The 57,671-nt window shown below is 39.1% G+C and carries 35 protein-coding genes and 2 pseudogenes (2 of these 37 cut by a window edge); 27 read left to right on the top strand and 10 right to left on the bottom strand.

Annotation, left to right across the window (positions count from 1 at the left end; translation table 11 throughout):
- From FSB73_RS00405 to FSB73_RS00365, 9 genes are all read left to right on the top strand, one after another.
- Positions 1-76, top strand: partial view of a hypothetical protein gene (locus FSB73_RS00405; protein WP_146779663.1) — the 3' portion only. Its footprint begins 1,124 nt before the window's first position; only the last 76 of its 1,200 coding nucleotides appear in the window; its start codon lies beyond the left edge, outside the window; it ends in the stop codon at positions 74-76.
- Positions 49-1,653 (top strand): BspA family leucine-rich repeat surface protein, encoded by a 1,605-nt coding sequence (locus FSB73_RS00400; RefSeq protein ID WP_317132890.1) that lies wholly within the window; start codon positions 49-51, stop codon positions 1,651-1,653. Before FSB73_RS00405 ends, FSB73_RS00400 begins: the two co-directional genes overlap by 28 nt.
- A gap of 148 nt (positions 1,654-1,801) precedes the next feature.
- Positions 1,802-4,537, top strand: coding sequence for a BspA family leucine-rich repeat surface protein (locus tag FSB73_RS00395; RefSeq protein WP_146779661.1), 2,736 nt, complete (start codon positions 1,802-1,804; stop codon positions 4,535-4,537).
- A gap of 460 nt (positions 4,538-4,997) precedes the next feature.
- Positions 4,998-7,193: a glycoside hydrolase family 88/105 protein gene (locus FSB73_RS00390; protein ID WP_146779660.1), complete on the top strand. Its 2,196-nt coding sequence runs from the start codon at positions 4,998-5,000 to the stop codon at positions 7,191-7,193.
- The gene (locus tag FSB73_RS00385; protein ID WP_146779659.1) at positions 7,190-7,837 is read left to right on the top strand and encodes a hypothetical protein; all 648 of its coding nucleotides are present in this window, start codon (positions 7,190-7,192) and stop codon (positions 7,835-7,837) included. The genes FSB73_RS00390 and FSB73_RS00385 overlap by 4 nt, the downstream gene beginning before the upstream one ends.
- Positions 7,838-7,950: 113 nt before the next feature.
- The gene (locus FSB73_RS00380; protein WP_146779658.1) at positions 7,951-8,388 is read left to right on the top strand and encodes a hypothetical protein; all 438 of its coding nucleotides are present in this window, start codon (positions 7,951-7,953) and stop codon (positions 8,386-8,388) included.
- Positions 8,361-9,914: a BspA family leucine-rich repeat surface protein gene (locus FSB73_RS00375; protein WP_317132889.1), complete on the top strand. Its 1,554-nt coding sequence runs from the start codon at positions 8,361-8,363 to the stop codon at positions 9,912-9,914. Before FSB73_RS00380 ends, FSB73_RS00375 begins: the two co-directional genes overlap by 28 nt.
- 405 nt (positions 9,915-10,319) lie before the next feature.
- Complete coding sequence (locus FSB73_RS00370; RefSeq protein WP_146779656.1) at positions 10,320-11,573, top strand: glycoside hydrolase family 88/105 protein; 1,254 nt, start codon at positions 10,320-10,322, stop codon at positions 11,571-11,573.
- 182 nt (positions 11,574-11,755) lie between these two features.
- Positions 11,756-13,561, top strand: coding sequence for a sugar-binding protein (locus FSB73_RS00365; protein WP_158639354.1), 1,806 nt, complete (start codon positions 11,756-11,758; stop codon positions 13,559-13,561).
- 105 nt (positions 13,562-13,666) lie between these two features.
- Here FSB73_RS00365 and FSB73_RS00360 read toward each other — a convergent pair whose 3' ends face one another.
- From FSB73_RS00360 to FSB73_RS26070, 4 genes and pseudogenes are all read right to left on the bottom strand, one after another.
- Entirely contained in the window at positions 13,667-14,428 is a 762-nt protein-coding gene (locus FSB73_RS00360; RefSeq protein WP_146779654.1) for a response regulator transcription factor, read from the bottom strand.
- Between the two features lie 4 nt (positions 14,429-14,432).
- Positions 14,433-16,379 (bottom strand): sensor histidine kinase, encoded by a 1,947-nt coding sequence (locus FSB73_RS00355; protein WP_146779653.1) that lies wholly within the window; start codon positions 16,377-16,379, stop codon positions 14,433-14,435.
- Between the two features lie 41 nt (positions 16,380-16,420).
- Positions 16,421-16,732 (bottom strand): two-component regulator propeller domain-containing protein, encoded by a 312-nt coding sequence (locus tag FSB73_RS23565; protein ID WP_225974906.1) that lies wholly within the window; start codon positions 16,730-16,732, stop codon positions 16,421-16,423.
- A 608-nt stretch (positions 16,733-17,340) separates the two neighbouring features.
- A pseudogene (locus tag FSB73_RS26070) lies at positions 17,341-17,484 on the bottom strand (two-component regulator propeller domain-containing protein); the annotation flags it as partial.
- 429 nt (positions 17,485-17,913) lie between these two features.
- Here FSB73_RS26070 and FSB73_RS00340 point away from each other — a divergent pair.
- The 5 genes from FSB73_RS00340 (at position 17,914) to FSB73_RS00320 (ending at position 25,468) form a co-directional block, all read left to right on the top strand.
- Entirely contained in the window at positions 17,914-20,259 is a 2,346-nt protein-coding gene (locus tag FSB73_RS00340) for a SusC/RagA family TonB-linked outer membrane protein (protein ID WP_225974327.1), read from the top strand.
- Positions 20,260-20,311: 52 nt separating this feature from the next.
- Positions 20,312-21,523 carry an ISAzo13 family transposase gene (locus FSB73_RS00335; protein WP_146779650.1) on the top strand — a complete coding sequence of 404 codons (1,212 nt, stop codon included), beginning with the start codon at positions 20,312-20,314 and terminating at the stop codon, positions 21,521-21,523.
- A gap of 60 nt (positions 21,524-21,583) precedes the next feature.
- On the top strand, positions 21,584-22,549 hold the full coding sequence (locus FSB73_RS00330; protein ID WP_192904084.1) for a SusC/RagA family TonB-linked outer membrane protein: 966 nt from the start codon (positions 21,584-21,586) through the stop codon (positions 22,547-22,549).
- 10 nt (positions 22,550-22,559) lie between these two features.
- On the top strand, positions 22,560-24,482 hold the full coding sequence (locus FSB73_RS00325) for a RagB/SusD family nutrient uptake outer membrane protein (protein ID WP_146779649.1): 1,923 nt from the start codon (positions 22,560-22,562) through the stop codon (positions 24,480-24,482).
- A gap of 104 nt (positions 24,483-24,586) precedes the next feature.
- Complete coding sequence (locus FSB73_RS00320; protein WP_146779648.1) at positions 24,587-25,468, top strand: DUF4350 domain-containing protein; 882 nt, start codon at positions 24,587-24,589, stop codon at positions 25,466-25,468.
- Positions 25,469-25,906: 438 nt separating this feature from the next.
- Here the strand turns inward: FSB73_RS00320 and FSB73_RS00315 are convergent, their stop codons facing one another.
- Together FSB73_RS00315 and FSB73_RS00310 are read right to left on the bottom strand one after the other, a co-directional pair.
- Positions 25,907-28,048, bottom strand: coding sequence for an alpha-galactosidase (locus tag FSB73_RS00315; protein ID WP_146779647.1), 2,142 nt, complete (start codon positions 28,046-28,048; stop codon positions 25,907-25,909).
- A gap of 466 nt (positions 28,049-28,514) precedes the next feature.
- Positions 28,515-30,317 carry an arylsulfatase gene (locus FSB73_RS00310; protein ID WP_146779646.1) on the bottom strand — a complete coding sequence of 601 codons (1,803 nt, stop codon included), beginning with the start codon at positions 30,315-30,317 and terminating at the stop codon, positions 28,515-28,517.
- A 1,238-nt stretch (positions 30,318-31,555) separates the two neighbouring features.
- On the opposite strand from FSB73_RS00310, the gene FSB73_RS00305 reads away from it, so the two are divergent.
- The 9 genes from FSB73_RS00305 (at position 31,556) to FSB73_RS00270 (ending at position 47,260) form a co-directional block, all read left to right on the top strand.
- Positions 31,556-32,758, top strand: coding sequence for a sulfatase family protein (locus FSB73_RS00305; protein ID WP_225974326.1), 1,203 nt, complete (start codon positions 31,556-31,558; stop codon positions 32,756-32,758).
- Positions 32,707-32,976, top strand: a complete 270-nt coding sequence (locus FSB73_RS23555) for a sulfatase/phosphatase domain-containing protein (RefSeq protein ID WP_225974325.1) — start codon at positions 32,707-32,709, stop codon at positions 32,974-32,976. The genes FSB73_RS00305 and FSB73_RS23555 overlap by 52 nt, the downstream gene beginning before the upstream one ends.
- 26 nt (positions 32,977-33,002) lie before the next feature.
- Positions 33,003-34,409, top strand: a complete 1,407-nt coding sequence (locus FSB73_RS00300; protein ID WP_146779645.1) for an arylsulfatase B — start codon at positions 33,003-33,005, stop codon at positions 34,407-34,409.
- A 51-nt stretch (positions 34,410-34,460) separates the two neighbouring features.
- Complete coding sequence (locus FSB73_RS00295) at positions 34,461-36,149, top strand: arylsulfatase (protein WP_225974324.1); 1,689 nt, start codon at positions 34,461-34,463, stop codon at positions 36,147-36,149.
- Positions 36,150-36,879: 730 nt separating this feature from the next.
- Positions 36,880-38,211 carry a sulfatase family protein gene (locus FSB73_RS00290; protein WP_146779644.1) on the top strand — a complete coding sequence of 444 codons (1,332 nt, stop codon included), beginning with the start codon at positions 36,880-36,882 and terminating at the stop codon, positions 38,209-38,211.
- A 1,360-nt stretch (positions 38,212-39,571) separates the two neighbouring features.
- Entirely contained in the window at positions 39,572-40,954 is a 1,383-nt protein-coding gene (locus FSB73_RS00285; RefSeq protein WP_146779643.1) for an IPT/TIG domain-containing protein, read from the top strand.
- Positions 40,955-40,973: 19 nt separating this feature from the next.
- The gene (locus FSB73_RS00280; RefSeq protein WP_146779642.1) at positions 40,974-44,039 is read left to right on the top strand and encodes a SusC/RagA family TonB-linked outer membrane protein; all 3,066 of its coding nucleotides are present in this window, start codon (positions 40,974-40,976) and stop codon (positions 44,037-44,039) included.
- A gap of 12 nt (positions 44,040-44,051) precedes the next feature.
- Positions 44,052-46,133, top strand: a complete 2,082-nt coding sequence (locus FSB73_RS00275) for a RagB/SusD family nutrient uptake outer membrane protein (RefSeq protein ID WP_146779641.1) — start codon at positions 44,052-44,054, stop codon at positions 46,131-46,133.
- Positions 46,134-46,249: 116 nt separating this feature from the next.
- Positions 46,250-47,260, top strand: a complete 1,011-nt coding sequence (locus tag FSB73_RS00270) for a DUF4973 domain-containing protein (protein ID WP_225974323.1) — start codon at positions 46,250-46,252, stop codon at positions 47,258-47,260.
- Positions 47,261-48,477: 1,217 nt separating this feature from the next.
- On the opposite strand, the gene FSB73_RS00260 is transcribed toward FSB73_RS00270, so the two are convergent.
- Together FSB73_RS00260 and FSB73_RS00255 are read right to left on the bottom strand one after the other, a co-directional pair.
- On the bottom strand, positions 48,478-49,314 hold the full coding sequence (locus FSB73_RS00260; RefSeq protein ID WP_146779640.1) for a transposase: 837 nt from the start codon (positions 49,312-49,314) through the stop codon (positions 48,478-48,480).
- Between the two features lie 158 nt (positions 49,315-49,472).
- Positions 49,473-49,955 carry a hypothetical protein gene (locus tag FSB73_RS00255; RefSeq protein ID WP_146779639.1) on the bottom strand — a complete coding sequence of 161 codons (483 nt, stop codon included), beginning with the start codon at positions 49,953-49,955 and terminating at the stop codon, positions 49,473-49,475.
- A gap of 468 nt (positions 49,956-50,423) precedes the next feature.
- Here FSB73_RS00255 and FSB73_RS00250 point away from each other — a divergent pair.
- A pseudogene (locus FSB73_RS00250) lies at positions 50,424-51,482 on the top strand (RagB/SusD family nutrient uptake outer membrane protein).
- Positions 51,483-51,692: 210 nt separating this feature from the next.
- Here the strand turns inward: FSB73_RS00250 and FSB73_RS00245 are convergent.
- Positions 51,693-53,774 carry a sensor histidine kinase gene (locus tag FSB73_RS00245; protein ID WP_146779638.1) on the bottom strand — a complete coding sequence of 694 codons (2,082 nt, stop codon included), beginning with the start codon at positions 53,772-53,774 and terminating at the stop codon, positions 51,693-51,695.
- A 68-nt stretch (positions 53,775-53,842) separates the two neighbouring features.
- A complete protein-coding gene (locus tag FSB73_RS00235; protein ID WP_158639352.1) occupies positions 53,843-54,916 on the bottom strand; it encodes a ligand-binding sensor domain-containing protein in 1,074 nt (357 codons plus the stop codon).
- Positions 54,917-55,390: 474 nt separating this feature from the next.
- On the opposite strand from FSB73_RS00235, the gene FSB73_RS00230 reads away from it, so the two are divergent.
- The 3 genes from FSB73_RS00230 to FSB73_RS00220 form a co-directional block, all read left to right on the top strand.
- Positions 55,391-56,554 (top strand): glycoside hydrolase family 2 TIM barrel-domain containing protein, encoded by a 1,164-nt coding sequence (locus FSB73_RS00230; protein ID WP_146779636.1) that lies wholly within the window; start codon positions 55,391-55,393, stop codon positions 56,552-56,554.
- Positions 56,555-56,851: 297 nt separating this feature from the next.
- On the top strand, positions 56,852-57,442 hold the full coding sequence (locus FSB73_RS00225; protein WP_146779635.1) for an RNA polymerase sigma factor: 591 nt from the start codon (positions 56,852-56,854) through the stop codon (positions 57,440-57,442).
- A gap of 55 nt (positions 57,443-57,497) precedes the next feature.
- Positions 57,498-57,671, top strand: partial view of a FecR family protein gene (locus tag FSB73_RS00220; RefSeq protein ID WP_146779634.1) — the 5' portion only. 993 nt of this gene lie beyond the right edge of the window; the window shows 174 of its 1,167 coding nt (coding positions 1-174); its start codon is at positions 57,498-57,500; its stop codon lies beyond the right edge, outside the window.

Raw genomic sequence — 57,671 nt, 5'->3', positions numbered from 1 at the left:
GGCTACAGGCAGTAATTTTAGCATTCACTGGGAGGACCTGTTTGATCCATCCAGCACAGGGGGGCCACAGGTGTAAGTGGCAATAATACCGTCAACTTTCCCAAGGCCAGCACCTATTTAGTATCCATCACACCTGGCAGTGGCAGTTTTACCGCATTTCAAATAGGAACGGCTACGCCCAAAAAACTACTGAGCGTCGAGCAGTGGGGTAGTATCCCATGGACCAGCTTTGCTAGCGCTTTTAGTGGCGCCAGCAATCTAACACTCAATGCAGTGGATACCCCTCATCTGGCCCTGGTAACCAAAATGTCCGGTGCCTTTAGAAGTTGCAGTGGTATTACAACCAATCCGGCCATGAACGAGTGGCATACCGGCCATGTAACAGACATGAGTAATCTCTTCAACGGGGCTACTGCTTTTAACCAAAATATCAACAACTGGGATCTGTCCCAGGTTACCACCTTAAATAGTAGCTTCAAAGGCTGTAAATCCTTCAATCAGCCATTGGACAAATGGGATGTCTCTGCCGTTACCAATATGAGTAATCTCTTTAATGGTGCTACCGAATTTAATCAGCCGCTTGGCAGTTGGGACGTCAGTCATGTGGAGAATATTGGGCATGTTCTGCAAAGCGCCCATGCTTATAATCAAGACCTCAGTCGATGGAATGTGTCCAGCGCTACCAATATGGCCTTTATGTTTTATGATGCAAAGAGTTTTAATAGTAATATTGGCAGTTGGAATACAGCAAAGGTTGTTAATATGGTCTCCCTACTTAATTCGGCCTCAGCTTTTAATCAAAACCTCGGTGGTTGGAACTTATCCAGTGTGGCTAAGGCTAAAAATAATGACGGATCACTAGTGAGTATGCTCAGTAATAGCGGTATGGATTGCAGTAATTATAGCCAAACACTGAAAGGTTGGTCGGAAAATAGCAGTACCCCTTCGCAATTGACGCTTGGTGTAACCAACCTATCATATGATCAGGATTATGCTTCCAATTCCAGAGATGCATTAATAAGCAACAAAAATTGGACAATTGCTGGAGATATAATGGGACAATGCACCGTTTCAGAAGCGCCAGTGCCCGTGACACTTGCTAGCTTTAAGGGATATATAAATTATGGACAAGCCACCTTGACCTGGCAATCGGGTGAAGAACTTCAGTTCGACCATTATGAATTGGAAGCATTATATGATAATAATCAGCAAAATAAGGGCCAAAAGCAAAGCAAAGATAGCACCATCATTACAGGACATTTTATCCTTGTAGGCAAGCGTGTCGCAAGTGGAGCTGGTTCTTATTATAGTATTACATTACCTCAGGCTGCAGCCAAAGCCTATTACCGGCTTAAAATGGTAGACAAAGATGGCAAAATTAGTTACAGCCATAATATCGTTAAGCTCATCTGGCAGCCACTGGATGCGAATGTTTATGTTTTCCCCAACCCGGCTACAGGTTACATCAATGTCAGGATTTTAAGCAAGAGTAACAAAAGCAGGTTGCACATTTTTGATGCTACAGGCAAGGTGGTAGGAGAATATAAGTTATTAACGGGAATCAATAAAATACCCCTGGTAGGGCTTAGCGCAGGCGTTTATTATGCGGCTTTGGAAGGAGATTCTGAGAAAATCAAGTTTATTAAAAAGTAAAATACAAAAATTTACTTATTAAGTACATGTCAACCTAAACGTAGCGCTTACAGGTTGGATGATTTAAAACAATTAGCCGGGAGAATATCTATTTAAATAAATAAACAAACTGAACAAATATATTTTTTAAACAATAAAATCAAAGCTGATGAAAAGGAGAATTTTACATGTAAGTATTTGTCTATTAGCAATACTAATGGTGCTCATTAATAGCAAAACAACTGTTTTTGCTCAAGGTAGCCCCGCTCAACCACAGTTTAGCAATCCTATCTGGGCCACTGGAGGAGCGGATCCATGGATCTATCAAGAAGGTGGACTTTATTATTTTACTTATACCCAAGGAAGCAAAATAGTGATTTACAGAACAGGCGATATCACTCATCTGGGGGATGTCGTTTCTTCGCAGCCGTCTTATGCGACTGTTTATACACCGCCGTCAACTATGAAAAATATATGGGCGCCAGAACTGCATAAGATTAACGGCAAATGGTATGTTTACTTTGCCGCAGACGATGGAGATAATGCCAATCACCGCATGTACGTGATTGAAAACCCCGACAGCGATCCAACTTCAAAAAACTGGACCTTAAAAGGCCAGGTTGGAGACGCAACGGATAACTGGGCCATCGACGGTACGATTATGGAACTCAGTGGTCAACTCTATATGCTTTGGAGTGGATGGACCTCCACTTCCGAACATTTGCAGAGCATATACATTGCTAAGCTAAGTGACCCCTGGACCGTTTCTGGCAATCGTGTATTGATAAGCACACCACAATATGCCTGGGAAAAACACGGCTTATCACTTAATGAAGGGCCTGAAGTCCTGAAAAATGCTGCAGGCAATGTTTTTGTTACCTTCTCTGCCAGTTTGTATGCTACCGATAATTATTGTTTAGGATTATTAACCCTTACTCCAGGATCTGATCCCATGCTACCGGCTAGCTGGACAAAAAAATCCGAACCTGTTTTTACCAGAAATGATGCAGGGCAAGTTTACGGGCCGGGACACAATGGATTCTTTAAATCTCCAGATGGTACTGAGGATTGGATTGTTTATCATGCCAGAAATAAAGCCAATGGAGGCAGTGATAACCCTAGAAATGTGCGGATCCAGCCCTTTAGCTGGAAGGTAGATGGTAGTCCTGATTTTGGGACAGCAGTGGCAGTAGGACAGTTGCTGGATGCACCTTCCAGTAATTATAACCTACCAGCAGGAGCCTTCAGTACTATTTGGAAATCAGACATGGGGGATGCGAATGCAGCTAATATCTCCTTTGAAGCGACCGGTAGTAATTTTACCATTCATTGGCAATACCTGGATGTTCCGACTGTTAACGGTGATCAGATTGGTGTGAGCGGAACCAATAACCTTACTTTTCCTGTGGCAGGATCTTATTTGGTCTCCATCACATCTGGGACCGGCAGTTTTACAGCTTTTAAAGTTGGAACAGGTACGCCAAATAAGCTGCTGAGCATCGAGCAGTGGGGGAGTACAAGTTGGTCCACCTTCAATAATGCCTTTAAAGGGGCTTCCAATATGGAAATTCACGCACTCGATAAACCAGACCTTAGTAATTGTACGGATATGGCTGGCGCATTCTATGGATGCAGTTCCCTTACAGAAAATGCAGCAATGGGCGATTGGGATGTATCGGCTGTTACTACTTTAAGTAATACCTTTCGTAATGCTGCTGCATTTAATCAAAACCTCAATAATTGGGATGTTAGTAATGTAAATCGTGCTGATTTTACCTTTTATGGTTGCAAAACCTTCAATCAGCCAATGGATAAATGGGATGTATCTTCCGTTACCAATATGAGTAACTTATTTTTTGGTACAACAAAGTTCAATCAACCCATTGGTAATTGGGATGTATCCAAAGTGACAAATATTGGCCATATCGTTCAGAGTGCCCATGCCTTTAATCAGGATATCAGCGCATGGGACGTTTCTAGCGTTACCAATATGGCCTATATGTTCTATGATGCCAGTAGTTTCAATCAGGATATTTCTAATTGGGATGTGTCTCATGTAACCAATATGGTACGCTTATTAGAAAGAGCCTCTGCCTTCGACCAGAATCTGGGTAAATGGGATATAAGCAGTGTAGCCAAGGCAAAAAATGGAGATGGCTCTCTGGTAAATGCATTTACAAATTCAGGGATCAGTTGCAGTAATTACAGTTTGATTCTGAAAGGTTGGGATGAAAATCCAACGACCCCATCAGGTCTCACGCTTACAGCTACAGGACTCACCTATGACGATAATTATGCCACTGGCTATCATGATGACTTGGTCAATAATAAGGGCTGGGTAATAACAGGAGATGCGGTTGGCAATTGCACGGTCGATGAATCTTCTGTACCGGTAACCCTGGCAGATTTTAGCGGTACCCTCACCCGTGGTCAGGCAAAGTTGCACTGGCAGACAGGGGTAGAAGTAAACGTTGATCATTTTGAGCTGGAAGCCATTTATAATGCAAACGGTAAGGATCCTCAAGGTAGCTTTGTTAGCCTTGGCAGTCTACAACCTAAAGGAGGCGGAAGTACTTATCAAATGTCTGTTACCCAAACTGCGGAAAATGCTTATTACAGGCTTAAGATTGTGGATCAGGACGGAGCCATTTCTTATAGCCATAACCTGGTACAGTTAAAACAAAATATAGATAGCCCACTTAAATTGTATCCCAATCCAGCGACCAATCAAATAACCGTACAGGTGAATAGAGCCAGTGAACTTAGGATTTATTCCACAGGCGGCGTATTGGTCAAAAGAGTTATGCTGCAAAAAGGAGCTAATACGATAGCAATTAGTGAGCTGAGTGTGGGCGTTTATTTTGCAAAAGTAAATGGACAGCAAGTAAAACTGATAAAAAAATAAAAAGTATATGGATAATTAGGTTTTAGGCTACTTTCCTTACAAGCTCAAGTTGAATTCTTATATTTCTGTTTGAAGGAAAAAATACGCCAAAGGAAAGTAGCTTTACACATACGGTATGGGTTAGATTGATGATACGTAAAAGGACAATGCCAATTTACAGCTAAATTATATGTGATGGAAGGAGGTGGGTGATTGGGCCTAGCTTTTGATGTGTTCTGGTAGAGCGATATAGCTTTGTAATCTCTATATATTGAAGCGATTTTTGCAAGTTTGTTGGTCAAAGAAATGCCATGGTTGCTATTGACGTAAACAGTTATCGATGCTCATTTCAATTTGCCCAATACCTTTTTCGCTTGCAATATATAAAGCTATTTGGATAATTTGACGATACAATATGGCCCTATGAGAAAATGGTTGTTTAGAATATATTATTACTCCGTTGGTAAATTTTTTAGAATAAATGAAAAAAATCATTCAATCAAGTTTTTTGCTTTTCATTCTGGGTTTTTCTTATATATACTGCAATGGACAAGGAAATACAGACTATCTAAGTGTGTTTCCATATGGAGAATCCCCAACGCAGATCGGTAAACGTATTGCCGATCATTTTGTTGGAACACTCAATAGATTTATAGGGGAAAATCAAAAACCTAATTATATTCACTACCCAGTCACTTGCGCGTGGTCTGGCGCTTTGGAGTTTGCGAGACTTACCAATGATAAAGCGCTTCAGCAAGATCTTCTGGATGCCTATCTGCCATTGGAAGGAGAGAGGAAAAGTATGGTCCCCATTGGTGATCATGTAGATTTTGCTGTATTTGGCATTGTGCCTTTTGCATTATACAGGCAAACAAATGAAGAAAAATATCTGGATCTCGCAGTTGACTATGCTGATAAGCAATGGGGTGCGCCCTTTGGTAGATATGTAAACGCTAGTTCCTATTACTATTACAATAAAGGGCTCTCTTTTGAGACTAGAATGTGGATTGATGATATGTATATGATTACTGCCTTGCAGACCCAGGCATATATCACCACAGGTAATAAAGTATATCTGGACAGGGCCGCCAAAGAGATGGTTCATTATTTAGATTCACTGCAGCAGCCCAATGGCTTGTTCTTTCATGCCCTTGATGCGCCTTTTTATTGGGGAAGAGGGAATGGCTGGATGGCCGTTGGAATGACAGAAATCCTAAAGCTTTTACCGATAAGCCATCCAGATAGGGCTGCTATTTTTACTGCTTATCGAAAAATGATGGCTACATTATTGCAATATCAGGACGCAAATGGCGTATGGCATCAATTGATTGATGATCCAGATGCATGGGAGGAAACTTCCTGCACGGGCATGTTTGCTTATGCATTTATAACTGGAGTAAAAGAAGGGTGGCTGAATAATGGATCCTATGGGCCAGCTGCGAGAAAAGCGTGGTTAGGCCTTATATCTTTTATCAATAGTGATGATGACATTACGAATGTGTGTGAGGGAACCAATAAAAAAAATGATCGAGAATATTATCTTGAAAGGAAACAAAATACGGGTGATTTGCATGGTCAGGCACCCATACTTTGGTGTGCCAATGCGTTGCAGACGGCGCAAATGTCCTCAACGGAGATCTCAGTTGATGCCACCACGGGCGACTATACTATTACCTCCAATATAACTGGCTGGCATTTTTCGGGATCCATAGGGCAGGCGCTAACAGATATCACCACAACTAGCGGCAATGATGAGGTGGGAGACTACACCAAGACCAGCTTCAGCTGGGATGGCGGCAATAAAACCGGTTCCATCCGTTGGTACAAAAACAGTCCTGTTGTTATTTTTGATATCAGTCTTCCCAATGGCCAGAGTGGTGCACTTAAAGGTTTCCCAAACTTCACATCCATGCCCTCCGGCATGCATCCATTTAGTTATCATAATGATCATTTTTCCTGGCCCGAGTTCCAGCTAAATGAGACTTCTACACCTTGGCTTTTCTTTGATGATAATAAAAACGCTTGTATTATATCGCCTGCATCACACTTTATGGTTGCTAAGATGGAAGGAGACGGCACTCGTAAAATTACCAGTACACTTAATGAAGCCATTACCAGTTATCCAGCAGGATTTTCCTATTCCACCATTATGGTCATGGATAACGGGATAAGAGAAAGCTGGGATAGTTGGGGCGCCGCCCTTAGGAACCTATATGACCGATCCTTTCCGGATAAAGATCAGGATCCGCTACTTAAATATTACGGTTATTGGACTGATAATGGGGCAGATTATTATTACAACTACGATACCAACCTGGGCTATGAGCAGACACTGCTTAACCTAAAAAAATATTATGATGATAACGTTATCCCCATCGGTTATATGCAACTAGACAGCTGGTGGTATGAAAAAAGTAATTATAGCGCCACAGGCGTAAAAGGTCCCGGTTATAAAAACTCAAAACTACCTACGGGGGCCTGGAACCTGTATGGCGGTCTGATGGATTACGTGGCAGACCCATTTGTATTCCCGGATGAGCTAAAAGGCTTCCAGGGGAAACTAGGTGTGCCGCTGGCTACCCATAACCGTTGGGTAGATCCCAGAAGCCCTTATAACGAGCAGTATCAAGTATCAGGTATTATGTCCCTGATCCTGCCTTCTGGCAAGACATCATGAGCTACCTTAAAGCCGCAAATGTCAGCTGCTATGAGCAAGACTGGCTGGATTATATCTACCGCGGTTCCCCTGAGATGCAAAACACCCTCACCGTAGCAGACGCCTTTACGGACAATATGGCCAGCCAGGCAGCCAGCCGAGGCATCAACCTTCAATATTGCATGGCCATGCCCCGTTATTTTCTCCAGGGATTAAAATACAATAACCTCACCACTATCCGTACCAGTGACGACCGTTTTAAAAACAATAAATGGTTTAAGTTTCTGTTTACCTCCCAGCTAGCCTATGAGACAGGCACCATGCCCTGGAGCGATGTCTTCAAGAGCACAGAAATGGGCAATATGGTATTTTCCGTACTCTCTGCCGGGCCGGTAGGCACGGGAGATGCTATTGGAAAGGAAAACAAAGGTAATATCTTAATGGCTGCCAGAAAGGACGGTCAGATTGTGCGCCCAGATGTACCCATCCTACCTTTGGATCAAAGCTACCTGTCTATGGCGGCAGGAGACAGTAAACCGGTGCTAGGTTATACCTATACCCACACTGCAACAGGCAATATCACAACCGATTACCTGTATGCATTTTGCGATGATACGCATACAGTCCGTGATTTTTCCTTTAAACCCACTGAGCTGGGGCAATAGGAGAAGTAGCTATTTACAACCCCATCGCCAAAACAGTCAAAGTACAGGCCGCAACCACTGCTTTTACCGATCAGGTATCCACGGATAACTTTAATTATTATATTATAGCCCCCGTGACCAGTTCCGGCATTGCCTTTTTGGGTGATGCTGGCAAGATCGCTGCTACTGGTGCGAAAAGAATCCTTGCTATCCAGCCCATGGGCAAAGAGCTGCAGGTGACCGTCCAGTTTGCTCCCGGTGAATCCTCTGTTGTACTACAAGGATATTGCCCTCAGTTTGTCAGAGCCGATAAAGGAGATGTGCAAATGGATGCAGCCACCCATGTGTTCAGTGTACAGTTGGATAAACCAACAGACAGTGACCAGGCGACAATTACCTTTACCCCTACAAAAGTAGCAGAGGTGCCCCCGGGCGCATTTGCCACCACCTGGAAAACAGACAATGCGGGCGGCACAGCGACCGATATTGAGTTCAAGGCTACAGGCAGTAATTTTAGCATTCACTGGGAGGACCTGTTTGATCCATCCAGCACAGGGGGGCCACAGGTGTAAGTGGCAATAATACCGTCAACTTTCCCAAGGCCAGCACCTATTTAGTATCCATCACACCTGGCAGTGGCAGTTTTACCGCATTTCAAATAGGAACGGCTACGCCCAAAAAACTACTGAGCGTCGAGCAGTGGGGTAGTATCCCATGGACCAGCTTTGCTAGCGCTTTTAGTGGCGCCAGCAATCTAACACTCAATGCAGTGGATACCCCTCATCTGGCCCTGGTAACCAAAATGTCCGGTGCCTTTAGAAGTTGCAGTGGTATTACAACCAATCCGGCCATGAACGAGTGGCATACCGGCCATGTGGTAGATATGAGCAATATCTTTCGCGATGATCTAGCTTTTAATCAAAACCTCAATAACTGGGATGTAAGCAGTGTTACACGACTTGATTTTGCTTTTTACGGTTGCAAAACCTTCAATCAGCCAATGGATAAATGGGATGTATCTTCCGTTACCAATATGAGTAACTTATTTTTTGGTACAACAAAGTTCAATCAACCCATTGGTAATTGGGATGTATCCAAAGTGACAAATATTGGCCATATCGTTCAGAGTGCCCATGCCTTTAATCAGGATATCAGCGCATGGGACGTGTCTAGCGTTACCAATATGGCCTATATGTTCTATGATGCCAGTAGTTTCAATCAGGATATTTCTAATTGGGATGTGTCTCATGTAACCAATATGGTACGCTTATTAGAAAGAGCCTCTGCCTTCGATCAGAATCTGGGTAAATGGGATATAAGCAGTGTAGCCAAGGCAAAAAATGGAGATGGCTCTCTGGTAAATGCATTTACAAATTCAGGGATCAGTTGCAGTAATTACAGTTTGATTCTGAAAGGTTGGGATGAAAATCCAACGACCCCATCAGGTCTCACGCTTACAGCTACAGGACTCACCTATGACGATAATTATGCCACTGGCTATCATGATGACTTGGTCAATAATAAGGGCTGGGTAATAACAGGAGATGCGGTTGGTAATTGCACGGTCGATGAATCTTCTGTACCGGTAACCCTGGCAGATTTTAGCGGTACCCTCACCCGTGGTCAGGCAAAGTTGCACTGGCAGACAGGGGTAGAAGTAAACGTTGATCATTTTGAGCTGGAAGCCATTTATAATGCAAACGGTAAGGATCCTCAAGGTAGCTTTGTTAGCCTTGGCAGTCTACAACCTAAAGGAGGCGGAAGTACTTATCAAATGTCTGTTACCCAAACTGCGGAAAATGCTTATTACAGGCTTAAGATTGTGGATCAGGACGGAGCCATTTCTTATAGCCATAACCTGGTACAGTTAAAACAAAATATAGATAGCCCACTTAAATTGTATCCCAATCCAGCGACCAATCAAATAACCGTACAGGTGAATAGAGCCAGTGAACTTAGGATTTATTCCACAGGCGGCGTATTGGTCAAAAGAGTTATGCTGCAAAAAGGAGCTAATACGATAGCAATTAGTGAGCTGAGTGTGGGCGTTTATTTTGCAAAAGTAAATGGACAGCAAGTAAAACTGATAAAAAAATAGACAGTATATGGAAATACAGGATTTAGACTTTTTCTTTGAATCCGAATCTTACCAATGTTAGATTGTGATCATTGGAAGAATGCTATAAGACGATGTCTCTATGAAATTGGGCGATCCGAATGCATTTAAAATAATGCAGGAATCTTAAATTTAGCTTCCATATAACTAATACTCAGTTATTGCTACGATCCTGGTTTTGGGATTATTTAAGACCCAAATTGGTACGATTCGTCAAAAGGATGAATAATAAATTTAGAGAAGATGTCTTTACTTCGCATAGGCAGTTGAGCTAGGTAGTATTAACTAGTATTATATACCATTGTAAGACGCAGCAGCTATTTACGGAAGCAATAGCTTAAAATACAATTTTTAATATTTGAAAAAACTAAAAACTAAAGATCTATAATGAAATTAAATCCCCTAATTAAAATTAGTAAATATTTTTCCTTTGTAGCGATATCGCTTTTGGGCCTGTTTGGCAGTGCGGTTCCATGCACTGCCCAAGATGTAAGTGTGTCTGCTGTCGTGCATAGTGTAGCGGAAAATATCATTAGAAATACGTCTTTTAATTTTGTTGATCCTAAAACAAAGACCGTGTATCAAAGCTTAGATGATGTCCCAGCTGGTGTAAGCGTCAAAGCAAAGTCTTTGTACAATAAATGGGAATATGCAAATGGCGTAATGATGTTTGGGATGCTTGAAGCAGCAAAACAGTTTAAGGAAAAGTCTTACGCTGATTATGTATATAAAAATTTTGATTTTATATTCAAGAACCTGGCAATACTTCAGAAAAAATATGCTGGCGAAAAACGTTTGCCTGAATGGAGTAGGCTGGTCGGCATGGGCTCTTTAGATGATTGTGGTGCGCTGGCAGCTGCTTTATCTGACGTTAATGAAGTTCAGCATAACCAAAGGTATGAGACCTATCTTAAAAAAGCGGCTAATTATATTATGCATAAGCAAGTAAGACTCAGCGATGGCACACTTTGCAGGAGCTTTCCACGCAAAATGACTATTTGGGCCGATGACCTCTATATGAGTGTCCCTTTTTTGGCCAGAATGGGTAGGGTTACCGGAGATCGCAAATATTTTGACGATGCAATTTTACAAGTAAGGAATTTCAATAAACACCTGTATGATTCTACAGATGGCTTGTATTACCACTGTTGGTTTAGTGATGTTGCCCAAAATGGTGTGGCCCATTGGTTGCGCTGCAATGGATGGCTGGCAGTGGCACAAGTTGAGTTAATTAAAAACTTACCGAAAGATCATCCAGCCCGCAAAGAACTGATCGGATATTTGCTACATCAGATTATTGGCATATCCAGATATCAAGACCAAAGCGGTCTTTGGCATCAGTTAATAGACAAGCCGGATTCCTATCTGGAGTCTTCTGGAACTGCTATGTTTGTTTACGCCATTGCCAAAGCAGTCAATGAAAAATGGATTCCCGCATCCTACAAATCGATTGCTATTCAGGGTTGGAAAGGTTTAACTAGACAGGTTAGACCAGATGGTAAAATTGAAAATGTCTGTATAGGTACAGGTATTGAAGATGATATTGCATTTTATTATAACAGGCCAAATGTTACAAATGATTTTCATGTCTTGGGGCCTGTTTTATTAGCGGCCACAGAAATGGCCAAACTTCAACGTTAAACCAAAGGCTGATATTGATAAATATATTCGATTTTACGCATACAATAAAAATTTGATTTTGATGAAAACCTGTTGGCTAAGGGCCATTATTGGAAGAATAATGGCCTACCAACTTGATTTTAGTAAGCCAAGCTTCTGCACCTGCATAAACAATCTTTAACCAAAATTATAAAATAATGCGCATGAAGATAAGTTTTTGGCGACCTGTTTGCTACCTTTTAATGACCAGCTGTCTAATTACGAGTTGTAAAAAGAGTGAAATTGTGGATAATAATGGCGATGGTAGCAATGGACCACCACCACCGCCCATTTCGGTTCCTTTTAAAATTACCCCAATTGACAGACTTAACCAAGGTGCAGAACCCGTCAATTCACATTCAACTGTTACTTCTCGAAGCTCACTTGAATTGAATTTTAGAAGTTATGTTAATCTGGGAAAGGATGAACTTGGCGTTTCAAAGCCCAATTACCCGCGCATTAAAAAGTTAAGCAATGGCCATTATATTTTGTTTTACCACAATAATCAAATTGGTGCAAGCTGCGATTATGCCACCAGTGAAGATTTGAAGACATGGACCCATAAAGGCAAAATTTTTAAGAATTATAGTATCGTTGATAGCAAGGGAGAAAATAACGAAAGACGTTATTCTAATTGCAATGCCATTGTCCTTAAAAATGGGGATATCATAGCGGTAGCCTCTTATCGGGCAAACATAGGTTACCGGGAGAAACCATTGGATGCAGGCATTGAAATGAGACGAAGTAAAGATAATGGCAATAGCTGGGGTGACCCCATAGAAATATACCAGGGCGTTAATTGGGAACCTTTCCTTTTAGAAAGGGCATCTGGTGAGATCCAATGTTATTTTACCGACAGTGATAGTACGCTTAATGAATCAGCCTATACAGGTACCGCAATGATTACATCAAGTGATGGTGGTAATAGCTGGACGCCGTCTTTTGGCTCGTCTCCATACTTTGTTATACGCACCAAACATGAAAAAGACGGGTACATTTATTTTACGGATCAAATGCCTGCGGTTATTGAACTGAACAAAAATAAAGAGCTTGCCGCCGCACTAGAAGCAAATGTTGGTAGTTATTATATTTCGTTTGCTTATTCAGGAGCGGATGGAGCGTGGACGCATCTTAGTCCCGACCAGGAAGGGCCAGAAGATAGAAATGATAATTCATTTCCTGGGAGTGGCCCTTATTTGGTTCAATTTCCATCTGGAGAAACGGTATTGTCTTATAATTACACTTCAACGTTTTACATGAAAATGGGAGACACCAGTGCGCACAATTTTGGGCAGCCTTATGCACCTTTTTCCGGCAAGGGTTTTTGGGGAACCATGGAAAGAATAGACAGCCATCAACTCATAGGGGCAATGCCCAATACCACTCAGGGCGAAGTTATGCTTTCTAAATTTGTATTGAACCACCGTATTACTGCTACTAATAGAAATGTGCAGGTGGATGGCAATAATGCTGAATGGGAAAATACAGACCAGGCATTATTTGTTGGGGCTTTATCTCAGGCGCAGGCAACCTTAAGGTCATCTTTTAACAGCGATAGTGTTTATTTTCTTGTGGAAGTGTTGGATGACTTTATCGATGAAGATGACGAAGCTACCATTTATTTGAGCACTAATTCAAATTCTGAAAAGTTGGAACCTAATGAAGGATACCGTTTAAAAGTGTCTTATGATGGATTAAAAAGCTGCGAAGTTTACAATAACAGTGGTTGGTCCAATACAAATTTGCATATTGATGCCAGAGCAGCCTACAAAGGTACGATCTCTGATATGAGTGACCAGGATGAGGGTTATTTTGTAGAGCTCGCCATTGCCCGCTCTAAATTGAACATAAAACCTGGTGCACCTGTGTTGGTTAATTTCTCCATTAAAGATGTGGGCCAAAAAGAAGACGGCGTTGCAGACCCGACCAATACCACAACAAAAAAATGGGTACCCTTATCAGGTTGGTGAAGATGATAAATTATGCCTACCTACGAAAATTTTCTACTTTATTGATAATTAATAGATTGCAAGGGGTGGCCGTTTTAAACCTAGATTCCCCTTGCATTCTACTGATTAAGCCCGTGGCAAGGACTTATAATACTGTGTTGGGGACATTTTGAAATATTTTTGAAAATTCCTTGTAAAAATGCTTTGTGAACTATAGCCGACCTTTTGGGATATTTCGTATATAGCGTATTCATTTTCAGCGATTAAGCCAGCGGCCATTTTTAACCTTGTTATATCAATTAGCTCTTTAGGAGAGAGTGAGGAGATTGATTTTACTTTACGATACAAGGTAGTTCGACTCATAAACATATGCTCAGCCAGCGTATCAATATCAATGTTTGGGTTTTTGATATTATCCTTAATATATTTATCCAATTTTTTAAGAAAGACCTCGTCGGTTTTTGAGTGGGCCATGACACGGACATCCTCAAAAGGGGAACTTGAAAAATGCTCTTTTATTTTGCTTCTATTTTTAAGCAAATTGGTAATCTGTACTTGCAATAGCTCCGAAGAAAAAGGCTTTTGGATATAAGCATCTGCACCAACTTCCAAGCCTTCAATATGGGAGCTATAAGTGTTTTTTGAAGTTAATAATATGATGGGAATATGACAATATTCAACATTGGATTTAATCAACTTACACAGTTCAAGGCCATCTATTCCAGGCATCATTATATCGGATACAATAAGATGTATAATTTCTTTGTCTAAAATGTTTTGGGCTACCTCAGCGTTTAATGCCAGGTGTAGATTATAGTAGTCTCCAAGAATTACGGATAGAAAATCCAGCATATCACTATTGTCATCAATTAGTAGAATCGTTTCCATGAGATTAGTTTATTTTTTTCCAGTTACTTAATTGAAATTCAAATTTTTGATGAATGGGCAGTTTGAGTTCAAAAATAACCTTTCCAGGTTTACCAGAAACCAGTCGTAGGGATCCATTATGTAATTCGGTAAGAGAATGTGCCAGAGATAATCCAATGCCCGTTCCCGGCTTGTTGGATCCTTTAACCCTAAAAAAGGGCTCGAATATTTTTTGATGAAATTCTTCGCCGATCCCATTACCATCATTTAGAAACTGAATAGTAAAATGATCATCATTTGGGCCAGCAACATATAATTGAATGGTCGCCATGGTTGAACCGTACTTAATTGCATTGGCAATTAAGTTACTGCATATTTTAATAAACGCCTCCCTATCCACAAAGGCCATCTGTGAACTTTCAGGATCAATCAATTCTAGGCGAATATTATTGTTTAAAGCTTCTTGCTTAAAACGAGCCACCTGCTCGGATAATAATGCAAAAATGTCCGTATTAACGTAATTCAGGCTAAATTGTTCGGTCTCTGTTTTTCTAAAATCCAGCAATTGACTGGTCAGTTCTATTAACCGATTTGCGTTGCGCGCTGCAATGGAAAGGCTCTTTTTTACATTTTCTCTATTGTCGAACTGGCCTTTTAACCACTCGATAGGACCCGCAATCAAGGTTAGAGGCGTTCTGATTTCATGGGCAATATGAGTAAAAAACTCAATTTTGGCCTGATATATCTCTTTTTCCTGCTCATGTTTGAATAATTGTAATTTACGCTGATTCTGCTTATTCACTCGCTTTAATTTCATCCGAATCAACCAATAAGTGCCACCCGCTATTAAGAAAAAATAAAACAGATAGGCCAAATTGGTTTTCCAAAAAGGAGGGATGATTTTAATAAATAGTTTTTTTTGCTCTCCATGCCAGCTTCCGGTACTACTCTCGGCCTGAAGTATAAACTCATAATTTCCTGGAGCAAGGTCGGTAAAATAAGCTTGTCTATTTGAATTGAGATAGGTCCAGGGCCCAGCGAGTCCCTTCATCCTGTATTTATATTTTACGGCTTCTGGTGAGGCGTAATCCAGAGCAACGAATTCAATACTGAAATTATTTTGTTTGTGTGTAAGTTCAATTGTATCCGTATACAAAATTGATTTGACAAGTGGACTATTTTTACCTCCGGGCTGTATTTCTTTATTATTTATTTGAAAACCAGTTATATAAGTTGCCGGAGCGGCTTCTTTTGCTTCAAATGAACGTGGATCAAATTCAATCATTCCTTTGACTGTCCCAAAATACATATGACCATCAATTCCCTTATAGGCGGAACTGTGATTAAACTGATTGGTGGTCAGTCCATTTGATTTTGTATAGGCAGTTGCTTTTTCTGTGCGTAGATCAAAGCTGATGAGGCCTTTAAGGGTGCTGACCCATAGATGTTTGTTATTGTCTTCCAGTATGCAATAAACAACATTGCTAAGAAGTCCATTTTTTGTCGTGAACCTTTTCATCTTTTTCCTATCCTTGCTTAATCTTATCAGGCCACCACCAACTGTTGCGAACCAAAGCGATTGGTCACTTGCCTCCAAAATATCTAATACGGTATATTCATTTACCCTTTTATTATTTACTGTTTCTCCAAAATGAATATTACCATGCGCTCCAGTTCTGGGGTTATAATAAAAAGCACCTCTGGAGACACTTCCTGTCCAAATGTTACCAGTATGATCTTCTACTATCGCTAATACATAAGAATTGAATGGTATTTGTTTAATTCGTTTAAATGTTGAAAATGTGTCATTATAGAGATATAATCCTGAGTTTGCAAAAGAGGTCCCTACGAGTATTGTACTATCTTTAGTTAGATAAAAACGATTAATGAAATTACTGGCCTTTTCTGACTTTTCACCTATGACCTTAGTTTTTTTTATAATATGTCCAGTTGTCATATCCATGATTTCCATGCCATGATATAAAGGGCCAATGTATAATTTGTTTTTAAACGCTAGTAAACCGTGGATATTAGGGTAGGACAGTTCCCCCTTTTTTTAGTCGCGGCATAATGTGTGAATTTGTTTGTTTTAGGATTAAATTTATTGATGCCAGCATCCTCCGTACCAATCCATAAGTTGCCCTCCTTGTCTGGTGTTATTTGCCCAATGGCATCTCCTGAAATAGAATTGGCATTCGGGATTGGATAATATTTTTTAAAACGTGCATTTTTCTTTGAATAATATTGTAATCCACCGAAATAGGTGCCGACCCACATACCTTCCTGTCTGTCTTGGCATAGGGCGTAAACAGCATTGTCAGTAATAGAATATGGATCACCTGCTCTTTTTTTAGATGTATACTTTTATTTGTTGATAAGTCATAAATGTAAATCCCCGATTCAGTGGCCACCCAAAATTTATTTGAATCTCCTGCCGTAATATCGCGGATGTAAATGGAATTATTTTCTGGGCTTTCAAGTGGCAGGCTGCTTATAATACCACTATTTCCATTATAGAGTTTTAGCCCCCTACTAAAACAACCAATTAGAACCAGCGAGTCATTAATGGGATAGATTTTGCTTATTGAACGTTGATCTAAAGGAGCCTCATTTGAAACAATACGCACACTTTTTAGCTTCTTTTCTTGAGTATTATAAAGGCCTACTGTTCCATTATCCTTACCAATCCATAAATTCTTATGATAACCTTTTGATATATAAGAAGCTTGAATATTGGTTTTTTCTACCTGATTTTTCTGCTGGTTATATTTGTATAAGGAATGGTTAGATACAAACCAAAGATTATTATAATTATCAATTACAAGGTGGTTGACATAGCCACGCGGTTTTATTTGAACGTCAGTCAGCCGGCCTTTGTAAGGGTCTAACTCAAATATACCTTTTGCTGTACCAATCCAAATCATTCCATTTTTATCTTCTGCGAGTGCAGTAATGATATTATCACTGATACTTTCAAATTGGTTGTTTTTATTTAAGAAGGTTTTAAAATTAGTGCCATCAAATCTGTTTAACCCACCACGCGTTCCGATCCACATAAAACCTCGACTATCTTGCATTATACAGGACACTGCATTGTATACCAATCCGTTATCTACCTGGTAATGCCTAAAATAGTATTGTCCATGGCAAATTAAAGCCACGAATTGAAATGCGAAAGTAAAAACCAAGGACTGACAGATCGTCTTCATAATGCTTACCGGCAAATATATTATGCTACTCTATTTATAAAGTTTCTGATTTATTGAGACTTAATTGTTTTAACTAATTTATGGAACGATTCGACAAAAAGATGAACAGTATTTATGCCCTACTTTTATTTTCTTCGTATTGTTAAAAGTTGCAGAATAAAAATAGCTTAAAATTTTGTATTGACGTTTTATTTGTTAAGCCTTTTTGATTTTTTTCTGTTTTGAAAAGTTTTGCAACCCCTACCACAGGGTTTTAATCTCTAACTGGAATAAATTAATAAAAAATCGTTGTATAAAATGAATAAATGGAATCTGAATGTCAAGACCCCAAATAAGACCGGATGCGAAAGTATAGCTGTAAGTCTAAAGTTGGTCACCGCTTTTTTGATTGTGTGTATTATACTTGGACCGGTTATGGGGATAGCCCGGCAATCATCCAAAGCCGTGGCAGAAATTACCGTTACAGGAACAGTCAAAAGTGAGCAGGGCTTGCCACTCAGTGGTGCAAGCGTAAAGTTGGTCGGTCATACCAGTGGCACCAGTACAGATAGCCAGGGACATTTTTCCATTTCAGTACCCAATAAGGGAGGACGATTAGTCATATCCTATGTAGGTTATGAAGATTATTATGTAAATGTAACAAAAAGCAATGCAAATCATTTAGATATAACGCTAAAATTAAAAAGCGAGCAGGCAGATTCTGTTGTCGTAATTGGATACGGGACCATGAAAAAGAAGGATCTTACTGGTGCCATAACCTCTATAAGACCCGATAAAATAGCAGAAGATAATCCCAAAACAGTGCAGGACATCTTAAGAGGAACAGCTGGCGTAACGGTAGGCCTGGACGGATCGGCCAAAAGCGGTGGCACTATCCGAATTAGAGGACAAAGATCTGTTTATAGTGCAGGTGGACATAATGATCCATTGCTGATTCTGGATGGCGTAATTTTTTATGGAGAGCTCTCTGAGATCAATCCAGACGATATTGCCCAAATTGATATTTTAAAAGACGCGTCTGCAGCCGCTATATATGGCGCAAAATCTGCAAATGGCGTGATTATTATTTCTACAAAAAAAGGCAAAATGGGCAAGCCTAGAATCAATATGACTTCCAATATAGGTTTGACTACAATGGGGGCTAACCGGCGGGTCTTTAGTCCGGAAGGCTATTTAAAATACAGGCAAGACTGGTATACAGAAGCCTCTTATGGCGTAAATAAGACAACTGGCAAATACGAACCATATCAAGGGGAAGTGGCTGCCGGGAAACAGGGATATTATGAATTACCTACATCTTCAATGCTGGATCATTACGGTATTACCATAGATCAGTGGAGAGACTATACCACCAATGCGGATGATGCCTCTGATAATGAGATTTGGGCAAGAAGACTCATGATGCGTGGAACGACCCTGACAAATTATCTAAAAGGGAAGTCATTTGATTGGTATGATCATAGTTTTCGTGAGGGTGTAAATCAGGATCATAATTTAAGTGTATCTGGTGCAAGCCAGCGAATGAGCTATTATTTATCCGTTGGTTACCTTTCAAATCAAGGTGTTGTACAGGGAGACAACTACAGAGCCATACGCTCCAATTTAAAAGTAGATGGAAAGATTACTAACTGGTTAGATATCAGCGCCAATATTAATTTCCAGGACCGCTCAGATGGTAATATTGCGGTTGATTGGGGCAAACAGATTACAACAAACAGCCCTTTTGCAGACTATAAAGATGATGATGGCAATTTAGTGGTGCATCCAATGGGCGATGAAATCACCGCAAACAAGGGCTATAATTTTGATTTTGATAAACAGTATATGTCCCTTGAAAGAGGCTATACGGTGATTAACTCAATTTTTACCGCAAAAGTAAAATTACCTTTTAATATTACCTATTCATTTAATGTCGCACCCAGATATCAATGGTATTATAACCATTATTTTACCTCAAGTGAGCATCCAGACTGGATTGCGACTACCCATGGAGCAGACAGAGGTAATGGCAAGCGATTTGATTGGACACTGAATAATACGATCAATTGGTCAAAAGCTTTTGCAGAAAAGCACCAGGTAAAATTGACTTTGGTGCAGGAAGCAGAGGAAAGAAAATCCTGGTTCGACGAAATTAAAGCGCGTAATATATTACCCAGCGATGCCTTAGGATTTCATGAGACAGCAAATGGAGATCCATTATACAGCAGTTTTAGTACCACAGATTCCCATGAAACGGCAGATGCCTTGTTGGCACGCCTATTTTATTCCTATGATAACCGGTATATGCTGACCTCCTCAGTACGTAGAGACGGCTATTCAGCCTTTGGAACCTCCAATCCAAGAGCCACCTTTTATTCTATAGCACTCGCTTGGACTTTTACCAATGAAAAATTCTTTCATTGGACGCCACTAAATAGCGGTAAACTCCGTGTGTCTTATGGTCAAAATGGGAATAGGTCACTTGCGGATCCCTATATTGCCTTGGCTAATTTAGCCAATGGGACTGGAACACAGGGGTATGTGGATCCCAGCGGTAATTATATCCAGTATTACTATTTGAGAATAGACAGAATGGCCAATCCCAATCTTCAATGGGAGAAAACAACGGCCTATAATGTAGGCTTAGGACGTGTAAATAAATAAAGGTTACTTTTAATTAGAATAATTGTAGTATATTTGAATAAATTTCAAATATATGCTTAAGGACAAGATCTCGAAAATGCTCCCACATCTGAATGAGAAACAGAAACGGATCTATTTGGCTCTTGAAGCAGAAGATTTAGGTCATGGTGGTGTAAAGAAAGTTTCTGAAGCCTCTTCTGTTTCGAGAAAAACGATAATAAATGGCAAAAAAGAAATTGCAGAATCTGAGGCTAATATTGAAGATGAAGTTAATCAAGAGTCCGAAGTCGATATATTCCGGATTAGAAAACCAGGCGGTGGTCGCAAAAGTCTTAATGAAATCGATCCGGGACTATTTAGTGCACTTGAAACTATGTTAGAACCTGTAACAAGAGGTCATCCAGAAAGTGTTTTAAAGTGGACTTGCTTAAGTACTCGTAGTTTATCAGAAGCACTGAAAAAAAAGGGATACTCTGTTAGTCATACAAAGGTGGGAGAAATGCTAAAAGAAGCTGGATTTAGCCTTCAGGCAAACTCAAAGACACTTGAAGGTGGAAATCATCCAGATCGCAATGAACAATTTATGTACATAAATACAAAAACGGAGAAGTATATAAAAAGTGGATGCCCTGCAATATCAGTAGATACAAAGAAAAAGGAACTGGTAGGGGAATACAAGAATGGAGGCAAAGAGCTAAGGCCAAAAAAGAATCCTCGACCAGTCAAAGTACATGATTTCGGTAATACAAAGGCTGCCCCATATGGTATTTATGATATAGGTAATAACCAGGGATTTGTAAATGTTGGAACATCTTGTGACACGTCAGAATTCGCTGTATTTAGCATAGAACAGTGGTGGAAAAAGATGGGGAAAAAGCAGTTTCCAAACGCTACAAAAATCCTTATAACAGCAGATGGAGGTGGGTCAAATAGTCATAGGAACAAGCTTTGGAAAACTGAGCTTCAACGCCTAGCAAATAAAATAAAGCTGGAAATAACTGTTTGCCATTTCCCTCCTGGAACAAGCAAATGGAACAAAATCGAGCATAAATTATTTTGCCACATATCCATGAACTGGAAAGGAAGACCATTGGAGGATTATGAAACAGTAGTTCAGCTAATTAGTGCAGTCAAAACAAAAGGTGGATTAAAAGTCAAAGCAATTTTAGATCTTAATGAATATGAAAAGGGAATAACAATCTCAGATGAAGAGCTTAATAAAGTAAAAATTAAACGTCACCGTTTCCACCCTGAGTGGAACTATACCATTTCGCCAAATAAGTAACCTTTATTATTTTACAGCTCCTTAGATTTGAGTTTTTTAAATAATCGGATAACAACTACCATGGATTATTATATAATGCCGACCCATGATATGATTATGAGCCAATCCTTACCGGACTTTTCCGGATTTGGTAGCATAACCACCAATTTAGGTGAAGTGGAAAATAAAGGTTTTGAGATTTCCATTAATACCAAGAATATCGCCAACCAAAATTTTACATGGAACACCACTTTTGGCTATTCAAAATATAAAAACACCATCAAGCATCTTTATTACACTTTTGTCGATCAATTAGATGCGAAGGGTAATCTTATTTCCTCCAAAGAAGCCGATGATGTATCCAATGGTTGGTTTATCGGACAACCCATCAGTGCCATATGGAATTATAAGGTAACAGGTATCTGGCAGGTAAATGAGATCGAAGAAGCCGCAAAATATGGCCAAAGACCGGGCGATCCTAAAGTAGAAAATCTATACACAGCAGATGATATTCAAAACGCAGACGGCACGACTACGCCAGTTTACAATAACAAAGACAAAACCTTTTTAGGCCAGACAGCCCCTCCCATTATGTGGTCTTTGCGCAATGATTTTACCTATAAAAACTTTAATTTTTCTTTTAATATGTACTCCTATTGGGGGGCAAAGAGTATGAGTGGAAATTATCTAAATCAGAATAACTCCACTTCCGGCGTAACTTACAATACGAATACTTATGAGAGAGAATATTGGTCCCTGGATAATCCAAGTGATTTTTACGGCAGATTAGATTCTAAAGGACCTGCGGGAATAACCGCTCCCCAAAGAGTCTATGACAGGTCCTTTATTCGGTTGGACAATGTGACCTTGGGGTATTCCTTACCAAAGAAACTGATTAATGCCTGGAAGATGGAAAATCTTAAAGTTTATGCGACCGTGCGCAATGTTGCTGTTTGGAAAAAGGACAAAAACTGGCACTATTGGGATATTGAAACAGGAGGCATTGCTCCCAGAATATACACATTAGGCGTAAACGTGACTTTTTAAAAAATATATCATGAAAAATAAATTTCAACCAATTTTATTAGTGGTCGTCTTGGTTACAGCTTTGATTACCAGTTGCAAAAAGACATTTTTGCAACCAGATCCGCTATCATTTTATGAACCAACCACCACATTTTCCACCGTTTCCGGATTAGATGCAACACTTGCCATGTGTGACAGGCATTTGAGGGACTACTGGAGTTATATTAGCACAAGAGACGTATCACTGCCTATCAGTAGTGAATATATGATGTCAGATCTGGATGTCACAGGGAAAACCGATGATGGCTCACTATTCGCAGATGTAGCCACCCGACTGACCCCAACAGATGGATTGCATCAAGATAATATCAATATGCTAAAATACTTCTGGACTGAAACCTACAACGGTATTAAATATGCCAATACGATTACTTCATTTATAGACAATGTACCAGGACTGGACGAAGCGACCAAGCATGAGTATATTGGTCGGGCGTATTTTCACAGGGCATTCAGATATCTTGCACTCTGTTTTCAGTTTAAAGATGTTCCATTGGTTACAAAGATAATTACCGGCCCCAAACAAGACTATAAAAGTACCAGCCAGGCAGAAATTCTTAAAATGATCACCCTGGATATGGAAAAAGCAGTCCAGTGGGTGCCCGACCAGTCTCAGATGACTTATATAGGAATGATCAATAAAGGGGCTTGTCGGCAGTTACTGATCAAATGCTATTTAGCCACTGGACAATGGGATAAAGCCATCTCTCAGGCCGACACACTAATTAATAACTCAGGGTATTCGTTAATGGAGAACCCATTTGGCACCTTTGAGAGCCCGCTTGAGTCTACCTGGCATATAACACGTAATGTGATATGGGATCTTCACCGGCCCATCAATAAAGCCATTGTCGCTAATAAAGAAGCCATTTTGGTGATGCCCGACAGAGATGGTACAGACGCTGCCATTAAGTTTCGCTCCATGCGTAACTGGGGACCTATGTGGAATATGTCCACATTGTTTTCACCTGCTGGAAAATCTGTACAATCCTATGCCAAGACCAATAAAAATTACAATCCCGACCTGGATTACAATGGAGCAATAGGCCGTGGCATTGCGATGATCAGACCCACTTATTTTGCCCAACACACACTCTGGTATGTTAATGGGGAAGAAGATACTGCAGATCTGCGACATAATAGCTCCGTTGGAAACTGGGGGAGAATGGACTCTTTAAAATATAATGATCCTTCTGACAAAAAGTATTACGGGAAAAATCTCCGCCTATATGATGGTAATAAAATATTGTGCACAGATACTATCCGCAACTGGTTTGACTGGCCGCATTATAAAACCTACGTGAACGACCCTGATTTTCTAGCCAATAGCTCCAGCAACAACAATAAGGGCGGTTCTGCAGATTGGTATTGTTACCGGCTGGCAGGGACCTACTTGTTGAGAGCTGAGGCAGAATTCTATAAAGGTGATATCGGTGCAGCCACAGCAGATGTCAATGTGATCAGAAAGCGTGCACATTGTAAAGAGTTATATACCACCGTGAACATTGGTGATATTGTCAACGAACGTGCTCGGGAATTATGGATGGAAGAATGGCGGCATGAGGAATTGGCCCGCATATCCTATTGCCTCGCATTAAGTGGAAAGCCGGATGAATGGGGTAATACCTATACAGTGAATGGGTTAGAGGATAATAGCTATTGGTTCCAGCGCATCCAGCACTACAATGATTTTTATAATAAAAATAAAGTGACTGTAAAAGGCCGGCAATATACCATGGCCGCGCATATTATTTACTTTCCGATTCCTCAATGGGCAATAGATGCAAATTTGTATGGAAAGCTGCGCCAAAATAAAGGCTATGACGGCTATGACCCAAGTGTTGAAATCTGGACAAAATGGGAGGATGCGGTGGCAAATGAAGGTGCCAACTAAAGTTATAATAAAGAATAAATTGTACCAATAACCTGGTTTTTGTGTCTTATTTTTGGTGGGGAAAATGATTTTGTTTGAACCTTTATTTAAAAATTGATTCAATTATGTACTTTCTGTTTAAGATTTCAATGATAGCCGCAACCATTATTGGAGGCAATGCTGGAGCCTATCAGGACAATGTCGTGCAGACTTGCCCATCAACAATCCAGGCGATGAAGCAAGATGATTATAATGAGAGCGTTTCAACCAATCAAAAAGATAGCCTGATCGTATTGCTCGACAGCTATTTTAATAATGAAAAGCGAAAAACGAAGGCTGGAGCGCTTATTTCTATACATTATAAGTGGAATCAAAAAGACTATGGTGGATATTCCAAGTGGGGTGAAGCTTTCAGGCAAAAAGGAGCAGCGACAAGGATAACCATTGATCCGCCTTCCAAAAAAGTACTAAGAGATGCATCCATATATATTATTACAGATCCGGATATTCCTAGTGAAAACAGCAATGCAAAATACATGACACCGGAGTTTGCTGAGACAATTGCCAGATGGGTAAGTAATGGCGGCGTGTTGGTTCTGATGGCAAATGATAGTGGTAATGCCGATATTAAACATTTTAATTTGCTTACACAGAAATTTGGCTTTCGATTCAATGAAGATAGCTATAACCATGTTCCGGGCAATAATTTTGACTTAGGTGCTGTAAATATTGCTGCGGGCAATCCTATATTTAAACAAACCAGGCACGTTTACATAAAAGAATTATCCACGATTACTACTTTTGGCCAAGGCCAAGTGCGTCCTATTTTGGAAAAGCAAGGGCGTATAATAGCGGTGAGCACTCATTATGGCAAAGGAGTCGTGTTTGCTGTCGGAGATCCGTGGTTTTATAATGAATATGTCAATGGTCGATTACCTGATTCCTTTGAAAATGTAAAGGCTATGAAAGAATTGACGAATTGGTTGGTTTCAATTGCGGGTAAGTAACTGCTTATAGATAATATCCAGTGGCTGAAATATACATCTACCCTAAGTAGTCATAGAAAGATTTAGGGACAAAGGTCAAAGGAAAAAGGTGCGAATAATTGAACGGCAATTTTTCGTAGTTTCTGAACGCTGTCCAGTAAATTCAGAGTGATTTGCTTAGCGGCCTTGCTGGATAATCCTGATGGAGGAATGCTAAATAAGGATAGGGGCGCTGAATATAAGGGAATTACCTTAGTGTTAGAAAAAAGTAAAAGTCTAATTTTTGAAAAGATTAGATTAGGCTAGACTAGATCACAAATTCTTTGACGCAATACTCGCGGAAGAAAAGGTTCAGATTTTTAAAAGGACTTGCATCGCGATATTTGGTAGGAAGCCCTTCTTATCTGTTCCTGCAATTACAACTCTTTGCATCTTTCTAATTTATGGAAAGAGAATAACTCAATCTACAATTGTGTAATGATATAACACATAGCTGTTTTCCTTTATAAGACTAATGGGTAGTTTACCGTTTGTAGTTGTTTTTATTGTATGATCCTGGCCTTGACCCAAAATTAATTTTAATTTGACGCTTTTTCCCTTCGGTAGCCAACTTGTTATAAGTGTCGAGTTTAAGGAGTTTAATTCTCTTAATATCAATAAATACCCTTCTTTAGCATTTAGGATAGATTGAAAACCTGTCCATGATTTACCGGATGGCTCTTTTCCTATTGGAAAAATTTGGCCCTGATGTATATCTGTCTGATAAGACCTGTACTTTTTAATGATGGGGCTAATATTAAATGCCTTAGCGGGCAAACCTGTCGCTTCCATCCAGGCTAAAGGTTGCGCCATCATTGTAAGGGCAAAGCAGTAATCAAATCCCATCTTGGCCGGGGCGAAACTGTCTGACACTGGATATTTGTCTATATTTCTAAAAATATTTAAAAATTCTATCTGCAGGTTTTGTGGAGGTACATATTTTGAAAGTTGCCATAAGTTCCTAAGTGTCCAAAATGGATAATAGTTCCCCCAATCCGTATACCTGTTTTCTAAAAATATATTTCCGTATTCATTAAAATAGTGGTAGCCATATCTTTTGCCCGCCGTGACATCTAAATTAAATACAACCTTTTTTTGAGTAACTTCCATAATGGTGTCAAACATCCGGCGTAGCCGGATATCGGAGCGTTTATCATTTACCTGAACGCCGTCGATCTTAAAGGTGCGAATGCCATAGGTTTTGTATAACTTGATAATGGCCTGAGCGTCACTACGCCAGTTTAAATAACTACTGTCCTTGCTGGGGTTAAACCAAAGGCAGATCTCAATGCCCAGTTTTTTACCCAAATCAACAATGGGTTTAAGCCCACGGGGGAATTTCTTCGGATCTGGCATCCAATAATCTTTATTGTTCCAAATGCCGATTAGCGAACCGCCTTTAAATGCTGAATTTGAGGACCTACCAGTTTGCCATCCGTCATCAATTTGAAAATGAGATATCCCTAATTTTGCGGCTTTGACAAGTTCCTTTTCTATAAAAAATGCACTTATACTTTTATCCTGATTTCGGTCACCCCAGGTATTCATAAGTACCATATCATCTCTACCTGGTTTATGAATTCTTATTTTGGATTGATAATCTCGAAGGGCTTGCATTTTATTTAATTGCCCGCCATAAGTGACCCCAATGACAAATCCATAGGCACGTACCCAGCCCTCAGTGTCTAAATCACTTGGCTGAATGCCAATACCTATAACTTGAAATTTACCAAGACTACTTAGAAAATCGTATCCCGGATAATCTAATTGTGCCTGCGTATTGGGCGCCTCCTTTAATAAGAATATTCCGTGATCGTTTTGTGCATCGGTCGCATATAAGAGATTGCCGATTAGCTTCGCGGGTTGGCGGTAAGCTACTTGGTTTACCTCATTTACTAAATTATTGTTTCTATCGGTAATATCCTTAAATTCAATGCATTGTATATTCCAGTGGCGGCCACCAAGTGAAATGGACTCCATAATTGGGATAGCACCGGGTGTTTCTTTGCGCTTATTAAGGCTTTCAATATTACTTAGATTACCCAAACTAGTGCTTTGTGACCACCATTTTTTGTTGGTGGATCCGCGAAGATAATAAATGCATTCAATGGCCGGACAATTGGGATAAATCTTAAGGACCCTTTTAACTTCTAATTTATCGCTTTTAGTGTAAATAGAAGCCTGTAAGTAAGCAGGGGAGACGGAGGTAGTGGCAATTGTATCTACCACCAGATAACCACTATCTGGTGACTTGCTTAATCCCGGGATACTGCAATCTGTTTGCGAACTTTGACAAGACCATTGATAGGGATGTGCATTATCAGTAAGTGATAATGAAATCAGGTTTCCATTATTAAAACGAAACTTTCTAGCTATCTGTGCATTTTTTATAATTAATGTGTCATTTGATAAAATAATTTGACAGTCTGCATAACTTGCCTGAATAAATTGCGGCTTGTTGTCGTGGAAATATGCAACTCTTTCTGCCGCTCTGCTGGCTTTGCAAAGTGACAATATACTCAAAGTCATTAAAGGGATAAAGATTAATTTAGAATGGTTCATTTCGGTGATATATTGGAAGATGTATTGATTCAGACAAATATAATGGAAAGTTGGTAAATGCCTGCATAGTGGTCTAATCTGAATAATTAGATCCCCGAAATAAGATCATGGAACTTTTGACCTTTAGGCTCAAAGGTCCTATATCTGGGATCTTACATTATTATTGCTGAATGGGGTGATCAAAGTAACTTCCCTTATTTTGGGCTTTGATCAAGAAAACTAGTTTTTTGTCATTTAGGATTGTTGTGGTATTTGTTTATGCAAAATTTGTTTATCCTCAATTGGGAAAACTTCACTTGAAAATGCAACATGCACCATATTTACCCTAATAAATGATTTAAATATTTTATTTATACATAGTAATTTGGTCCCCATAAGTATGCTGATACAAACGGATATGAAATCTAATTAATTGTTTGCGAATTCCGTGGAACTCGGAACCTCGCCACCAATCAGGATTTCGACCTTAAAATCCAGGATGTTCCCAGGGGGTAGACATATAATAAGACCTTTCGTCAGGCTTGATTTCCTTCCACGGCATAGGATACACCTTGTCTTTATGCGCCCAGTTGTTCCACATGGCAGCCATCTTGCTGACCAGCTCTGGATGCACGGCCGATAAGTCCTTCATTTCACTGCGGTCATTTTCCATATCATATAACTGCCATGGCAATACGGTAACGGTTTGCCAGTTTCCATAGCCGCCATGCAAAATACCGCCCGAGACAATCTTCCATTTACCCAGCCGCATTGCTTTGTTTCCCTCGTGTTCCCAATAAATGGCTCTTGGTTTTAAATTTTGATTACTGAAGGTTGGCACCAGGCTTATCCCTGATACCGGCGTAATTTTGTTTCCGTTATATTCATTCGGATAACTTGTTTGTGCGATTTGGATTATCGTCGGCATAATATCAATTTCGTGTCCCACCTGTTTTCTTAGTGCCCCTGTTTCGGCTTTTATTCCCCCAGGCCAGTGGACGATAAGCGGTGTTGAGATGCCGCCTTCGTAAGTAAAGTTCTTGAATTTCCTAAAAGGAGTGTTAGAAAGATTTGCCCACGGTTTTAAGTAAGCTAAATAGGTGTTTTCCGGGCCCGCCATAATTTTTTTGCCCGTCACCGAAATTGCACCACTGTGTGTTATACCAGGAACCACTGCATACTGAATGTCATTCTTGCCCAAAGGTTTTAACTGAGAAGTGTCTCTGGCTACATAAGTAGTTTCACCTTCCTGCTGCTTGCCGTAACCGGTTCCTTCTGCATTTGCGCCGTTGTCTTGTAGAAAAATTATTACTGTATTATTATAAATCCCTTCTTTTTTTAGTTCGCTGACAATCTTTCCGATTCCCTGATCCATAATCGTCACCATCGCAGCATAGGTCTCCATTCTACGTTCCATCGGAGCTTTATCCTGTTCCTCCGCCCACGGTTTTGTATCCAAGGCAGACAACTCAACCGAAGAATCAATTACCCCCAATTTTTTCTCTCGTTTTAATCGCTCCCTGCGTAAAACGTCCCAACCCGCACTATATTTCCATTTATACGCTTTTATAGCCGCTTCTGGCGCCTGCATCGGCCAGTGTGCCGCCGTATAAGCAACATATGTAAAAAAAGGCTTGTCTTTGGGCCTGTCTTTTATAAATTGGATGGCATTGTCAGTAATCGCATCGGTAAAATAATAATGATCTGAATGGTAATCTGGATCATTTTGAGGCGTTATTAAAGTATTTGCACGGCATAAGGAGGGAGGATCATAATAATTACCTGCTCCGGTAAGAATACCATAGAACTTGTCAAACCCTCTTTGTAGAGGCCAGTTATGCTGCGATTTTCCAGCATGCGTATTACGGGACAGATGCCATTTACCCGCCATTAGGGTCGTATAGCCTGCCTTCTGCAATACTTGGGCAATGGTTACACAGTTGTTATTTAATTCATCTGTATACCCAGGGAGGTGAAAGTTTTTATCAGGCATCCAGCCTAATCCCGTTTGGTGGGGATACAGCCCTGTTAATAGGGAGGCCCTGGAAGGTGCACAATGATCCATATTATAAAATTGCGTGTAGCGAAGTCCACTCATTGCAAGGGCATCCAGGTTGGGCGTAGATATTTCTCCTCCATAGCAACCAAGGTCTGAGAACCCCATGTCATCCGATATAATAAGAATTATGTTTGGCCGGGCACTCCTGTCAGCGCTCTGTTGGCCGTAGGTGCTATTATCAGCAGCCAAAAAGAAAATAAATAGCAATATAAACGAAACGATCTTTTTCATGCTGAAATTAAATAAAGTGATTAGGAGAAAGATTACTGGTTTTGAAAATTTACGGTATTCGTTTAACTATATATATTAGAACAAGTACATTGAATATCCATCTTATTGACAAAAGGAAATGTCTGATCTTCAACGTTTGCTATCTTTACAAGTTTGCTATTTCTACCAAATATTCAAATTGATCCCAGATTTTTATCAAAACCTCCTACACGATATCCATAGTCGTCACGTCTGGATTAACGATGTGTCCTCTTCAGCACTAAAGTGTAACCATATCCTTTGTATAAGTCCTACAATTCCTAAGACCCACGTTGATTCACTTCGTCAACCTTCGCTAGCAGGGCTTTTCATCACTCTGGACACATATTTACATAGGGGATATATTAAAAACGAAGATAATATAATTTTCCTTATATTTTTTTTACAAAAATTGTAAGTTTACCGCTGATAGGTAAGACATCGGACTGATTAGATAGGTATGAGGGGCCGTCCTGGTAATCAGACAACGATCATTGATGCATCCCACAAAGATCTTTTGCAGATAAAAGGTAAATATTCAAAAAAGGAAATATCTTGTTCACCCATTAGCCTTAAAAGGACGTCTTGTAGCTGGTTATGCTGGGGCCACAATCAAAGTCAGTGTTAAGCACTGGAACCAGACCGCATATTTTGTTGACAAGACTTTATGCTTTTTAAAAAGGTATAAGGGCAATCCGTGTCTTGACTATCTTTGGTTTGACGACACGCATACCCTCCTGATGCCGGTGGGTCTCTGATTTATAGTAATTGGCGTATAAGTAATTATTGCAATATAAACTTACGTCCCTGTGCGCTTTTGCGGGTATCCCCATAAAAGCTTTTACTTTTAAATGCTGGTTGATGAATTTGAAACAATTAGGATAAGCTTGTCATAATTGTTTTAAGCCTATCTAGGGAATAGATAGATTTAATGATCACTGGTCCGCTGGATACTTAAATAACGAAGTAATTGTTTTTGGGCAAAAATACTCAACTGTTCAATGTAGATTATAAAAATATTGGAAGGTAGCCAAGTTGCTATCTGTGGGTATAAATAGCGCACTTTCAACATAGTATTTTTGTAGATATCCGAAAAAAAAATTAGCTTTATCGGAATGCTTAAAAAATATTATTCCTAATCTACTAATCTTATCAAGATGAAAAAGCATGCACAAAGAATAAGCGTAATTTTAAGACTACGTTTTTTTATTTTTTTATAAGTGCTTTTACTATCGATAATAGCAGTAACTGGCTTTGCTCAGACGGCCACTGCACAGAGAAAGCCATCGCTTGGTCATCCTATTGATCCAGCCAAAAGACCAAATATATTGATTATTATGGCGGATGATCTGGATTCTCGGCAGTTGAGCTGTTATGGCGGACAGAATATCAAAACCAAAAATATTGATGCGCTAGCAGAAACCGGATTAAAATTCAATAAGATCTACTGCTCTGAAGCCATGTGTGTACCCACCAGAGCAACACTTTTTACAGGCTTATACCCTGTGCATCACGGTTCCTATCAAAATCACAAAGGCGTCTATACGAATATACAAAGCATTTGTCAGTATTTAGGGAAGGAAGGATATAGAGTCGGCCTGACCGGAAAAAATCATAGTACACGCCCTCGGTCTGTTTTCCCATTTGATATTATAAAAGGATTTGAACCGAACTGCGTGTCTACTACTGATGCCTATTTTCTGGATAGTGTAAGTGCCTATATTAGCCCAAAAGATAAGCCGTTTTGTTTATTTGTTATGAGCATAAACCCTCATAAACCCTGGACAGTGGGAGACCCTTCACGGTTCGATCCTGATAAAATCAAATTGCCCGCAGATCTTGTTGACACCAAAATGACCCGGACAGATTTTTGTAAATATCTAGCTGAGATCCGAGAACTTGACAACCAGGTAGGCGATGTAGTGAAAGCACTCAAGGCATCGGGTCAGGAAAAAAACACCATCGTTATATTTCTAGGCGAACAGGGACCGCAATTTCCAGGCGGCAAATGGACCAATTGGGACTACGGATTAAAAAGCTCCATGATCATCAAATGGGACGGAGTGGTCACACCGGGCAGTGAAACTGAAGCTTTGGTTCAATACGAGGATATTACCCCTACATTAATTGATATTGCCGGTGTTGCGCCCATCAGGACACTTGATGGTAGAAGCTTTCTGTCGGTTATCCAGGGCAAGACAAAGACTTTTCGACAGTACGCCTTTGGGATACACAATAATATCCCTGAAGACCGAGCCTACCCAATCAGAAGTATCGGGGATAGCCGATACAAATTGATTATGAACCTTACAGCTCAAAAAGATTATTTTTTAAAATATATTATGGCTCCCAAACGCATACCAGGCACCTATTGGGAAACCTGGCTGAAAGCTGCAGAAAGCTCCCCCAGGCGCGGGCACTAGTAGAGCGGTATGTGCACCGCCCTGCCATTGAATTCTATGATATTCAAAAGGATCCTTATGAGCTAAACAATCTGGCCCAAGAGAGCCGGTATCAGGATACAATACAAAAGCTTCGCGTCCGTCTAGATCAGTGGATGGCTGACCAGGGAGATAGTGGAGCTGCAATGGATGTACCGCTTAAAAAAGTAAAAATACCATCGAAGAAAAAATTATTGTAATTGTTTACAACATTAAATCTTTATCTATGAAAAAGATACTGCTGTTTTTTATTATTTTGACAGTGTATACGACTGTCTATTCTCAACCGGCTAAACGACCCAATATTGTTATAATTCTGGCAGATGACCTGGGATGGGGAGATCTGGGGTTTCATGGCAGCGATATTCAAACGCCCAATATCGACAGGTTAGCGAATGAAGGTCTTGTTATGAATCAATTTTATACAGCACCCATATGCTCTCCCTCAAGAGCTGGTCTAATGACCGGTCGCTATCCCAATCGTTTCGGCCTAAGGCACAATGTTATACCGCCCTGGAGTAAGTTCGGTGTCGACACCTCAGAAACTTTTTTGCCGGAGATGCTCGAAAAGGCTGGATATAAAAACAGGGCGGCTATTGGTAAATGGCATTTAGGTGAGTCTTATAAGAAATTTCTACCCCTTCAAAGAGGCTTTACCCATTTCTACGGATTTTACAATGGTGCCTTTGACTATTTTACCCATCAAAGAGAAGGAGAGTTAGATTGGCATAACGATGAGGCAGTTAGCCATGACACAGGATATTCCACCGATCTTATCACCAGGGAGGCCGTAATGTGTATTCATCAATATGCGGGTAAATCGCCATTTTTTGTCTATGTTGCTTATAATGCACCTCATGGTCCATTACAGGCCAAGAAGGAAGACTTATTGCGATATGGATTTGACGAAAATAAACCATTATTTCCACATAAGGGAGCCTATGGACAGAAAGGCAGAGGAAACAACAAGCGCCAGACTTATTCAGCGATGGTTACCTGCATGGATAGAGGTGTGGGGCAGATTCTTCAAGCGCTAAAAGATATGCATATTGATCAAAATACGCTGGTATTATTCTTAAGTGATAACGGTGCACAAAAAGGGGCAGGAGGTAGCAGTGGTGCATTGCGTGGCTGGAAGTTTCAAGAATGGGCTGGAGGCGTTCGTAGTCCGGCGATCATTCGTTGGCCAAGCGGCTTAAAGGGTGGCCGGGAGATTGACCAGGTTGCGGGTTACGTTGATGTGATGCCCACCTTTCTTAATCTAGCAGGCGTAAAGGAAAAGCCTAAAAAACCCTTTGACGGCATTAATATCTTACCAGTATTAAAGGGCAAAGTAAAACAAATCGACCGCTATTTTTATTTGGGCTACGGAGCGATCATTCACGGGCCCTGGCAACTTGTCACTGCCAATGCAGGAAATTCTGCAATGAAAGAGCAAAAAGACCTATTATTCAATATTTTAAAAGATTCTACAGAACATTATAATGTGATAGAAAAACAACCTGACATTTACAAAGACCTTCAGCGAGCTGTGTTACCCTTTGACCAAATTAAGCCCGCCCATGAAGTTCCGTCTTACGGCCAGGGAAGAAAAGGATTTGTTGCTCCTAAGGACTGGATTATAACAAAGTAATATTCTGACACGAAACTGCCTTTACCGGCTGTGCTTTATACAAAAATAAATATGATGATAAAACGCAAATTCGCCGCATTACTCAGCCTTGCGACCTGGATGTATAGCTGTCATTTACCTCAAAAGGATAAAAAAGATAAAAAAGATCATCGGCCCAATATTGTGGTAATTTTGGCCGATGACATGGGATTTTCCGACCCCGGATGTTTTGGTGGAGAAATCCATACACCCAATATCGACTGGCTGGCCAAAAACGGAACGCGTTTTACAAATTTTTACAATACGTCCAGATGTTGTCCTACCCGTGCCTCCCTGTTAACAGGACTCTATAACCAAGAGTCCGGCATTGGAGAAATGACAACAGACCAGCACGAACCAGGTTATCGAGGTTATCTTACAGACAATACGGTTACTATTGCGGAAGTTCTTAAGTCGGCCGGATACCAGACCGCTATGTCCGGCAAGTGGCACGTTTCCAACACCAATGTTCAGCCAACCAAAAAAGAACAGCTTGCCTGGTTAAATCATCAGGCATTTCATCCTTATTTCTCTCCATTGTATCAATACCCCATTAAACGAGGTTTTGATAAGTTTTATGGAACCATATGGGGCGTTGTGGATTATTTTGATCCCTTTAGTCTTGTGCATGACAGTACAGCCGTTCGTGAAGTGCCCAAGGGGTATTACCATACCGATGCCATTAATGATTCTGCTTCAGCATTTATTCGCCAGATGAGCGGAAAGGAGCAGCCTTTCTTTTTATATGTAGCTGAGAATGCGGCTCATTGGCCACTTATGGCCAAACCTGAAGATATTGCTAAATATGAAAATACCTATAAAGTCGGTTGGGAGTCCATCAGAGAAGCCAGGTATAAGCGAATGGTGGATATGGGGCTGATAGACAGTTCAAAGGCTGCGCTTTCTCCACGATGGAATAAAGGTTTGAGTTGGAAAGACAATCCTGATTCCATCTGGGATGCCAGGGCTATGGCTGTTCATGCTGCAATGGTTGACTGTATGGATCAAGGGATCGGCCGGATTCTTAAAACGTTAAGAGAAACCGGAGAGTTGGATAATACATTGATTATTTTTTTAAGTGACAATGGCGCCAGCGCTGAAGTCTGTGCCAATTACGGGCCAGGCTTTGACAGGCCAAGTGAAACACGTGACGGACGACAGATCGTATATGATACTAAGAAACAGCGGTTGGTTGGACCAGAAACAACCTATTCATCTATTGGGCAGCGTTGGGCTAACGTTGTGAATGCCCCTTACCGGTTTTGGAAGGCAGACAGTTATGAAGGAGGTATCCATACGCCAATGATCGCATTTTGGCCTAAAGGCTTAAATCTTAAAAAAGGTGGCTTTAATAACCATGTAGGCCATGTAATGGATTTTATGGCTACATTCGTTGATCTTGCAAAGGCAAAATATCCCAGAACATTCCGCGGTCACGTTATAACACCAACACAGGGTTTGAGCCTGGTCCCTGTCTTTAAAGGACAAAAGGCTGAGACACATAGGGCTTTATTTAATGAACATTTTGGTAGCCGGTACGTGCGCTCCGGTGGCTGGAAGCTGGTAAAAAAAGGAGGTAAAGATAGCTGGCAACTTTATAATATTGCTGAAGACGAGACTGAACTCCATGATCTTGCAGACCGTTATCCTGACAAGGTGCATCAGTTGGATAGTATGTGGCAGCGATGGGCAAATGAAGTACATGTGTTTCCTAAACCATAAAAATAAAATACAGAAAAGAAAAAGAAAATAGCCCCTTCTTTCTAGATCCAATCATTACGTCTGCCTAATTTTATTGCGGCAGTGTGTGGTTAAGCAATTATATAGGCATATGGATCGATCTAAATTATGCTGATATTGATTGATGAAATGATAAGCAAAATTGAATCTATGATAATATTTATCGATATTTTTAAAGGAAAAAATGACAGATTTGCATAAGCGGGTTAATATGAAGTGAAATTTAATCAGTGTAAGGGCTTTGATGTGAATGAATTGTTTAGACAGCCGTTGATTTTACAGCAATTATGGAGAATTTAATAACTGGTGAAGAGGTTGGTTGGTTGATCAATTATAAAATTAATGAATTCAACAATGTTGGCGCTGCGGTATGAAGAGAACGGGAATATTAAATTAATAGCCATTTAAAGACCGTGCTGCATAAAAAGTTGAATATAATTGGGGCCAATCACCTGTATGCAAGGAGAAAGCTACATCACTGCAGATATATATACCAAAGTAATCGTATTCTATTTGAGATAGTGAGCATCCTAAGTAGTTAAATTTTCAAAATTGAAAAAATAAAAATGACAAATCTTAAAATAAAACTTTTGATTATTTGCGTAATCAGTATGTTTGCTAATATTTTGGACAGGTTGCTGGTGGCCCCCATGCCAGTGCTTCAAATGCTACACTGACAAAGGGCCTTCAAGGCCAACGCCCCAATATATTATTGATTATCGCTGATGATCTCTCCAAGACCTTACCGCTTTATGGAGATCAAACGATTATTACACCTGGTATGAATGGCGTTGCTAAAGATGGTGTTGTTTTTGACCATGCCTATTGCACCGCTTCCTCCTGCACGCCATCAAGGGCAAGCATATTAACCAGTAAATACCCACACCAATTGCAGCAAGGAGGGAATCTTCATGGAACATTACCCATAAAATATGATAATTATGCGAGCATCTTGGCCCAAAATGGGTATCGCGTAGGTTTAAGTGGAAAAGGCTGGGCACCAGGTGATTATAAACCTGGAGGGTATAAACATAATCCTGCAGGTAAATCCTATAAAAGCTTCGAGGCTTTTATGAAAGATCAGCCAGCAGATCAACCATTTTGTTTCTGGCTCGGTAGTCACGATCCGCACCGCCCATACAAAGCCTCGCTGAAAGAAGAATATGGGATTGATTCATTAAAAGTAAAAGTGCCAATTTGGCTTCCAGACAACAAACAAGTGCGCAATGATTTTTTAGATTATTATGCCGAATCAAAACGTTTTGACCGAATGATTGAAGGAGCAATCGCACTATTAAAGAAAAAAGGCATATATGATCAGACATTAATTGTTATTACAAGTGATAATGGTATGCCCTTTCCAAGAGTTAAGGCGAATGCTTATGATTTAAGCACGAATATACCTTTGATCATTCGCTGGGGAGATCATTTTATTAAAGGGAAACGGTTAAATGAATTTGTAAGCCTGATTGACCTTGCACCGACCTTTCTTTCTGCTGCAGGGGTAAAAGTACCGCGAGCTATGTTGGGCAAGTCATTGCTAGGACTCCTTGCCACTGGTAAGTCGGAACATCCGAGACAAGCCATCTTTAGTGAAAGAGAAAGACATGCTTACGTAAGAGCGAGCAATGTGGGCTACCCGGTTCGGGCGATTAGAACTAACCGGTATTTATATATCAATAATTTGCGGCCAGCACGTTGGCCTGCTGGTGATCCGGCAAATTTAGAATCGAATAGATTCTATGGAGATATTGATAATGGACCGACTAAAAAGTTATTATTGGAAAATAAAGATACGCCTGCTTATCAAAATTTTCGCATTTGGAGCCTGGACAAACGACCTAGTGAAGAACTTTATGATCTGAAAAAAGATCCTGATCAATTGGTAAATCTTGCAGGAAAACCGGCTTGGTCTAAGGTTCAAAAGGAATTAGCTGAGCGTTTGATGCATTGGAGAAAAAACACAAACGACCCAGTCACAGACAAGGTGGATCCATTTGATCATTACCCTTATTATGGTGTGCCAAAGTGGGGAATAAAGTAAAACTGGGAAAATATTAATTAAAGGGGGATAACAGAGATACAAGACGCTATTAGCCAACAAACTTGACCTAATTATTTTCTTAATTTAATTAGGTAAAAAGTCTTACGTCTTAGTGAAACCCAAACACCTTCCATTAGTGAGGTAATGCTCAGATAAAATATATGCAAGCCTAATTCACTCCCAATTGTTTGGATAAGGGATGGTGGCTATTATCCCTAACAGAACCACTAACTTTAATGCGCTATTGTCCAAGGAATTATAATAATTTCTTATAAGATTTTATGACCGACTAACACAAACTTACCAGTAAATACTGAGTGTTAACTGGTTTAGTTTTCCTTAAAATTGTAATTAAAAATTGCATTAGTCAAAACCATTATAGGTTATATAGAGGAGATCTCAATAGAATTTGACCTGCTAGATATTGAAAATATTGAGCTTCCATTTTAAAAAAAGATTTATTAATGCAAAAAACCGCCATAATTAAAATGACGTTGAAATTATGCTGCCTTTTAGCGTTAGCGAAGAAAATCGACCACATATAAATAATTAACACAAAATTCAACCGAATTGGCGCTTGTAGGAAAACTTTCAATGAATATGATTCATTAATATTAGTAATATAATTGGAGTTTTTTATCCTTTATAGCTCCTAAGTCTTTAATGACAATGTTGTTAAAAGTTTTGGCAGTTTTCAGAAAAAAATCAGAAACAATTAATACTGTTTAACGGTATTTTTAATTTTATTTTAATGAAATGATAATAGATGTTGAATCTATGAGATTATATGTAGATATTATTATAATAAAATGTTACAGATTTGCATATTAAGATTAACGTAAGGTTTAATAATTAGGATTGCCTTGGACGTTGCTTTAATATGTTTTAATTATTACCTATTATTTGGTTATATAATATAAGGAATTATTTTTTTAACTGTCTACATTACTCTATGATATTTAAATAACTCCAATAGTAAGTATTAGAGCTGATAAATTAATGTTTTTTTAACATCGAAATATTATATCGGTTTTGAAGCTAATGGATTTGTTGATATTTTTTAGTGGTATTATTTATTAGTAATCTGGACGTTTTAATTTAATTATAAGTAGCCGGTGTTAAAATATATGGCCTGCGTGAGAGAGCCAAATAGATTTTTTGAATGCTAGAGAAAATATAATTGTTTCATTTGAGAAGAGAACAAAAATATACTTAATGCAGCATGTCTGAATATGATCCGTAAGGAATAAAATGTGTGCATAAGCACTGGACTATTGCATTTTATTATATCTATAAAATTTGATTTTATAGGTACTGGGGAACTTTTTGCAACTATTCACTAGATATTAATTTAAAGTATATGAAAAAAGTAAGATTTAAAAAATGGTGCATGTTATTTAAAATGATAACGCTTGCGCTGATTACATTTCTTTTTGTGCAATGCAAAAAGGGGGTGAATGAAGATGTGGTCAAAGGATTTGATCCTTCAAAAGATGTTGTTATTTCAGATTTCTTTCCTAAAGAAGGAGGTGTTGGGACTAACTTAATTTTGTATGGTAGTAATTTTGGTAATGATTTATCCAGGACGCAAGTAACTATTGGAGGAAAGCCTGCGAAAGTTGTCGGGGTACAAGGTAGTAGCTTGTATTGCGTTATTCCGGAAAAGGCATATGATGGTGATATAAAAGTTAGTATTGTGGATGAAAGTGGTGAGCAGTTGGCAAATGCGGAAGCTGTTGACTCTTTCTCGTATGTCAGAAAATGGCTAGTTTCTACATTTTTAGGAAAGTACTATGAAGTAGGTAGTGACTTTGAAGAAAAAGAAGGGCCATTTGATGATTGTGGTGCCTTTAAAGGGATTCTTTGGTTCTCCTTTGATCCTAAAAATCACGATCATTTATATTTTACAGCAGATGGTAATAGTTGCCGTATGATTGATTTTGATAAAGAATATGTTAGTTATTTCAGAACGGGGTTTGGAAGGACTTCAATTATTAGCTGGCGAACAGATGGTGATCAAGATATGATTGCTTCAGATAATCATGCCAGTGATACTAAGTACGGGAATTATATTTTCAGTCGATCCTCTGGTTTTACGCAAAAAGAGCCGGTTGAAGTATATGCGCGCGGCGTGAATGGTACGATGGTGCATCCCAATGGTGAGCTTTATTATTCAAGATACCGTGCAGGAGATGTTCGTCGTTACGATTTTAAGACAGGAGAGGATAAAATTGCATTTGCCAATCCTTATAGTGCTATTGCGGTTTATATGGTTATGCACCCATCGGGTAATTATGCTTATCTTATTGAATATGAAAAGCATTTTATTATGCGCACAGATTATGATCCTGTGAAGAAGATATTCAAAACACCTTATACAATAGCAGGAGCTGCGGGGTCGGCTGGTTATAGAGATGGTGTTGGAACCAATGCATTGTTGAATCACCCTGTACAAGGAGTATTTGTCAAAAATCCAGAATACGCTGATAACGGCGGGGATCAATATGATTTTTATTTCTGTGATAAAGATAACCATGCTATCCGAATTCTTACTCCTCAAGGAAGGGTGAGTACCTATGCTGGTCGCGGTAATAATGGTACGAGTGGATACGCGAACGGTGATCTGCGCACAGAAGCCCGTTTTAATAAACCGCAGGCAATTGCTTATGATGAACAAAGGAAATGTTTTTATATTGGTGATGCCGGCAACTGGATCATTCGGAAAATAGCACAAGAACAGTAATAAACGAAAACTAAATTAAATGTTAAAGAAAATATTTTTAATAGTATGTATTGCATTGTTAGCCGGCACAACTAATCTATGGGCGCAGGACGAAATGACCATTAGTGGTGTGGTGACAGATGTTAACAAAGCCCCGATGCCAGGTGTGAGCATTTCTATTAGTAATGTCGCCGGAACTGGTGTTATAACGGATAAGGATGGTAAATATAAAATCAAGTTACTTCCATATCATACCCTTGTTTTTACTTCTTTAGGATACGAAAAACAAGAGATTTTAGTGAAAGAACAGCAGGTTATTAATGTCACTATGGTGGAGGCCAAAGTGAGTGCATTAGATGAGGTTGTTGTAACGGCAACTGGTCCTCAGAAAAAGATATCTGTCACAGGAGCTATTACTTCGGTTGACGTAGAAGAGCTTAAATCAAATCCAAGTACTTCCGTTGCTGATGCCTTGGCAGGGAATGTTCCAGGTATTCAAGCGATGCAGACCTCTGGACGTCCAGGTAGTGTTTCTGAGTTTTGGATTCGTAGTATTTCTACGTTTGGCGGCAGTAGCGCAGCACTTGTTTTAATTGATGGATTTGAACGTGATTTAAATGAAGTTAACGTAGAAGATATTGCCTCATTTACCGTTTTGAAAGATGCCTCTGCTACGGCGATATATGGCACTAAGGGGGCAAATGGAGTTATTTTAATTACCACAAAAAAAGGAAAGAGAGGCAAAGTAAATATTAATGGTAAAGTTGAAGGATTTTATAGTAAATTAACCAAACTTCCTAAGTTCTCTGATGGTTATACCTATGCAACTTTGGCTAACGAGGCAAAAAATGCCCGTAATGAAGAACCTTTATATTCCGCTAGTGAATTGGAAATCTTAAGATTAGGGCTTGATCCAGATTTGTTTCCTGACGTCGATTGGATGGATGTTTTATTAAGAAATGGAGCCAAAAGTCAACGTAGTATTTTAAATATAAGTGGAGGTGGTAATACGGCCAGATACTATATTTCCGGAAGTTATCAGGATCAGCAAGGAATGTACAAGGTTGATGATGCTTTGGAGGATTATAACACTAACACCAATTTTAAGAAATATACATACAGGCTGACAGTGGATATGGATATCACTAAAACAACTTTATTGACCGCTGGTGTTTCTGGGTCTTTACGTAAGCAAAATGATCCTGGCGTGGGGAGTAATTCTATTTGGACCGCATTAATGGGTTATAACCCTATAACAGCCCCTATGATGTATTCAGATGGAAAAATACCTGCAGATGGAAATGATAATGGGGATCGCTTTAATCCTTGGGTTCAAGGTACTATGACGGGGTATAATGAAAGCTGGACCAATAATATTCAAACAACCCTTAATTTACGACAAAAGCTGGATTTTATTACAAAAGGACTCATGTTTTTAGGGCGATTTGGTTATGACACTTATAATAGCAACTACATAAAACGGGATAAACACCCTGAATTGTGGAAAGCTAGTCGCTACCGAAATACAGATGGAGAGCTTGTTTTTCAACGTATAGTGGAAGAGCAGAAAATGCAACAATCTTCTGGTTCAGATGGGGAAAAACGAGAGTTCCTTGAATGGGAGGTGCATTATGACAGAACAATTGGCAAACATAATTTTGGTGCAGTTACTAAATATACCCAATCTTCTAAAGTCTTTACTCAGAATATTGGAACGGATCTTAAAAATGGAATAGCCCGCCGCAACCAAGGACTAGCTGGACGCGTTAATTATAATTTTAAATCCCGGTATTTTATTGATTTTAATTTTGGTTATACAGGGTCTGAAAATTTCCATAAGGATTATCGTTTTGGCTTTTTTCCTGCAATTTCTGGAGCCTGGAATATTGGTCAGGAACCATTTTTAAAAAATGCTGGCTGGATTGACATGTTTAAAATCAGGTATTCTTATGGGAAAACTGGTAACGACGATTTAAATGGCGTCCGGTTCCCTTATTTATATACAATTGAACAAGGAGTTGAAGGTTATGAGTTTGCAGACTTTACTTCTAATAATACCTGGACCGGAATTCATTACTCCTCAGTAGCTTCTCCAGATGTTTCCTGGGAAGTGGCCACTAAGCAGGATTTAGGTCTCGATTACGCTTTTTTTAATAATAACTTTAATGGATCGGTTGATTACTTTCGTGAACGGCGCACAGGTATTTATATGGCCAGAAATTACCTGCCCGGGATTGTTGCCTTGGAAAGTGTACCCTCTGCAAACGTTGGTGAGGTGACTGCAAGCGGATTTGATGGTAATTTTTCGCTCAAGAAAAAAGTTGGTAGGGTAGATCTTACCATTAGAGGGAATATTACATATAGCAAAAATAAAATTGTTGAGCGAGATGAAGAAAATACCATTTATGAGTATAAACTCGATGAAGGACATCGTGTTAATCAAGCTAGAGGGCTGATTGATTTAGGGCTTTTCAAAGATTATGATGATATCCGTAATAGTCCAAGACAAACTTTCGGTGAGGTTATGCCTGGAGATATTAAATACAAAGATGTAAATGGTGATGGAATTATCGATGATAATGACCGGGTGGCCATTGGTGCGACTACAAAACCAAATTTGACTTATGGTTTTGGTATTTCTGGAAGCTGGAAAGGTTTAGATGTAAATGTTCATTTTCAGGGCGTAGGAAAATCAACCTATTTTATCAATGGTTCGACGGTTTATATGTTTAGTACAGGTGATGGTTGGGGTAATATTCTCGATGAGATGGCTAAGAGTAACCGTTGGATTTTGGGGGAAAATGAAGATCCCAATGCGGACTACCCTAGGCTCACTTATGGCAATAATGCAAATAATAACCGTGCTTCAACTTTTTGGCTCAGAGATGGTTCATACTTACGCTTGAAAACGTTGGATATTGGGTACACTTTACCTAAGACATTTGTGAACCGCGTTCACCTCAGTAACGTCCGGATCTTTTTTATTGCTACTAATTTACTCACATTTACCAAATTTAAACTTTGGGATCCTGAGTTAGGAAGCGCAACCGGAAAGGTTTATCCATTGAGCAAAACATTTTCACTCGGTTTATCAGCTAGTTTATAAAAATAGAAAGAAATGAAAAAATTAATAATTTTATTATCAATTACGAGCATCAGCTTTATGTTAAGTGGTTGTTCGAAGTATCTGGATTCTGACTACCTGTTTGATGAACGCATGTCTACAGAGGATGTATTCACTAATTCTGATTATGCCAACAGGTGGTTGGCCAGGGCTTATTATTTTTTAGGAAGTGACTATATGCAGGATGTTGCCAGCAAGAAAAAAGTGCCCTTCAATTTTGCAGATGATATGTATTATGGCGATGAATCTGATGGCTACAAAAGGTGGAAAAATGGACAATATACTGAAAGTGGAGTTCATGGAGAAAGCCTGCAAATATGGAATACTGCATATCTAGGAATTAGGCAAGCTTCTGTTTTTTTACAAAATATTGACATAAACAAAGAACTTTCCAAAGAAGAAATCGCCGATATGAAAGGCCAAGCTAGATTTTTGCGTGCCTATTTTTATTGGGAGCTGCTTAAAGTCTTTGGCCCCGTTCCTATTGTACCTGATGAAGGGATTGACTATACCAAGGAATACGACGAGATAGCGCAAAAAAGGAACACCTATGAAGAGTGTGCGGAATATATTGCCACTGAAATGGCCGAGGCAGCCAAAACGCTTCCACTTAGTGAAGGTATTCAGCAAATTGCCCGGCCGACTAGAGGAGCGGCATTAGCACTAAGGGCAAGAGTGTTGTTGTATGCAGCAAGTCCTCTGGCTAATGGAAAGGCGCCTGCTGCGGTGGCGGCGGCAATGAAAGACAGACAAGGCAATCCTTTATTATCCCCTACCTATGATGAGTCTAAATGGGCAAGAGCAGCAGCTGCTGCTAAAGATGTGATTGATTTGGGTAGGTACCATTTATATGTCGCCTATCGTCGTGAGACTGGAGATATAGCCTATCCTCCGACCGTAACACCTCCTTTTGATCCCCAGTTTTCAAATAGTAATTGGCCAAATGGGTGGAAAGATATTGATCCTTTTGAATCCTATCGTTCAATTTTTAATGGAGAGGTACAGGCTTTTGAAAATCCTGAATTGATTTTTACGCATGGTCAGAATCAAGGCTCCGAAGGTATTAATGTACTTGTATTGCATCAATTACCACGTCTTGAAGGAAAGGGCTATAATTCACATGGTATGACCCAAAAGCAAGCGGATGCCTATTACATGAATGATGGCACAGATATACCAGGCATGAATAGTATGTACAGTAATTTACCGATTTATAAAGATCGCTTTAATACACGGCCTCGCCCGACTGATTTTGTGACAATTGATGATTTAGCTGATTATCCTGAACTAGGCCCACTGGGTGTTGGAGTAAGTAAGCAGTATGTACAACGGGAACCTCGATTTTACGCTTCTGTGTCTTATAATGGATCCACCTGGAATTTTTTGAATGCCACTACTGAAAATGATGAAAAAAAGAATGTTCAGATATTTTATTACCGTGGTGACCCTAATGGGTATAAAAATACTACTTATTGGCCAAGATCTGGTATCGGCATAAAAAAATACATCAATCCAGATGATATCAGTAATGTAGCGGTAACGGCCTACGACCAGGGTAGAATGGTAAAAAAAGTGGATCCAGCTATCAGGTATGCGGAGGTTTTATTGAATTATGCTGAGGCATTAAATGAATTGAGCGGGACGTCTTATTCTATACCTTCATGGGATGGTAAGAAAACACATGTTATCACACGCAATATTGATGAGATGAAAGCCGGTGTCCAGCCAATTCGGATTCGTGCTGGCTTGCCAGACTATTCTAGTGAAGTTTATGCTGATAGAGACAAGTTCCGGATTAAAATTAAAAGAGAACGCCAGATCGAATTATTTGCCGAAGGACAGCGTTATTTTGATTTGCGTCGTTGGACAGATGCTCCCCAAGAAGAAGCAGCTCCAGTTTATGGATGTAATGCTTATTCTACTAGAGATCAGGCGGTTCTTTTCCATACGCCAGTTGCAATTCCTTCCATGCCATCCATTTTTACTTTAAAGATGTGGTTTTGGCCAATTGATTTTACGGAATTAAAACGCAATAAGGAATTGACACAAAATCCAGGTTGGACTTATCCTGAATAATAATTACCTATACAATATTTTGCAGTAATTGGTTCGACCTATGGAAATCGACGAATAAAATTTGTAATGGTTGTTTTAATAAGCATGTGTCTTATTACAATTAAATTAAAAAAATAATGATGAATAAGTATTTAATTAGATCACTTTTGGCCTTTACGGTGGCAATGGGCCTTATATTTATATCTTGTAATGACTCCTGGAAGGTTGAACAATTTGAACAAATGGCCTCCTTTAAAGCTGAACCCAATACGCAGGGTGTTACTTGGGCCTATGTTCGTTATAATCCAGAAGGGAAAGTACGTTACGAATTACCAGTTATTATAAGCGGATCAACCAATAATTCAAAAGATCGTATTGTTCATATTGGTTTAGACCCTGATACTTTGGCTATTTTAAATCATGAACAATATGGAGACCGCCAGGAACTCTATTTTAAGCAACTAGATCCTAAATATTATAGTATGCCGTCCACCATTGAGATTCCCGCCGGGCAAAGTACAGCGACTATTCCAATTGATTTTACTTTAGGGGATTTGGATCAATCAGATAAATGGGTGCTGCCCCTGCAGATAATTGACTCATCTGCCTATGATTATAAAGCAAATCCCAATAAAACTTACCGAAGAGCTATGTTACGTATTAACCCCTTTAATGATTATTCTGGGACTTATGGAGGTACTTTATATAAGATTTATTTAGGGGACGATACAGACCCATTGACAATAAATACCCATAGAACATTCGTTGTTGACGATAGTACTATTTTTATTTATGCGGGTACAAGAGATATCGATTATTTGGATCGAAAGAATTACAAAGTCTTTATGAAATTCACCAATGATTCCATTGATATTCAGAAACGAAAATTAGAACTATGGAGTGATAATCAAGAATATAATAATTTCAAACTAGGTAGCAATCAATCCTATTATACCATAGAAGAAGAGCAAGATCCTAAACAACCTTATATGATACACAAGTATTATACATTATACGTGGATTACCAATTTGAAGATTATAATACTGTTCCCGGACAACGGCTAAAATACAGGGTCAATGGTACGCTAACTATGCAGCGAGATTTAAATACGTTGATTCCAGACGAGGATCAGCAAATACAGTGGTAAAGAGTTTGGTTTGTTTGTAATGGATATATAAGTAATACCCGGTCATCACCAGATTTAATTAATCTGGTTGATGACTGGGTATTAAATTTGTTTTATGTGAAAACCTTCTGTTTTTCATGGTGGTTTTAATGATTGGGGGCTAATCAGCTATATTTAGTTCATCCTTTTTTCAAAAAGAGTGGTTGTAATAAAATGTATTCAGGTTTTCTTATTTTGTTAATGATCTTCCTTGATTTTTTTCTAAGGTTTCTTCGTATTCCCTCAAAAACAGCGGGCAATTCCAATAGTATTGGCGTAAAATCATAATTTATGGCTAGTGTTATCCACATTTGTTAAGTATGTAGAGATATTTTTGCATAAAACATAATAAATATCCCCAACTGGACGCAGTGTACATAGGTGTTGAAACCCGTATCCGACAGGGGATTTTTATACACACCGATAATGTCAAATATGAACTAGGGTTCGTACATAATTAACTTCCGATTCAATAGTTTAATCGTTTGAGCTATGGAGAGGTGGGTAATGCAGCGGTTGCTCCTTATCAGACGCTTGGTGGCCTTGCTGCCATAAATTGTAATTATGGAAGTACAAATGTTACAGGTACATATCCTGTTAATATACCAAATCCAAATCTAGGCTGGGAATATACATAATCAATAAACGCAGGAATGGATTTTGCGCTCTTTGAAAACAGAATAAATGGTTCAATTGGTTTCTATCATCAGTAAACGACAAGCATCATCTTGCCACAAAATTTACCTATCACTACAGGTTACAGCTCACAATTTTTTGCTAATGTTGGCAAAACCGAAAACAAAGGGATTGAATTCGGACTGACTTCGATTAATTTTAAGCCCGTAAGTAGAAGCACTTTCGGTTGGACTACGAATCTGAGCGTTAGCCTTAATAGGAATAAAATTACCGCTTTGTCTTCTGGCGTAACAGAGGATATCGGAAGTAACCGGTTTGTGGGTTACCCGATAAATAGCCTATATAATTAGTGTCTGTCAGAAAATGAGGTAGTTTTAAAATTTTAGCATCAAATAAAGGAGGCCTTTGGCCTCAAAAATTTTTTTTCAAAACTATCACATATTATAATATATAATATATAATATATAATATGATGCCATTTTAGGCTCTAAATTACAAGTATCCTTGTATTATGGGCATACCATCCCCACTGAGATGCTTTTGGAGGCTTCAGTGGGGGGCTTTTAGGCTGCTTCTCTTACAGCTGGCTTTTGCCTTTTACGTGTTGGCTTTTGTTTTTGTTTTTCCAGAAGGTTGCCTAGAATATGTAGATTGTGAGCCAAGACGCTTATCCCTGCATATCGGTTGAAGCCTTTCACTCCTTTGTCCATACATTTGCCTAATCCATGATGCTCCAACATATTGATATTGCTTTCTACAGCACTATGTTTATGTCTGAGTTTTACGAACTCAGCTTCAGCCTCTTTCTTTTTTTCTTCTTTGTTCTTTTTACCTTTTTTGGGAAGGATGATCTTCTTTATTTTGGAAGCTTCTAGTGTTTCCAGATTTTCAAAACTATAAAACCCTTTATCAAAACTAATGCTACTGATGTCTTTATTGGGATATATTTTTTCAAGGCGCTCCACTAGGCTTGGAACCTGAGCAGCATCACGTTCATCATACATGACCTTATAATCTACAATGAACTGGTATTGGTCAGTTGTAACAAGGAACAGATGTCCAAGTTCTACTTTATTATTGGCTTTTCCTTTGGTCAGCCATTCCGTATCTGGTTCAAATATGGAATATCTCTTTTCTTCAGATGGAATCGTTTCTCCTTTTAACAAGCGGCGATCGATCTGATTGGTAAAGGTCATCGCATAATCTCTAAAGGTTCTAAGGGCGATTAAAATGACGATGGCCTTGCTATTTAGAACCAGTTTATTATTATAAAGGATGCCGTTGGTTTTTTCGATCAATTCATTTGCCTTCTTAAGGTAGTCCTCTACAGAAGCTTTCTTCTTCTCAGCTGTCTTGCCCTTATATACCTGGAACATCGTAGCCCGGTACTGCGCTTTCAACTTACTATAATTTGACTTAAGTTTACGCCAGCCCTTTATATTAGAAACTTCTTCCTTAAGGGATTCTACTAAATCAAATATCTTACGACAACTGTCCCAAAGCAGGCCGAGGTCCGTTGGAAAATCAACATCCTTTTCAATGGCATAACTATCTGTTTTTAGACGAAGCTCTTCCTCTTTTTTTTTATGATGGAGTAGCCTGCTTCCACTACAACTCCATTGATTTCCCTTAAAGTCTCTTCATCTAACAGGCTTACGTTATCCAATATGGTTTGATAGTTAAATTCTATATTGTCATCTGAAAAGCCCGTCTGATACACGCCCATTATACTCCTGGTATATCTATCACTATTGGCCATATAGTGAAGCTTGTCCCAATCTGTTCCCATGGCATGTCTTACCACTGCTAGAACAAGCACGTGCCATAAATCCATTCCTTTTCTGCCTACTTTCTTTTTAGCTTTTGGGAACACCCTTTTCTCCAGAATCTCAAACACATTTTCATTTAACTCGGGTGTCGTAAAGATAAATTGGAGTGCCTTGAATATCGGTGGCAACTCATCCCGGCTCTTGAAATTCAAATTTGCATCCGCTATCGGAAGGGTCCTAAGAGTGGTTTTTTGCTCGAATCTTTGACGCATAATTGAAAAATATTAAGGGAGGGTTAACTATTATACGACAAATATAATCAATTTATACTGATAATAAATGAAATATATATTATTAATATAAATTAATTATCCACCAGTGTGGATAACTTTCGAGCTGATAAATTTGCTGAAACTCAAGCGGGATCAGCTTTTAAGGATTTTTCTGGCAGAGACTAAGTATAAAAGATTAGGTATTTGGCAAAACACAGCAGAAGATTCCGCACTAGCGAGAAGTCTTAAGTTAACCTTGGTTGGATCGGCATCGGTTTTATGCTACATTAAATGACGCGTTTATCTTGTTTTTGCCTTTAGTCAATAAGTTTCATGGAATTGATCCAGAGGCAGCTGGCAGCCTCGGTACTGATCTTCCCGCAATAAAATCACTACTTTTTGGCCTAAATATCTCATTTTAAAATTTTAAGATTATAGGATGCCATACAAGTATTACCAGCAAGCCCTATGGATAACGATGTACTCCTGGGGAAGGCAACTGCGGCTGCCGCTAAGCACCTACTTGCGAAAGTATATCTGGCAAGGGGATATTCTTCAGCGAAAAAATCAGATGATTTTAAGAATGCTTATAATGCTGCTAAATCTGTTCTTGATAATGTTGACGCATTAGGTCTAGGTTTATTACCTGATTTTGCTTCTGTATATGCGGAAGGAAATGAAGCTAATAAAGAAGTTTTATTTAGTGTTCAACACACCTCTAATCTTACTTATAATAATGTGAGTAATACGCTTAATTTTTTGTTTGTAATGGGGTATGAAAATTTTCCTGGATTAATAAGGTCCATGGCGTATGGTAGACCATATGCTCGGGTTAGACCAACTGATTGGCTTTCAAATATTTGTTTTGCGGACAAAATAAACGATACTAGGTATTTTAAAACATTTCAGTCTGTATGGTTGGCTAATAGTGCTGATAAGATTCCAAAAGAAAACGGTGTCCCAAAATATAGTGTTGGTGATACTGCGATTTATATGCCTGGCGTGGATGTTTCTGATGCCAAAATTGATGCGTCCCGATACTTACTAGTTCCGCCAAGAAATTACAACCTTCAACTTTTCACCACCATGCTAAAATATCAAGATACAAAAAGGACTGCTATAAATGACGTATCTATAAGGCCAGTTATTGTTTATAGATTAGGTGAGACCTATTTGCTTGCTGCAGAGGCAGCCTTTCAGCTTGGTGATAAACAAAGTGCAGCAAAATATATTAACATAGTTAGGGAAAGGGCAGCCGCAGCTAATATTTCTCCTTCTGTAATGGATATTAAACCAGCTGATGTAACGCTTGATTAAATATATGATGAACGTTCTCGAGAACTTTGCGGAGAACAATGCAGGTGGTTAGATTTGGCAAGTTCTGGACAATTAATTAAAAGGGTAAAATTATATAACATGGATGCAGCACCGAATATAGAAGAAAAACACACTTTGCGTCCAATTCCACAATCACAAATCGACAGGATAATAACTGGTCCTAGATATCCTCAAAATGAGGGATATTAATTTATGGGTATAGTAGTGGGGAAATATGATTTTGTATTGCTCACTCTTTACTTATTCTTTAAAATTGTACCCATCCTTAGCTAAAGTTAGATATTTAGTTACTGGATGGGTACATTTTTAAATATTGAAGGTGATAAGGTTACTTTTGAATTTTGACGTTGGCTATTTTTAGTTTGAAATTTTACTGTTCATTTGATTAAAGCTTTGCCTTTAATTTATGTTCTGATTCAAGGGTAGTGTCAAAATAAATTTATTAATGGTGGCTGTTTGCGAATCCAGCTTTAATGAACCGTGGTGCAATCTTGCAAGCGTCCGACACAGCGAAAGTCCCAACCCAGCTCCAGAACTACTTTTAGCAGTGTCCATCCTTACAAATGGCTCAAATATACGCTCACTATCCATCGGATCGATTATTGGCCCGTCATTAATTGTACTAAATATTACCTGGTTTGTCGCTTCATTTACGGTTAATATAGCCTCTAGCCTCGTATCTGCATATTTAGTCCCATTATCTAATAAGTTCGTCAAAATCTTCGTTAAAGCATCCTTATCGGCTTCCAATATTATGGAATCCTCAGGCAATTGCATTTTAAACTTTAATCCTTTTTCCTTTGTGAGTGCTTTAAAATCTGGTTTTATCTCATTTAAAATTTGACTTATATTAACCTTTTCAAATTTAAGATTATAACCAGAAACTTCGGTTTTTCTAAAATCCAATAATTGCTCACTCAGTGCAATAAGCCGGACAGTATTGCGCTGAATCATCCTTATATACTTTTGTATGGCAGGATACTGGTCGATTTGCTTGGTTATTTTCTCTAAAGGCGCCTTGATTAGAGTAAGTGGAGTTTTAATTTCATGTGTAACATGGGTGAAAAAGTTTATTTTAGCCTCATAAAGCTCTTTTTCTTTTTCATAGGCCATATGTTCGACCAGCCGCTTATTTTTTTCTTTTTGTCGGTCGTGGTAGCTCCTTAATAAAAGTGTTAAGATCCCTAGACCAATCAACCAGTAAAGCACAATGGCAAGATTGCTTTCCCAGAAGGCAGGCAATATTCTTATATACAATATGGCTTCCTTGTTGTTCCATTTACCGCTTACATTGGTTGATTTTACCCTAAAAGTGTAATCACCAGGGGATAAATTGGTAAAATAGACCTTTCTGTTTCTGCTTAGATACGTCCAGTTATTATCCAGTCCATCGAGTTTGTATTGATATTGCAGCATTTCAGGAGCAGTATAGGAGAGTGCTGCAAATTCGATGGTTAGAGATGATTTTTTATGAGGAATTTCTATAAAGTGAGGAAGCCTATCCCTGTTGCTGTCCTCAGCAACCTTGCTATTAAGTAAATCATTCCAGGACGCAATTTCTATTCCTTCTGCTTGAACGGAGGTAATATATAATGGAGCTGTAAATTTGGATTCAGAGAAATTGTTAGGGTTAAAACTGATCATTCCTTTTACACAACCAAAATATAATCTCCCCGAAGAATCCTTAAAACCTGAGTTGTAATTAAACTGATCGCTGAGCAGCCCATTAGCGGTTGTGAAAATTTCTTTTTTATTGGTATGCGTATTCCAACTCATAAGCCCTCTGGAAGTAGTGACCCATAATAGCCCTTTTTCATCCTGTAATATTTTGTAAATAGTATTGGCGGGCAGACCATCTTGGACTGTAAATTTTTTAAATTTATGTAGACTGTCGGAATGGCTGTTTTGCAGGCATAATCCGCCTCCTTCCGTACCAACCCAGATGCGGTGCATATTGTCCTCAAAAGTACAAGTGATCCAGTTATTGCTGATGGATGTTTCATTGCCTTGTTGGTGCAAATACGCTTGCAGCTCCTTTGAAGCTGGGTTATAACAGTAAAGCCCGCTACCCATCGTTCCTATCCATATGCGGTCTTTACTGTCGAGCATTATGGTGTGAATAAACGCGCCACCCAGTTTTGGGATGATTGGCTCAAAATAATTGCCTTTTTTATTGGGATACGGGTGATATTTGTATAAACCTAGACGCGTACCGACATAAATCGTTCCGTCAGGTGTGCGGCAGAGACTTACAATAAAACTGCTTTTTAGTACTTGTTGAAAGCTTGTTTGGTTATATTTCTCAGGGAAGTGCCGGATGACCTTGTTTGTTTTCAAGTCCAAAACATCAAGCCCATGTTCAAAGGTGCCAATAAGCAACGTATCTCCATATGCTAATAATGCATGGATATTCGGATAGGCGATATCGGTTTTTTTGTTTGTGGCTAAGAAGTGTTTAACTTTCCCTGTATTCGGATTCAACCTGTTCAGTCCACCGTCTTCTGTTCCAATCCATAAATTTCCATATTTATCCTGGGTGATTTCCCTGACTACATTACCAGAAATGGAACCTTCCCTACTTTGACTACTATAATATTTTTGAAAATTGCTATAAGGGTGCGCATAGTAGTTAAGTCCTCCCGAATAGGTTCCCGCCCATACACCCCTTCTCTGTCAACCGTTAATGAATAGACAGCATTGTCACTTAAAGAATAGGAATCTCCTGTTTTTTGACTAAGGTTTTGATAACTACCCGTATGTAGATTATAAATATAAATGCCGGATTCAGAGGCGATCCAAATGACTGAGTCGCCTACTTCCTTAAAATCCCTGGCAAATATCCCGTTATTTTCACTATTATAGGTAAGCAAGTCTTTAACAGATCTGGTCTCTGGATCAAAGAGTTTTGCGCCAAAGTTAGCGGTGCCAATAAGAATTCTGCCATCTTTCATTGAGTAAATCCTTTCGATCCATTTTGCGCTTAAATGATGGCCAGCCCTGAAAACTTCATAATGTTCTAGGGTAAAATGATTTGTCTCAAGGTCATAATGAAGTTGGTGTAGACCTCCTGTAGCTGTAGCCACCCATATTTGCCCACCTGGTGTTTTACAAATAGCAGTAGCTTCCAGATTTTGGACTACGGGCACAGGTAATATTTTATAAGTGCGCAGATTTAGACAGAGGAGTTTTTTGTTTGTAATGACCCAGAGACGACCGTAGTTGTCCTCAGTTATGCCATCTACCTCGCCAGCCGTTTTTAAAATGAAATCGAACGATTCTTTAAGTGGGTCAAATTTGAAAACGCCAATTCGTGTGCCAATATAAAGCAGGTCTCGGACTCCTGAGGTGTCTAAATACAAACTGCGGATATAGCTATCTTTTAAATCTTTGGCGCTATCCCCACTTCTATATTCTTTAAAATTATATCCGTTGAAACAATCTAATCCATCTTTGGTGCCTAGCCATAGAAATCCGTGTCTATCTAATTCAGAACAAAAAACTGTATTATTGGATAACCCATCCTCGACTTGATAGTGCCTGAAATAATAGGGTTGTGCCTTTATAGGAGAAAATGGGCTAAATAAGCATATCAACAGCAGAATCCCAATTATTAGTGAAGGCATTTTGACTAAATGCCTGAACCAAAAGAATTGAATTCGCCAATTATTGATAGCAGTAAATGCGACTTTATGCCTGGTCATCTGTTGTTTATATGTCTAGTTTGAGCTTTAACGAAGTTAGCCTTTAAAGACAAAGATTTAATAAAAACATAGAAAATAATAAAATTTGTTGAATTTATGAGAGGATATGTTGTTGAACTATAATCAATCTTTGTCAAATTTGTCCTAGTAGCTGTGAATTTGAATAGGGGATATTGTCGAATATAAATGTATGATATATAGTAATTTACAGAGTAGTGAATGAAGTATATGAGTTTTTACTAAAAAGTGGAATCAGATATTTAACGCAATAATTATAAATAAAACAGAGAGAATATATTAAAGATGAAGACCAGCAGCAATGTTCATAAAACAATCGAGTGCATAAGTAAAGATTGGGAGCCACAAGGAGTGAAAAATATAAATAAAAACGATTTCATGCTAAACCAAAAAGGAACGTGCACTTTTAAAGGCATTTTTAAATTTGGTATTGTTGCCGTGGTGGCAGGACTATTGTTGAATTCTTGTTGGACAGGTAGTAAAGGGACGACCGAAAATGTGAATGGTACGACTTCCAGTCAGCAGAAAAATACAATGAATGATACCGTGAATGCTGCCGTTTGGACAGCGCAGCATGCCAATGAATGGTATGCCAAGCAAGGATGGCTGACTGGAGCCGATTATGTTCCCAGCAATGCGATTAACCAACTAGAAATGTGGCAGAAAGAAACTTTTAGCCCAGAATTAATTGATAAAGAATTTCAGTTAGCGGAAACGATTGGTTTTAATACCATGCGTGTGTTTTTGCATAGTATTGTTTGGAAAGAAGATGCAGAAGGTTTTAAGAAACGAATCGGGCAATTCTTAACCATTGCTGATAAACATCACATAAAGCCAATGTTCGTCTTTTTTGATGATTGCTGGAATAAACAAGGACATCCAGGAAAACAGCCCGCACCCAAAGTAGGCGTTCATAATTCAGGCTGGGTACAGGATCCTGGGCAGCCAGCATCTTCAGATACAACTAATTTCCCAGAACTTGAAAAATATGTCACTGATATCCTGACCACCTTTAAACACGATAATCGAATCCTGGCTTGGGATTTATACAATGAACCAGGGAACAATGGTAAAGAAAATTTGTCTTTACCCTTACTTAAGGCCGTTTTCAAATGGGCGCAGGCAGTCAGACCCGATCAACCCATTACGGCTGGACTCTGGAAATGGGATTTAGAAGATTTGAATAAACTACAAATTGCCAATTCAGATATTATAACCTATCACGATTATGAAAAGCCAGAGTGGCACAAAAGAGTCGTGGAATTATTAAAGGCATTTGGTAAACCGCTCATTTGTACTGAATATATGGCCAGAACAAAAGGCAGTTTGTTTAGCAATACATTGCCTATGCTAAAGAAGGAAAATGTTGGAGCCATTAATTGGGGGTTTGTTGAAGGAAAAAGCAATACTATCTATGCTTGGGATAATCCAATGCCAAATGGAGGAGAACCAAAACTTTGGTTTCATGATATATTTAGGAAGGACTTTACCCCTTACAAGCAAGATGAGGTAGGCTTGATTAAGAAATTAAATGGGAAATGATAACGAGCTATTTTAGATAGATGTGTATACAGGACTTGACTTAATAACCCGTCAAATGTTTAAACAATAAATATTTGACGGGTTATTAATTTAATGCTGGGCTCTTTTGGTTCTAAGGGCAGTTCAGGCTGAACAGGGAATTAATATGGGAACAAGTTTTTTAAAACAATTTTAAATGAATCTTAAATAACGTTAAATAAAACAATAAAAACCTTTATCTTTCATTTGAATTTGTAATTGTTTATAATATAATCAGTGCGAAAAGCAAATATTATCCGCTTTGTAGTTTTGAACTAAATGGATTTTACCTATAGTAAATATGATGATGAAAAGTTGTCCAAAATGATGTGCCAAGGAGACCTTGATGCATTTGCCGCATTATTTAACCGCTATCATGAACCTTTATTTGATTTTGCCTTTAAATTAATCCAGGACAAAGAAGAAGCCGCTGATATAATCCAAGATATATTTATGTCCCTTTGGAATCGGCGCTTTGAGTTGGAATTCAGCCACTCTATAAAAGCATGGCTGTACCAGGCTGTCAGATTCAGGGCGGCCAAATATATTCATCACCTTCAACGCAAAAGGGAAATTCTCGGAGAGCTTATTCAATATTTGCCGCAAATTGAGCATAACTCCCCTGCCACCAGCTTGGAACATCACCAATTGGATAATTCCATAAAAAATGCCATAGAAGGAATGCCTGCTAGAATGAAAGAAGTTTTTGTGTTGAGCAGGGAGCAGCAGCTTTCCCACAGAGAAATTGGCTTAAAACTCAATATTGCCGAAAGTACCGTCAAAAAAACTGTCCAGAATGCCCTTCGTTTTATCCGTGAGAAAAGTATAATAGATTTGGTGCTTGTACTGATTTTGTCAAAAATATTTTGAGATCGAATACTCCCAAGCCACCTTTTGGGATACTTATATACTGTAAGCTTAATAAATGACAATAGAAGAACTGGATATATTGCTAGAAAGGTATTATAAAGGGCAATGCAACCCAGCAGAACTGAGGTTGGTAAATACATTATTGGATAGGTACGCAGCAGGTAGTCCAAGTGAGCTTGATGAAGACCAGAGACGGGAGGTGTTGGATCGCTTACAAAATGAAATTGAG

Source organism: Arachidicoccus ginsenosidivorans, from assembly GCF_007971385.1.
Taxonomy (GTDB): domain Bacteria; phylum Bacteroidota; class Bacteroidia; order Chitinophagales; family Chitinophagaceae; genus Arachidicoccus; species Arachidicoccus ginsenosidivorans.
Note: the sequence above shows the minus strand (reverse complement) of the source record. Positions and strands in the feature narration are given on the sequence as shown.

Bases quoted from the DNA above. Each gene is read 5' to 3' on its own strand.
- FSB73_RS00285 (WP_146779643.1), top strand. From the start codon at position 39,572: ATGAAAAAAGTAAGATTTAAAAAATGGTGCATGTTATTTAAAATGATA.
- FSB73_RS00280 (WP_146779642.1), top strand. From the start codon at position 40,974: ATGTTAAAGAAAATATTTTTAATAGTATGTATTGCATTGTTAGCCGGC.
- FSB73_RS00395 (WP_146779661.1), top strand. From the start codon at position 1,802: ATGAAAAGGAGAATTTTACATGTAAGTATTTGTCTATTAGCAATACTA.
- FSB73_RS00235 (WP_158639352.1), bottom strand. From the start codon at position 54,916: ATGCCTTCACTAATAATTGGGATTCTGCTGTTGATATGCTTATTTAGC.
- FSB73_RS00335 (WP_146779650.1), top strand. From the start codon at position 20,312: ATGCTTAAGGACAAGATCTCGAAAATGCTCCCACATCTGAATGAGAAA.
- FSB73_RS00320 (WP_146779648.1), top strand. From the start codon at position 24,587: ATGTACTTTCTGTTTAAGATTTCAATGATAGCCGCAACCATTATTGGA.
- FSB73_RS00370 (WP_146779656.1), top strand. From the start codon at position 10,320: ATGAAATTAAATCCCCTAATTAAAATTAGTAAATATTTTTCCTTTGTA.
- FSB73_RS00275 (WP_146779641.1), top strand. From the start codon at position 44,052: ATGAAAAAATTAATAATTTTATTATCAATTACGAGCATCAGCTTTATG.
- FSB73_RS00385 (WP_146779659.1), top strand. From the start codon at position 7,190: ATGAGCTACCTTAAAGCCGCAAATGTCAGCTGCTATGAGCAAGACTGG.
- FSB73_RS00340 (WP_225974327.1), top strand. From the start codon at position 17,914: ATGAATAAATGGAATCTGAATGTCAAGACCCCAAATAAGACCGGATGC.
- FSB73_RS00330 (WP_192904084.1), top strand. From the start codon at position 21,584: ATGGATTATTATATAATGCCGACCCATGATATGATTATGAGCCAATCC.
- FSB73_RS00300 (WP_146779645.1), top strand. From the start codon at position 33,003: ATGAAAAAGATACTGCTGTTTTTTATTATTTTGACAGTGTATACGACT.
- FSB73_RS00255 (WP_146779639.1), bottom strand. From the start codon at position 49,955: ATGCGTCAAAGATTCGAGCAAAAAACCACTCTTAGGACCCTTCCGATA.
- FSB73_RS00270 (WP_225974323.1), top strand. From the start codon at position 46,250: ATGATGAATAAGTATTTAATTAGATCACTTTTGGCCTTTACGGTGGCA.
- FSB73_RS00390 (WP_146779660.1), top strand. From the start codon at position 4,998: ATGAAAAAAATCATTCAATCAAGTTTTTTGCTTTTCATTCTGGGTTTT.
- FSB73_RS00365 (WP_158639354.1), top strand. From the start codon at position 11,756: ATGAAGATAAGTTTTTGGCGACCTGTTTGCTACCTTTTAATGACCAGC.
- FSB73_RS00315 (WP_146779647.1), bottom strand. From the start codon at position 28,048: ATGAACCATTCTAAATTAATCTTTATCCCTTTAATGACTTTGAGTATA.
- FSB73_RS00355 (WP_146779653.1), bottom strand. From the start codon at position 16,379: ATGGAAATCATGGATATGACAACTGGACATATTATAAAAAAAACTAAG.
- FSB73_RS00360 (WP_146779654.1), bottom strand. From the start codon at position 14,428: ATGGAAACGATTCTACTAATTGATGACAATAGTGATATGCTGGATTTT.
- FSB73_RS00325 (WP_146779649.1), top strand. From the start codon at position 22,560: ATGAAAAATAAATTTCAACCAATTTTATTAGTGGTCGTCTTGGTTACA.
- FSB73_RS00295 (WP_225974324.1), top strand. From the start codon at position 34,461: ATGATGATAAAACGCAAATTCGCCGCATTACTCAGCCTTGCGACCTGG.
- FSB73_RS00225 (WP_146779635.1), top strand. From the start codon at position 56,852: ATGGATTTTACCTATAGTAAATATGATGATGAAAAGTTGTCCAAAATG.
- FSB73_RS00230 (WP_146779636.1), top strand. From the start codon at position 55,391: ATGCTAAACCAAAAAGGAACGTGCACTTTTAAAGGCATTTTTAAATTT.
- FSB73_RS00310 (WP_146779646.1), bottom strand. From the start codon at position 30,317: ATGAAAAAGATCGTTTCGTTTATATTGCTATTTATTTTCTTTTTGGCT.